General features: G+C 65.0%; 46 protein-coding genes (1 of these 46 cut by a window edge). 25 read left to right on the forward strand and 21 right to left on the reverse strand.

The window, feature by feature from the left end; all coding sequences use genetic code 11:
* Positions 1-30: 30 nt before the first annotated feature.
* On the forward strand, positions 31-2,529 hold the full coding sequence (gene rnr / locus AZSI13_RS03135; RefSeq protein WP_109039729.1) for a ribonuclease R: 2,499 nt from the start codon (positions 31-33) through the stop codon (positions 2,527-2,529).
* Between the two features lie 4 nt (positions 2,530-2,533).
* On the opposite strand, the gene AZSI13_RS03140 is transcribed toward rnr, so the two are convergent.
* A complete protein-coding gene (locus AZSI13_RS03140) occupies positions 2,534-3,280 on the reverse strand; it encodes a pseudouridine synthase (RefSeq protein ID WP_109039730.1) in 747 nt (248 codons plus the stop codon).
* Positions 3,281-3,474: 194 nt separating this feature from the next.
* On the opposite strand from AZSI13_RS03140, the gene AZSI13_RS03145 reads away from it, so the two are divergent.
* Positions 3,475-5,289, forward strand: coding sequence for a GspE/PulE family protein (locus AZSI13_RS03145; RefSeq protein ID WP_109039731.1), 1,815 nt, complete (start codon positions 3,475-3,477; stop codon positions 5,287-5,289).
* A 174-nt stretch (positions 5,290-5,463) separates the two neighbouring features.
* The gene (locus AZSI13_RS03150) at positions 5,464-6,054 is read left to right on the forward strand and encodes a DUF1415 domain-containing protein (RefSeq protein ID WP_109039732.1); all 591 of its coding nucleotides are present in this window, start codon (positions 5,464-5,466) and stop codon (positions 6,052-6,054) included.
* Positions 6,055-6,191: 137 nt separating this feature from the next.
* On the opposite strand, the gene AZSI13_RS03155 is transcribed toward AZSI13_RS03150, so the two are convergent.
* Both AZSI13_RS03155 and AZSI13_RS18140 read right to left on the reverse strand, forming a co-directional pair.
* Positions 6,192-6,848, reverse strand: coding sequence for a hypothetical protein (locus tag AZSI13_RS03155; RefSeq protein WP_109039733.1), 657 nt, complete (start codon positions 6,846-6,848; stop codon positions 6,192-6,194).
* Between the two features lie 3 nt (positions 6,849-6,851).
* Complete coding sequence (locus AZSI13_RS18140; RefSeq protein WP_165833277.1) at positions 6,852-9,281, reverse strand: diguanylate cyclase; 2,430 nt, start codon at positions 9,279-9,281, stop codon at positions 6,852-6,854.
* A 419-nt stretch (positions 9,282-9,700) separates the two neighbouring features.
* Here AZSI13_RS18140 and AZSI13_RS03165 point away from each other — a divergent pair, with 419 nt between their 5' ends.
* The gene (locus AZSI13_RS03165; protein ID WP_109039735.1) at positions 9,701-11,800 is read left to right on the forward strand and encodes a methyl-accepting chemotaxis protein; all 2,100 of its coding nucleotides are present in this window, start codon (positions 9,701-9,703) and stop codon (positions 11,798-11,800) included.
* Positions 11,801-11,863: 63 nt separating this feature from the next.
* Here the strand turns inward: AZSI13_RS03165 and AZSI13_RS03170 are convergent, their stop codons facing one another.
* The 5 genes from AZSI13_RS03170 to AZSI13_RS03190 form a co-directional block, all read right to left on the reverse strand.
* Positions 11,864-13,756: a GGDEF domain-containing protein gene (locus AZSI13_RS03170; protein ID WP_109039736.1), complete on the reverse strand. Its 1,893-nt coding sequence runs from the start codon at positions 13,754-13,756 to the stop codon at positions 11,864-11,866.
* Between the two features lie 159 nt (positions 13,757-13,915).
* Positions 13,916-14,704 carry a peptidylprolyl isomerase gene (locus AZSI13_RS03175; protein ID WP_109039737.1) on the reverse strand — a complete coding sequence of 263 codons (789 nt, stop codon included), beginning with the start codon at positions 14,702-14,704 and terminating at the stop codon, positions 13,916-13,918.
* Positions 14,705-14,769: 65 nt separating this feature from the next.
* Positions 14,770-15,042, reverse strand: coding sequence for a BolA family transcriptional regulator (locus AZSI13_RS03180; RefSeq protein WP_235609631.1), 273 nt, complete (start codon positions 15,040-15,042; stop codon positions 14,770-14,772).
* Complete coding sequence (locus AZSI13_RS03185; protein ID WP_109039738.1) at positions 15,039-15,341, reverse strand: YciI family protein; 303 nt, start codon at positions 15,339-15,341, stop codon at positions 15,039-15,041. Before AZSI13_RS03185 ends, AZSI13_RS03180 begins: the two co-directional genes overlap by 4 nt.
* Positions 15,341-15,880 carry a septation protein A gene (locus tag AZSI13_RS03190; RefSeq protein ID WP_109039739.1) on the reverse strand — a complete coding sequence of 180 codons (540 nt, stop codon included), beginning with the start codon at positions 15,878-15,880 and terminating at the stop codon, positions 15,341-15,343. The genes AZSI13_RS03185 and AZSI13_RS03190 overlap by 1 nt, the downstream gene beginning before the upstream one ends.
* Before the next feature lie 215 nt (positions 15,881-16,095).
* Between AZSI13_RS03190 and AZSI13_RS03195 the strand changes: the two genes are divergently transcribed.
* Positions 16,096-19,254 carry a PAS domain-containing hybrid sensor histidine kinase/response regulator gene (locus tag AZSI13_RS03195; RefSeq protein ID WP_109039740.1) on the forward strand — a complete coding sequence of 1,053 codons (3,159 nt, stop codon included), beginning with the start codon at positions 16,096-16,098 and terminating at the stop codon, positions 19,252-19,254.
* Positions 19,255-19,374: 120 nt separating this feature from the next.
* On the opposite strand, the gene AZSI13_RS03200 is transcribed toward AZSI13_RS03195, so the two are convergent.
* The 3 genes from AZSI13_RS03200 to AZSI13_RS03210 form a co-directional block, all read right to left on the reverse strand.
* Positions 19,375-20,271, reverse strand: coding sequence for a D-hexose-6-phosphate mutarotase (locus AZSI13_RS03200; protein WP_109039741.1), 897 nt, complete (start codon positions 20,269-20,271; stop codon positions 19,375-19,377).
* A 73-nt stretch (positions 20,272-20,344) separates the two neighbouring features.
* Positions 20,345-20,881 (reverse strand): hypothetical protein, encoded by a 537-nt coding sequence (locus AZSI13_RS03205; RefSeq protein ID WP_109039742.1) that lies wholly within the window; start codon positions 20,879-20,881, stop codon positions 20,345-20,347.
* Positions 20,882-20,931: 50 nt separating this feature from the next.
* Positions 20,932-21,516, reverse strand: coding sequence for a DNA-3-methyladenine glycosylase I (locus tag AZSI13_RS03210; RefSeq protein WP_109039743.1), 585 nt, complete (start codon positions 21,514-21,516; stop codon positions 20,932-20,934).
* 197 nt (positions 21,517-21,713) lie between these two features.
* Between AZSI13_RS03210 and AZSI13_RS03215 the strand changes: the two genes are divergently transcribed.
* Positions 21,714-21,947: a DUF3567 family protein gene (locus tag AZSI13_RS03215; RefSeq protein ID WP_109039744.1), complete on the forward strand. Its 234-nt coding sequence runs from the start codon at positions 21,714-21,716 to the stop codon at positions 21,945-21,947.
* A gap of 133 nt (positions 21,948-22,080) precedes the next feature.
* Here the strand turns inward: AZSI13_RS03215 and AZSI13_RS03220 are convergent, their stop codons facing one another.
* Positions 22,081-23,778: an AMP-binding protein gene (locus AZSI13_RS03220; protein WP_109039745.1), complete on the reverse strand. Its 1,698-nt coding sequence runs from the start codon at positions 23,776-23,778 to the stop codon at positions 22,081-22,083.
* Between the two features lie 320 nt (positions 23,779-24,098).
* Between AZSI13_RS03220 and AZSI13_RS03225 the strand changes: the two genes are divergently transcribed.
* Positions 24,099-24,290, forward strand: a complete 192-nt coding sequence (locus tag AZSI13_RS03225; protein WP_109039746.1) for a DUF3460 family protein — start codon at positions 24,099-24,101, stop codon at positions 24,288-24,290.
* A 171-nt stretch (positions 24,291-24,461) separates the two neighbouring features.
* Here AZSI13_RS03225 and AZSI13_RS03230 read toward each other — a convergent pair whose 3' ends face one another.
* The 5 genes from AZSI13_RS03230 to AZSI13_RS03250 form a co-directional block, all read right to left on the reverse strand.
* The gene (locus AZSI13_RS03230) at positions 24,462-27,152 is read right to left on the reverse strand and encodes a bifunctional acetate--CoA ligase family protein/GNAT family N-acetyltransferase (RefSeq protein WP_109039747.1); all 2,691 of its coding nucleotides are present in this window, start codon (positions 27,150-27,152) and stop codon (positions 24,462-24,464) included.
* 323 nt (positions 27,153-27,475) lie between these two features.
* Positions 27,476-28,606, reverse strand: coding sequence for an AmmeMemoRadiSam system radical SAM enzyme (amrS, locus tag AZSI13_RS03235; protein ID WP_109039748.1), 1,131 nt, complete (start codon positions 28,604-28,606; stop codon positions 27,476-27,478).
* On the reverse strand, positions 28,603-29,226 hold the full coding sequence (gene amrA / locus AZSI13_RS03240; RefSeq protein WP_109039749.1) for an AmmeMemoRadiSam system protein A: 624 nt from the start codon (positions 29,224-29,226) through the stop codon (positions 28,603-28,605). The genes amrS and amrA overlap by 4 nt, the downstream gene beginning before the upstream one ends.
* A complete protein-coding gene (gene amrB / locus AZSI13_RS03245; protein ID WP_109039750.1) occupies positions 29,223-30,026 on the reverse strand; it encodes an AmmeMemoRadiSam system protein B in 804 nt (267 codons plus the stop codon). Before amrB ends, amrA begins: the two co-directional genes overlap by 4 nt.
* Positions 30,027-30,138: 112 nt before the next feature.
* A complete protein-coding gene (locus AZSI13_RS03250; protein ID WP_109039751.1) occupies positions 30,139-31,410 on the reverse strand; it encodes an MgtC/SapB family protein in 1,272 nt (423 codons plus the stop codon).
* A 119-nt stretch (positions 31,411-31,529) separates the two neighbouring features.
* Here AZSI13_RS03250 and ispD point away from each other — a divergent pair, with 119 nt between their 5' ends.
* The 8 genes from ispD to AZSI13_RS03290 all read left to right on the forward strand — a co-directional run bounded on the left by ispD (position 31,530) and on the right by AZSI13_RS03290 (position 39,541).
* Positions 31,530-32,246 (forward strand): 2-C-methyl-D-erythritol 4-phosphate cytidylyltransferase, encoded by a 717-nt coding sequence (gene ispD / locus AZSI13_RS03255; RefSeq protein WP_109039752.1) that lies wholly within the window; start codon positions 31,530-31,532, stop codon positions 32,244-32,246.
* On the forward strand, positions 32,243-32,752 hold the full coding sequence (gene ispF, locus AZSI13_RS03260) for a 2-C-methyl-D-erythritol 2,4-cyclodiphosphate synthase (RefSeq protein WP_109039753.1): 510 nt from the start codon (positions 32,243-32,245) through the stop codon (positions 32,750-32,752). The genes ispD and ispF overlap by 4 nt, the downstream gene beginning before the upstream one ends.
* 2 nt (positions 32,753-32,754) lie before the next feature.
* Positions 32,755-33,348 carry an RNA 2',3'-cyclic phosphodiesterase gene (gene thpR, locus AZSI13_RS03265; RefSeq protein ID WP_165833278.1) on the forward strand — a complete coding sequence of 198 codons (594 nt, stop codon included), beginning with the start codon at positions 32,755-32,757 and terminating at the stop codon, positions 33,346-33,348.
* Positions 33,345-34,574, forward strand: a complete 1,230-nt coding sequence (locus AZSI13_RS03270; protein WP_109039755.1) for an HD-GYP domain-containing protein — start codon at positions 33,345-33,347, stop codon at positions 34,572-34,574. Before thpR ends, AZSI13_RS03270 begins: the two co-directional genes overlap by 4 nt.
* 11 nt (positions 34,575-34,585) lie before the next feature.
* Positions 34,586-37,549, forward strand: coding sequence for an EAL domain-containing protein (locus AZSI13_RS03275; protein ID WP_165833279.1), 2,964 nt, complete (start codon positions 34,586-34,588; stop codon positions 37,547-37,549).
* A 12-nt stretch (positions 37,550-37,561) separates the two neighbouring features.
* The gene (locus tag AZSI13_RS03280; protein ID WP_109039757.1) at positions 37,562-37,879 is read left to right on the forward strand and encodes a hypothetical protein; all 318 of its coding nucleotides are present in this window, start codon (positions 37,562-37,564) and stop codon (positions 37,877-37,879) included.
* Positions 37,876-38,718 (forward strand): HDOD domain-containing protein, encoded by an 843-nt coding sequence (locus AZSI13_RS03285; RefSeq protein ID WP_109039758.1) that lies wholly within the window; start codon positions 37,876-37,878, stop codon positions 38,716-38,718. Before AZSI13_RS03280 ends, AZSI13_RS03285 begins: the two co-directional genes overlap by 4 nt.
* 106 nt (positions 38,719-38,824) lie before the next feature.
* Positions 38,825-39,541, forward strand: a complete 717-nt coding sequence (locus tag AZSI13_RS03290; RefSeq protein ID WP_109039759.1) for a Crp/Fnr family transcriptional regulator — start codon at positions 38,825-38,827, stop codon at positions 39,539-39,541.
* Positions 39,542-40,037: 496 nt separating this feature from the next.
* Here AZSI13_RS03290 and AZSI13_RS03295 read toward each other — a convergent pair whose 3' ends face one another.
* On the reverse strand, positions 40,038-40,556 hold the full coding sequence (locus tag AZSI13_RS03295; protein WP_109039760.1) for a C40 family peptidase: 519 nt from the start codon (positions 40,554-40,556) through the stop codon (positions 40,038-40,040).
* A 210-nt stretch (positions 40,557-40,766) separates the two neighbouring features.
* On the opposite strand from AZSI13_RS03295, the gene AZSI13_RS03300 reads away from it, so the two are divergent.
* Together AZSI13_RS03300 and AZSI13_RS03305 are read left to right on the forward strand one after the other, a co-directional pair.
* Entirely contained in the window at positions 40,767-41,948 is a 1,182-nt protein-coding gene (locus AZSI13_RS03300) for a diguanylate cyclase (protein WP_109039761.1), read from the forward strand.
* Positions 41,949-41,989: 41 nt separating this feature from the next.
* Positions 41,990-43,918: a propionate--CoA ligase gene (locus tag AZSI13_RS03305; protein ID WP_268807500.1), complete on the forward strand. Its 1,929-nt coding sequence runs from the start codon at positions 41,990-41,992 to the stop codon at positions 43,916-43,918.
* Between the two features lie 148 nt (positions 43,919-44,066).
* On the opposite strand, the gene AZSI13_RS03310 is transcribed toward AZSI13_RS03305, so the two are convergent.
* A complete protein-coding gene (locus AZSI13_RS03310; RefSeq protein WP_109039763.1) occupies positions 44,067-45,275 on the reverse strand; it encodes an amino acid aminotransferase in 1,209 nt (402 codons plus the stop codon).
* Between the two features lie 139 nt (positions 45,276-45,414).
* Between AZSI13_RS03310 and uvrB the strand changes: the two genes are divergently transcribed.
* The 5 genes from uvrB to AZSI13_RS03340 all read left to right on the forward strand — a co-directional run bounded on the left by uvrB (position 45,415) and on the right by AZSI13_RS03340 (position 51,643).
* Positions 45,415-47,490, forward strand: a complete 2,076-nt coding sequence (gene uvrB, locus AZSI13_RS03315) for an excinuclease ABC subunit UvrB (protein WP_109039764.1) — start codon at positions 45,415-45,417, stop codon at positions 47,488-47,490.
* Entirely contained in the window at positions 47,487-48,014 is a 528-nt protein-coding gene (locus AZSI13_RS03320; RefSeq protein WP_109039765.1) for a low molecular weight protein-tyrosine-phosphatase, read from the forward strand. Before uvrB ends, AZSI13_RS03320 begins: the two co-directional genes overlap by 4 nt.
* A 235-nt stretch (positions 48,015-48,249) precedes the next feature.
* Positions 48,250-50,058, forward strand: coding sequence for a sensor histidine kinase (locus tag AZSI13_RS03325; RefSeq protein WP_235609636.1), 1,809 nt, complete (start codon positions 48,250-48,252; stop codon positions 50,056-50,058).
* Entirely contained in the window at positions 50,055-50,702 is a 648-nt protein-coding gene (locus AZSI13_RS03330; protein ID WP_109039766.1) for a response regulator transcription factor, read from the forward strand. The genes AZSI13_RS03325 and AZSI13_RS03330 overlap by 4 nt, the downstream gene beginning before the upstream one ends.
* Positions 50,703-51,319: 617 nt before the next feature.
* Complete coding sequence (locus tag AZSI13_RS03340) at positions 51,320-51,643, forward strand: hypothetical protein (protein ID WP_133247250.1); 324 nt, start codon at positions 51,320-51,322, stop codon at positions 51,641-51,643.
* 8 nt (positions 51,644-51,651) lie between these two features.
* Here AZSI13_RS03340 and AZSI13_RS03345 read toward each other — a convergent pair whose 3' ends face one another.
* Both AZSI13_RS03345 and AZSI13_RS03350 read right to left on the reverse strand, forming a co-directional pair.
* Complete coding sequence (locus tag AZSI13_RS03345) at positions 51,652-52,143, reverse strand: GNAT family N-acetyltransferase (protein WP_109039769.1); 492 nt, start codon at positions 52,141-52,143, stop codon at positions 51,652-51,654.
* A 165-nt stretch (positions 52,144-52,308) separates the two neighbouring features.
* Positions 52,309-53,730 carry an NAD(P)H-dependent oxidoreductase gene (locus AZSI13_RS03350; RefSeq protein ID WP_165833280.1) on the reverse strand — a complete coding sequence of 474 codons (1,422 nt, stop codon included), beginning with the start codon at positions 53,728-53,730 and terminating at the stop codon, positions 52,309-52,311.
* 199 nt (positions 53,731-53,929) lie between these two features.
* Here AZSI13_RS03350 and AZSI13_RS03355 point away from each other — a divergent pair, with 199 nt between their 5' ends.
* The 3 genes from AZSI13_RS03355 to AZSI13_RS03365 form a co-directional block, all read left to right on the forward strand.
* Positions 53,930-56,059, forward strand: a complete 2,130-nt coding sequence (locus AZSI13_RS03355; protein WP_235609638.1) for a c-type cytochrome — start codon at positions 53,930-53,932, stop codon at positions 56,057-56,059.
* A gap of 253 nt (positions 56,060-56,312) precedes the next feature.
* Complete coding sequence (locus AZSI13_RS03360) at positions 56,313-57,059, forward strand: c-type cytochrome (protein WP_201262290.1); 747 nt, start codon at positions 56,313-56,315, stop codon at positions 57,057-57,059.
* A 36-nt stretch (positions 57,060-57,095) separates the two neighbouring features.
* A protein-coding gene (locus AZSI13_RS03365; RefSeq protein ID WP_109039771.1) for a c-type cytochrome crosses the window boundary here: on the forward strand, positions 57,096-57,671 show its 5' portion. It continues 378 nt past the right edge of the window; 576 of the gene's 954 nt are visible here — the first part of the coding sequence; the start codon lies at positions 57,096-57,098; the stop codon falls past the right edge of the window.

Here is a 57,671-nt window from a genome sequence, read left to right on the forward strand (position 1 = left end):
GAAGGCGCGATTATAAGGTAAATAAAGACCATGTCAACTAGAAAACTATCTAAAACCAGAAAAAATGATCCCTTCTTTGAAAGGGAGTGCCAAAAGTACGAGATTCCCCTACCGTCCCGCGAATACACCATGCAGGTGTTGCAGGACCAGGGACGCCCGGTTTCCTTCGACCAGATGGTGGCCCTGCTGGACATCAGCCGGGACGAGGAGGAACTCTTCCAGCGCCGTCTCAACGCCATGGAGCGGGACGGCCAGCTGCTGCGCAACCGCAAGAATGCTTACATCCTGCCGGAGAAGGCAGACCTGATCCCCGGCAAGGTGGAAGGTCATCCGGACGGCTTCGGCTTCGTCAAACCAGACGACGGCAGTGACGACCTCTTCCTCGAGCCCAAGCAGATGGACAAGGTGCTGCACGGCGACCGGGTTCTGGTGCGCTGCATCGGCCTGGACCGCCGTGGTCGCCGCGAGGCCACCATCGTCGAAGTGCTGGAGCGGGCCAACACCCGCCTGGTGGGCCGGCTCATGGAAGAGCACGGCATCCAGTTCGTGGTTGCCGAGAACAAGCGTATCAGCCAGGACATCCTGATTCCTCCCACCGCCATGACCGACAAACGGGCCAAGCTCAAGGCCCGCCCCGGCAACGTGGTGATGGTGGAAATCCTCGAGCAGCCCTCCCGCTATTCCCAGCCCATCGGCCGCATTGTCGAGATTCTCGGCAATTACGCCGATCCGGGCATGGAAATCGAGATTGCCCTGCGCAAGCACGATCTGCCCTTCGAGTTTTCCAAGGAAGCCCAGGCCGAAAACCAGGCGGTGCCGGACAAGGTCAAGAAGAGCGACCTCAAGGGCCGCGAAGACTTGCGTGAACTGCCCCTGGTGACCATCGACGGAGAGACCGCCCGGGACTTCGACGATGCGGTCTTCTGCGAGAAAGTGGGCCGCGGCTGGCGTCTGGTGGTGGCCATCGCCGACGTCTCCAACTACGTGCGCCCGGGAATGGCCCTGGACCAGGAGGCCTACGACCGGGGCAACTCGGTGTATTTCCCGCGGCGGGTCATTCCCATGCTGCCGGAAAAGCTCTCCAACGGCATCTGCTCCCTCAATCCGGACGTGGAACGGCTGGCCATGGTGTGCGACATGAACATCAGCGCCACCGGCAGCATCACCAAATACCGCTTCTACCCGGCGGTGTTCCGCTCCCACGCCCGCCTCACCTACAACCAGGTGTGGAGCTGGCTGTCCGGCGACGCTACGCCGGAGAACGAGGTACATCAAGCCCTGCAGCCTCACCTGCAGAACCTCTACAAGCTCTTCCAGGTGCTGCTCAAGGCGCGCAAGAAGCGGGGTGCCATCGACTTCGAGACGGTGGAAACCCAGATGCTGTTCAATGCCCAGGGCAAGATCGACAACATCGTGCCCGTGGTGCGCAACGACGCCCACCGCCTGATCGAGGAGTGCATGCTGGCGGCCAACGTCTGCGCCTCCGGCTTCCTGCATGAGCACAAGCAGGTCTGTCTGTACCGGGTGCACCAGGGGCCGACGCCGGAAAAGCTGGAAAACCTGCGGGCCTTCCTCGGCGAATTCGGTTTTTCCCTGGCCGGCGGCGACGAGCCCAAGGCCAAGGACTACGCCGAGTTGCTGGAAAAAATCCAGGGCCGGCCCGATACCCAACTGCTGCAGACGGTGATGCTGCGCTCCCTGCGCCAGGCCCAGTACGCCCCGGAAAACCTGGGCCACTTCGGCCTGGCCTACGAGGCCTACACCCACTTTACCTCGCCCATCCGCCGCTATCCCGACCTGCTGGTGCATCGCGCCATCAAGGCGGTGCTGGCAGGCGAGACCTACAACCCGGGCAAGTGGGAAGACATCGGCCTGCATTGCTCCGGCACCGAACGCCGGGCCGACGAGGCCACCCGGGACGTGGATAACTGGCTGAAGTGCTTCTACATGAAGGAGCGCATCGGGGAGGAATTCGAGGGCACCATCGCCGGCGTCGCCGCCTTCGGCATCTTCGTCGCCTTGGACGAGGTCTTCGTCGAAGGCATGGTGCACGTCTCCGAACTGGGTGAAGACTACTTCCACTTCGAGCCGGCCAAGCACCAGATGCTGGGCGAACGCAGCGGCAAGCGCTTTCGCCTCGGCGACCGTCTGCGGGTGAAGCTGGTGCGGGCCGATCTGGAATCTGGCCGCATCGACTTCATCCTGGCCCAGGAAAAGAAGGAAGGTCCGGCCGGCGACGACGAGGTGGTGACCTGGCGCAAGAACACCACGGGCAAGCCCGTCCTGGGAGCTCCTGCGCCGCAAGGCAAGCCCCGCGTGGGTTCCGGCGGTGGCAAGCCGGGCAAGGCTGCCCCTGGCGGCAAAGCGGGCGGTCCGGGGCAGGGCGGTCATCGCGGCAAGAGCCCGGCCGGTGCCAAGGCGGGGGCCCCGAAGCGGAGCCCTAAATCAGCACCCAAGGGCAGCCCCAAGAGCGGTGGTAAGGGGGGCGCCAAAGGCGCTGCCAAGGGTGGCAGCCGCAAGGGGCGCTGAGCCTTCAGGGCTGGCCGGCGAGCTCGGGGCCTAGGGCGCTAGCCCAGCCCAGGGTGGCCACCAGCCGGGAAAAATCGCCCTCCAGGGGCGCCTCCAGCCGCAGGGGGGCGCCGCTTGCCGGGTGGGTCAGTTCCAGGCGCAGGCAGGCCAGCAATAGCCGCGAGCAGCCGAAATGTTCGGCGAAGAAGCGGTTATGCCTGCCCTTGCCGTAGGTGGCATCGCCGATGATGGGGTGGGCGATGTGCTTGAGATGGCGGCGCAGCTGATGTTGCCGCCCCGTCGCCGGTTCCAGCTGCATCAGGGCGTAGCGGCTGCTGGGGTAGCGGTCCACCGCTACCGGCAGTTCCACCGTGGCCAGGCGCCGGTAGTGGGTGAGAGCAGCCTGGGGTTCCCGGCTCATGGCCTCCCCCTGCCATTCCTTCTCGTCGAACTGGCGGGTCAGGGGATGGTCGATGCTGCCTGATGCTTCGGGGTGGCCCCGTACCACGGCGACGTAGGTTTTCCCCACCGTCCGGGCTTCGAATTGGCGCCCCAGTTCCCGTGCCGTTTCCGGATTCAAGGCGAACAGCAGGACACCGGAGGTGCCTCGGTCCAGGCGATGGGCCGGGTAAACCCACTGGCCGATCTGATCCCGCAGCAGCTGTATGGCAAAACGGGTTTCGTGGCGATCCACCGGCGAGCGGTGGACCAGCAGCCCCGGCGGCTTGTGGATGGCGATCAGGGTGTCGTCGCGATAGACAATGGGGAGCATGGGCGGGCCTGATGCCGTGCCGGGGCGGACGGCGTGAAGGGAATATGCCGGGACGGGCGAGGATGGGCTGCAAGTCTGTCGGGCGCGAGTGTGCCCCGTATCGGCAAAAAAGTCACCGGGCCGCCAATCCCCTGCCGTTGGCCGGCGGGATTCGTTTATAGTGCGCAGCAGTGCGGTCTTTCTATTCCGATACCATGTCCTCCGTCAGCGCCTCCACCGTCAAATCCTCCCACGCCACTGTTGCGGACCATCGCCTGACCCTGGCAGAAGTGACCAAACTGCTGGTGGCCGATGGCATGGTGGATGCCGTCGTGGCGGAAACCCTGGTGCGGGAGCGTCGCTACCACCGAGGCGACGTGCATCCCCTGGTGGTGGTGGCCGACCAAAACTGGAAAAGCCTGTTGCCGCCCCAGAAGCCCTTGCATCTGGAAGCCCTCACGGAGTGGCTGGCGGAGAAGGTGGGGCTCGATTACCTGCATATTGACCCCCTGAAAATCGATTTTTCTGCCGTCACCGAGGTGGTGTCCAACACCTATGCCGGGCGTTTCAAGATCATTCCCGTCCAGGTCACCACCAAGGAAGTGGTGGTCGCCACCGCCGAGCCCTACCTGCGGGAATGGGAAAAGGAACTGAAGGCTGTCCTGCGCAAGGACATCCGCCGGGTGGTGGCCAATCCCCAGGACATCGCCCGCTATCTGGTGGAGTTTTACAACCTGGCCCGCTCGGTCAAGAAGGCGGCCAAGGAAGGCTCCGAGGTCAGTGGCCTGGCCTCCTTCGAGCAACTGGTGGAACTGGGCAAGACCAACCGCCAGTTCGACGCCAACGACCAGCACATCGTCCATATCGTGGACTGGCTGTGGCAGTACGCTTTCGAGCAGCGGGCCTCCGACATCCACATCGAACCCCGGCGAGAGCTGGGTATCGTGCGCTTCCGCATCGACGGGGTGCTGCATCAGGTGTACCAGATTCCGATGGCGGTGATGGCCGCCATGACCAGCCGCATCAAGATTCTCGGCCGCATGGACGTGGTGGAAAAGCGCCGCCCCCAGGATGGCCGCATCAAGACCCGCACCGCTGGCGGCCAGGAGGTGGAACTGCGCCTCTCCACCCTGCCCACGGCCTTCGGTGAAAAGCTGGTGATGCGCATCTTCGACCCGGAAGTGCTGGTACGGGATTTTTCCGAACTGGGCTTTGGCGAGGAAGACAAGAACCGCTGGCGTTCCATGACCGGCCAGCCTAACGGCATCATTCTGGTGACCGGCCCCACCGGCTCCGGCAAGACTACTACCCTCTATTCCACCCTGAAGCAGCTGGCTACGCCCGAAGTGAACGTGTGCACCATTGAAGACCCCATCGAAATGGTGGAGCCGGCCTTCAACCAGATGCAGGTGTCGATGAACATCGACCTGGGCTTTGCCGACGGCGTGCGGGCCCTCATGCGCCAGGACCCGGACATCATCATGATCGGCGAAATCCGCGACATGGAAACCGCCGACATGGCCATCCAGGCAGCCCTCACCGGCCACCTGGTGCTGTCTACCCTGCACACCAACGATGCGCCTTCTGCCGTCTCCCGCCTGCTGGACCTGGGGGTGCCGCCCTACCTGATCAACGCCACCCTGCTGGGCATCATGGCCCAGCGCCTGGTGCGTACCCTCTGCCCCCACTGCAAGAAGCCGGTGGATATGCGCAAGGAGGATGAGGACATCTGGGACAGCCTGGTGGCGCCCTGGAAGTCCAAGCGCCCGGCCCAGATCTACCAGCCCGTGGGCTGCCTGGAATGCCGCATGACAGGCTACATGGGGCGCATGGGGCTCTACGAACTGCTGCTGCTTTCCCCCGAACTGAAAAAGATGGTCACCGGCGCCACCGACGTGGCCAAGGTCCGTGAGCAGGCTTACCGGGAAGGCATGAAGCCCCTGCGCATCTCCGGTGCCATGAAGGTGGCGGCTGGTCTCACGACCCTGGAAGAAGTGGTGAAGGTGGCGCCGCCCGCCAGCCAGGGCTAGCGCCTTCCTGCGACGGAGGCGCCGCCGTAGCGCGCGCTGCCGGCTGCCTGTCTTTTCCACCCCGCCTTGGCGGACCCCGGCTGGTTCGGCTGATTCAGCAGCTTGCGCCGCTCCCGCCCGGAGGCTCTCCCCATTCTTGTCTATGCCGTGGTTCATTCCCGGAGAAGGTTGTCCATGCTTCCCCCTGTTCTGCATCCCTATACCGACACCGTTGCCGCCGAGAAAATTCTCGCCGATACCCGGCGCTGGCTGGAGCGGGCCGTGATCGGCCTCAACCTGTGTCCCTTCGCCAAGTCGGTGCACGTCAAGAAGCAGATCCGCTACGCCCTAAGCGAGGCCACTACGGCCGACGAACTGCTGGCCGAGCTGGAGCGGGAATTCACCCTGCTGACCGAGACCGATCCGGCGGAGCTGGATACCACCCTGCTGATCCACCCCAAGGTTCTCACCGATTTTCTCGACTACCACTTCTTCCTGCAGGAAGCCGAAGCCCTGATCCGCAACCTGGATTACGAAGGGGTGTATCAGATTGCCAGCCTGCATCCGGATTACGAGTTTGCCGGCAGCGATGCGGACGATATCGACAACGTCACCAACCGTTCGCCCTATCCCACCCTGCATTTGCTGCGGGAAAGCAGCATCGACCGGGCCGTGGCCGCCTTCCCCGATCCGGACAGCATCTACGAGCGCAACATCGCCACCGTGCGCCGCCTGGGCCACGACGGCTGGCGCAAGCTGTTGCAGGAAGAGCCCTCCCAGGACTGAGCGGCTATTCGCCGCGGGCCCCGGCGGGCCACGTCGGCAAGTCAGGTGCCATGGCGGAAGGGGGCGTTGCGCGGTACAGCGGCGGAACAGGGCGTTAGCCTCCGTCCATTCGTGCTCGTCGTACCTGCCCGGCCGCCTCAGTACCGCTCGCCCTGGCCGTAGAAGGGCGGCCAGCGGCCCACCAGGTTTTCCAGCAGGATGAGTTCGGCGTCACTGTGGTTGATTACCGAAGCCGGCGCCATCATGGGCATGCCCTGGTCGGCGTGGAGGTAGACCGGGTGGTCGTGGTGCCGGGTGGTAATGGTTTCCACCCGCCCCGGCTCGGCCAGGGGGGAAACGTCCGCCGTGCCGTAGCAGAGGCAGAAATAGACCCGTTTCTCTTCCGCTTCCAGGTAGCAGCCGGTGCCCCGGATGCCGATGGTGGCGGTAGGCGTTTCGATGCGCCGGCTGCCCTTGGCAAAGACCGACAGCAACTTGCCCGTGGTTAGCCGCAGCACATCCTTGAGCAGGCCTTCGCCCAGGCTCACCCGGGTGTTTTCCCGTTGCAGGAAGGCATCTTCCCCCACCACGTAGATGGCGCTGGCCGCTGGACCGGTATGGATGGCATCGCCTGGGCCGATGGCTTGCCCTGGTCGGGCGTGCTGCCCGTTGATGCGCACCTCGCCGTCGATCCGGTAGAGGCCGGGGGGCACCGGTTTACCCCCAGCCGCTACGGCCTGGCGCAGATAGGTGGAGAGCAGCAGGGAAAGACTGCCGGCAGATAATCCCTGGAGCAGGCGGCGTCGGTCGGGCATGTTTTACTCGCTTTTCGTGGCGGCCAAGACCACTTGGTTACGGCCATTTTCCTTGGCTCGGTAAAGGGCAGCGTCGGCAGCATCGATCAGGTCGTCGGGAGTGGTGCCGTGATCAGGGTAGCAGGCCAGGCCTACCGATAGGGTGGCCTGGAGCATCAGGTTGCCGAAGGGCACCTGCAGGGCGGCAAAGGCTGCGCGCCATTCTTCCACCCGTTGCAGGGCGCTTTGCTGGTCGATGCCCGGCAGCACCAGGAGGAACTCCTCGCCGCCGTAACGGCAGGGAATGTCGCCGTTGCGGGCATTGCGGCGCAGGAAGGCGCCGAGGGCTCGCAGCATTTCGTCGCCGGCGCGGTGGCCATGGGTGTCGTTGAAGCGCTTGAAACGGTCGATATCCAGCATGGCTACCACCAGGGAATAACCATCCCGCTTGGCGCGGGCCAGTTCCCGCTCCAGGGTTTCATCCAGGTAGCGACGATTGAACAGGCCCGTCAGGGCGTCCCGGATGGCCTGCTCCTGGAGCTTTTCCTGAAGGATGTTGATTTCCTGGAGGCGGAAGGCCAGTTGGCCGTTCAGCTCCTGCAGCATGCTCTCGGCCCGTTTGCGCTCGCTGATGTCGGCGAAGGCGATGACCACCGTGGCCTCGTTCCGATCCTGCATCAGGCGGCCGGAAACCAGGGCCCAGAAGACTTCACCTCGGGTGTTGCGCAGACGGGCTTCCACATCGGCCACGGCACCGCTGCGGCGTAATTCCTCAATGAGCCGTTGGCGCTGGCCCACATCCACCCAGAAATCCGTGGCGTAGCGCCCGCCTGCAGATTGCTGCTCCACCTCCAGGCGGGCGGCGGCCCGCTGGTTGAGATAGACCACGCTGCTGTCTTCCAGCCGGGTTACGGTCACCGGGAAGGGGGAGGCCTCGAGCAGCGAGCGATAGCGGCTTTCGCTCTCGTGCAAGGCCTGCTGCACCTGCTCCCGCTGGGTCACATCCGCCGCCATGGCGATGACGCAATCCTCGCCGCTGGCATCGTCGTGGAAGATGGCATTGCTCCATTCGCAGAGAATGGTGCGGCCGTCCCGGGTCAGATTGTGGTTGAGGGAATACTGGATCGGCTGGCCGTCGTAAATGGTGGCGACGATGCGCTCCACCTGGGGCCGGGCCTCCTCCGGCACCATGTAGTCGAAGAAGGGGCGGCCCAGTACTTCCTGTCGCGGCCAGCCGAAAATCTCTTCGGCCCGGTGGTTCCATTCGCGGATGCGAGCCTCCCGGTCGTAGACCATGGCGGCCAGGGGGGCGCTTTCAAAAATCAGGCGCAGCCGCTCCTGGCTGGCCTGGAGGACGCACTCCGCCTGGTCCCGGTGGCGCATCTGGGCTTGCAGGCCCCGGTGCAGGCGCAGCATGTGGAAGGCCGCCAGGGCGCCGGCCAAGGCTAGGGCCAGGCTGCCGGCAATGCTGCCGATGGCCCAGGGGGCTACTTCCGGCGGCTGGGGTGGGCGATAGAGGAGGCCGTCGATGGCGTAGTCGGCGGGTACCATATCCAGTTCGCTGTAGGCGGCGGCGATGCGTTGCCAGCGGCCAGCCGTCATCTGGCCGATTTCTGCCAGGTCGGACTGGATCAGGGGGGCCAGGCGCTCGGCCTCGAATTGCAGGTGTTCCCGGCTGTGGCGTGTGCCGTAGCGGCTGAGGATCAGTTCCACCGCCTCTTCCGGATGGGCCAGGGCGTAGTGCCAGCCCTTCAGGCTGGCGGCGCGGAAAGCGGCGACCTGGGCCGGGTGGCGGGCGATCTGCTGTTCCGAGGTGAACAGGGTGTCGCCATAAAAGTCGATGCCGACGGCCCGGGGAGAGAAGGCCAGATAGGGAAAACCGGCCTGTTCGAGGAGGAAGCCCTCGTCGGTGGCATAGCCCGAGAGGGCATCCACCCGGCCGCTGATCAGGTCGTCCACGGCGAAGCTGGGTGGCACCAGCCGGATGCGCTCCACCGCCACCCGGCTGCGGCGCAGGAAGGCGAAGGCTTCGGCTTCCGTCGGCAGCAGCATCAGGCGCCGGCCCTCCAGGTCCTTGACGCTGCGTACGCCGCTACCGGCCCGGGCGAAGAGCACCAGGGGCGAGTGCTGCATGATGGCGGCCAGGGCCACCACCGGCCGGCCGCGACTGCGCTCGAGCACCAGCTCTGAAGCGCCAACGGCGTATTGGGCCCGGCCGGCAAGGACTTCAGTCACCGGGTCGATATCGCTGCGGCCTTCGGCGATCCGTACTTCCAGGCCGGCTTCCTTGTAGTAGCCCTTCTCCTGGGCCATGTAATACCCGGCGAACTGGAACTGGTGGCGCCATTTCAGTTGCAGATGCACCGTCTCCGGCCTGCTGTCGGCCAGGGCCGGTGCCGTGGGCAGGAAAAGGGTGAGCAGGGCGAGCAGGGCCGGGCGGAGGTACTGCATCATGCCTGGGGGCCTCCGGCGAGACGGCCATTGGGAATGAAAAGTGGCCGGCCTGGGGGAGTCGGCAGGCAGGAAAACAGGGTGAAATGTGGGTTGAAAAGCAGGCAGGGGAGGGCCGGGGCAGGCGGCCATCCGGGCTGGGCGGCAGGGTCCAGGGCCATGGCTGTTTCTCCTTGTTCTTGGCGGGCGCCGGGTGTCGCGGAAATGACGTACGGAATGAGGAAAGGCAAGGGGTCATTGTAATGACAAAGATAGTGCCGCCTTTGCCGACTAGTTCCGTTTTTTGGATTGATTAAGTTGTTATAATCTTGGTTCTATGACCTTGGTTTGCGCGCCCGTCAGGCGTCATTGGCCGCCGTTTTTGGGGGCCGTCTGCTGCGCTGCCTGCCGGGGTTTTCCTTCCCACCGATTCTGCTGGCCCAATGAAAATCAATCTTCCCGTTACCTCCCAGGAAATTGCCTTTCCCTCTGACCGCTATCTGGTTTCCCGCACCGACCTCAAAGGCGTCATCACCTACGTCAATGAAGCTTTCATCGACATCAGCGGCTTTTCCCGCGAGGAGCTGATCGGTGCCAGCCACAACCTGGTCCGCCATCCCGACATGCCGCCCCAGGCCTTTGCCGACCTGTGGGCCACGGTAAAGTCCGGTAACCCCTGGCGCGGGCTGGTGAAGAACCGCACCAAGGACGGTGCCTTCTACTGGGTCGAAGCCTTTGTCGTGCCGGTGGCCAAGGCTGGTAGGGTCGTCGGCTACATGTCGGTGCGTACCGAGCCCAATCGGGCCCAGATCCAGCAGGCGGAGAGCCTTTATCAGCGCCTGCGCAACGACAAGACTGCCGCCCTGCCGAAGGCCGGTGGCGGGCTCTGGGCGCGGCTTTCCGTCAAGCAGCGCCTGGGTGCCATGATGACTGCCTTTGTCGCCATCACCGCCGTGGTGGCCGGCCTCGGCCTGGCCGGCCTGAGCCAGACCAATGCCGCGCTCTCCGAGCAATACGAGCGCAAGCTGGAACCGACGGTGGCCGTCAATGAAATCATGGCCCTGCTGGGGGAAAACCGCTCCCAGATCATGCTGGCCCTGCAGCACGACCCCAAGAGCGATCTGGTGAAGCTCCATGACCACGGTTTGGAGATGCACCTGGAAAAGACCCTGGGCAACCGCCAGAAGATCAACGGCCTGTTGGAAGAACTACAGAAGCAGCCCCTGACGTCGGCAGAAAAGCAGTGGGTGGAAAAGCTCGGCGAGGTGCGCAAGAAATTCTCCGCCGAAGGCGTCAATGCCGCCCGGGATGCCCTCAAGGGCGGTGACTTCCACCAGGCCTCGGTGCTTCTGCTGACGCGCATCAACCCGATCTATGGCGAAGTCCAGCAGGTGGGCCGTACCCTCATTGACGAACTGAAAGCCTCGGCCCGCAGCGATTTCGAAGCTGCGCAGGCCCGCTACCATCGCCTCCTCGCCACCATGGGCGCCGCCACCCTGGCGGCCCTGCTGCTGGCCCTGGGCGGCGGCTGGCTGCTGGTGCGGGCCATCGTCACCCCCATGCAGCAGGCCATTGCCACCTTCCGGCTGATGTCAGAGGGGGATCTGACCAGCGATATCGATATCCAGCGGCGGGACGAGCCGGGCCAGCTGCTTTGCCAGCTGGCCACCATGCAGGCCTCCCTCAAGGCCATGCTGGATCAGGTGCGCCATGCCTCCCAGACCATGGACCAGCGCTGTGCCCAGCTGGATGCGGAAGTCAGCCAGGTGGCCGCCAAATCCCAGCAACAGCTGGATGACGTGCAGAGCGTGGCCGCCGCCACCGAGGAGTTTTCCCAGTCGGTGCAGGAAGTGGCCGGCCATGCCGGGGAAACCGCCGGTGCCGCCCAGGATTCGGAGCGCCTGGTGGGGGAGAGCAATGTGCAGATTTCCCGCAGCATGGAGGCGACCCAGCGGGTGGTGGGGGCCGTGACCGAGGCTTCCGACACCTTGCACCAGCTCAACGATGCCATCGCCAAGATCGGCCAGATGACCCAGGTGATCCAGGAAATCGCCAGCCAGACCAACCTGCTGGCCCTCAACGCCGCCATCGAGGCAGCCCGGGCCGGGGAACAGGGGCGGGGCTTTGCCGTGGTGGCCGACGAGGTGCGCAAGCTGGCGGAGCGCACCACGGCCAGTACCGGCGATATCACCGGCAATGTGGAATCCGTGCAGAGCGCCACCCGTCAGGCGGTGGGCCGTATGGAGCAGGCGGTGGAAGAGGTGCAGTCCGGCATCGGCATGATGCACGAGAGCGTGACCGGCCTGGCCAGCATCGCCGAAGCTTCACGCCAGGTCAGCGGCATGGCGCGGCAGATTTCCGAAGCGGCCCAGCAGCAAAGCCTGGCCAGCCAGGAGGTCAATGGCAGCATGGAGCATATTTCCGTGCTGATCGAGCAGAACACCGTGGCGGCCCAGGAGGCCAAGCAGGCCACCGACAACCTGCTGGCGACGGCAGAGAGCCTGCGCGCCATCCTCGGCGAATTCCGCCTCTATCGCCATTGAGGCCTGGCACGCTGGTGCAGCTGCTTTGGCCCCGGTGGGGCTCTGGGTAGGCTGGAGGGCGAGTCAGACGGTAGCGGTAGCCAGAGCAGGCCGGCGACGTTCGATGAAGAGCGAACTGCCGGCCTGTTTTTTTGCCTGCTTTTTGGCCATGGCGGCTGCCGCTGCCACTTCGTGATGGGAAGCGAAGGCTCCCGGTTCGGCCCGCAGGGCGCCGATGGAGAGGGAGGGCAGGGGCGTGAAAACGCTACGCCCCTTGCGGTCTTCGCCGAGGAAGCCGCCCCGTAGCAGGTCTTCCGGCTGTACCAGGCTCGGCACGTGGGCATCGAACAGGCCCAGGGCCCGGGTGCAGCGTTCCTCCCAGTCCGGGCTCTGGAACAGGATGATGAAGTCGTCGCCGCCGATGTGGCCGATGAAGTCCAGGCGCGGGTCGGCGATTTCCACCAGGATGTGGCCTAGGCGCTGGATCAGGTCGTCGCCCTTGCGATAGCCGTAGACGTCATTGAAGGGCTTGAAATTGTCCAGGTCGAAATAGCAGGCGGAGAAGGGAATCTGGCTGGCCAGCAGGCGCTCTGCATGTTCGTTGATGGGCACGTTGCCCGGTAGCTGGGTCAGGGGGTTGGCGTAGCGGGCGGCGGAAATCTGCATTTCCGTGATCATCGCCATCAGATCCTGGCCGCTGCCAACGCCCTGGTAGCGCCCGCCATCGGTGATGATGAAGCCGTCGTAGAGGTAGTGCTTGGCGGCCCGGGAAATCATCAGGCCCACCTCCTGCACCGAGAGATGCTGGTCCACGATCAGGGGGGCCGGGTCCATGAACAGGGTGCAGGGCTTGCGGCCGTATAGCTCCCGGCGGAAGGGGCGGGCAAAGCGGTCGATCAGGTTGTGCCGGTTGATCAGGCCGATGGGCTGGTGCTCGTTGTTCACCACCGGAATGACGTGCAGCTCCGGGTTCGCCTCGAAGCGCAGATACACCGTGTCATTGCAGGTGTGGGGCATCAGCGGGGCGATGTAGTGGTTGAGGGCGCGGATGGTGGTGCCGCCCTGGGCGGCACCGTTGCCGGGGAAAACGGAAATCTGGCGATTCTTTATGGCGGCGATGACCGCCCCGGCCGGCTGGGTGTCGGGCTTGGGGTCCGGCCGGGCGATGAAGAAGCCCTGGCCGCAGGCGATGCCCAGATCCCGGATGGTGGTGAAATCCGCTTCATCCTCGATGCCCTCGGCGATGATGGCGGCACCGCAGGTTTCGGCAATTTCGTGCATGGAGCGGATGAGCTGGAACTTGAGCGCATCCTCCGCCACGCCCTGGACGAAGTGGCGGTCAATCTTGACGTATTCGGGGCGCAGTTCCGACCACAGACGCAGGTTGGAGAAGCCTTCCCCCAGGTCGTCCACGGCGAAACGGTAGCCCTGGCCCCGGTAGGTGAGGAGCACCTGGTGCAGGTGATCGAAGTCGTGAATCTGCTGGTTTTCCGTCAGCTCGATGACGATACGGCTGGGGGCGAGGCCCAGGCTGCGCAGCAGCTCCAGGGTGTCTCCGTTGCGGAATTCCGGGTCTTCCAGGCAGCGGGGGCTGGCATTGACGAACAGGGTACCTTGCAGCTTGAGGGCGGCAAAGGCTTCGAAGATGGCCCGTCGGCAGGCCCGCTCCAGCTCCATGATGCGGTGGTGGCGCCGGGCCACGTCGAAGAGGGCGCTCGGCATGTGCAGGGGGGAGTCCGAAGGGCCGCGGATCAGGCCCTCGTAGCCGATGTAGGTGTGGCCCCGGTAGTCGAGAATGGGCTGGAAGACTGCCACCAGCCGGTTATCCCGCAGCAGGGCGAGAAACTGGGCCAGTTCCCCGTCTTCCTCGGTGGGGCGGCGGGACAGGGCGGCGGAAGCAGGCAAATAGCCAGGCAGCGCGGGGCCGTGATGGTGGCCGGGCATATGAGACTGCAGGGACTGGAGGGACGCGGTCATGGGAAATCTCCACCGGAAGCTAGTCCCCGAATCTAGTGAGCGGAGATTACAACCCGATGAAGGCCGCCGGCCCATGCAAAAGGGGGAGGGCCTGGCGGCGCTCCCCCTTGTTGCGACAACCTCCCGGAGGAGGCCGTCGAATGGTGCTTTGCGGCGGTCTTATTCCACCTTGGCCTTGGCCCGCAGATCCTTCAGCAGGCCTTCCACCACCTGCTGCTGGGCGCGCTGCTGCAGCTGGGGCTTGACCTGTTCAAAGGCGGGCGGGGTCAGGGGACGGGTGTCGTCCAGCTGGATGATGTGCCAGCCGAAGTCGCTCTTTACCGGGGCTTCGGTCAGCTTGCCCTTTTCCAGCTTGATCAGGGCTTCGGCAAACGGCTTGACGTAGTTGCTGGGGTTGGACCAGCCCAGATCGCCGCCATTGTCCTTGGAACCCGGGTCCTTGGATTGCTTGGCCAGATCCTCGAACTTCTCGCCCTTCTTCAGCTTGTCCAGCAGCACCTTGGCTTCGGCTTCGGTCTCCACCAGGATGTGGCGGGCCTTGTATTCCTTGCCACCCAGTTGGGATTTGATCTGCTCGTAATCCTTCTTCAGCTGGGCTTCGCTGACGGGATGGTTCTTGATGTAGTCCTGGATGAAGGCGCGGATCAGCACGGCCTGGGAGGCCAGGCCCATCTGGGAGGCAATCTCGGGCTTCTTGTCCAGGCCCTTCTTCTTCGCTTCCTGGGTCAGGATTTCACGGCGAACCAGCTCTTCACGCACGGCGGCGCGCAGCTCCGGGCCTTCCTGGGCGCCCTGGGCCTTCTGTTCGGCGATGAAGGCATCGGCCAGGGTCTGGGGTACGGCGGTGCCATTGACGATGACCGCGGGAGCGGCCTTCTGGGCCATGGCGTTGGCGGAAAGGAGAGCGCCGCAAACCAGGGCGGCGGCCAGCTTGGAAACAGTCTGCATGAACGAGTCCTTGTGCTGTGGGGGGGTAAATGTGGTGCAGGGTTATGGGACGACTGGACCGGGAATTATACGGAGTCTTCGTCGGGTGTCAGGGCTTTTATGGCGAGGGCATGGATCGGTCCCCGCATCATTTCGCCCAGGGCGTCGTAGACCAGGCGATGCCGGGCTACGGTGTTCTTGCCGTGGAAGGCGGCACTGACCAGGGTCAGGCGGTAATGGCCGCCTCCGCTGGCGGCGCCGGCGTGGCCCCGGTGGGCGGCAGATTCGTCTTCGATGTCGATACGCAGGGGCGACAGGACGGCCAGGCGCTGCCCCATGGCAGCCAGGGTGTCGCTCACGCCGGCAGTACCTTCTTGAAGGGCTTGATGGTGACCTGGGTGTAGACGCCGGCAGCCACGTAGGGGTCGGCATCGGCCCACTCTCGGGCGGCTTCCAGGGAAGAAAATTCGGCGACGATCAGGCTGCCGGTGAAGCCGGCTGGGCCCGGGTCCGGGGAGTCGATGGCAGGGCAGGGGCCGGCCAGGACCAGGCGGCCTTCCTGCAGCAGCAGGTTGAGGCGGGCCAGGTGGGCGGGGCGGGCCGCCAGGCGGGCTTCCAGGCTGTCGGGGCGGTCTTCGCCGATGATGGCGTAGAGCATCAGTGCTTCTCCTCGTCGGGCATGTATTTGGACAGCATGGCCCCCTGGACCAGGACGAAGGCCAGCATCAGGCCCATGCCGCCAAACAGTTTGAAATTGACCCAGGTTTCCGTGGGGTAGTTGAAGGCCACATAGAGGTTGAGGCCCCCCATGAGGCTGAAGAAGGTGATCCAGGACAGGTTGAGGCGGTTCCAGGCGGCCTCGGGCAGTTCCATCTTGTCGGCCAGCAGCTTGCGGATCAGGTTACGCCGGAAAAACAGGCTGGCACCGCCGAGAATCAGGGCAAAGAGCCAGTAGAGCACCGTGGGCTTCCACTTGATGAAGGTCTCGTCGTGCAGCATTAGGGTGGCACCACCGAAGACAACGATGATGGCCAGGCTGATCCACAGCATGGTATCCACCGGCTTGCGCCGTGCCTTCAGCCAGCCGATCTGGGCGAAGGTGGCGACAATGGCCACCGCCGTGGCGACGTAGATGCCGGCAACCTTGAAGGCGATGAAAAAGAGGATGACCGGGAAGAGATCGAAGAGGAACTTCATGGGAGGGGACTCAGGGGGAACTGCCAAGCTTGGGTCGGCCGATTATGGCGGCTTTCCGGCGGGCTGTCCATGGCGCCTCTGCTATACTCGACGACAAAAAGTCCGCTGCTGGCGCGGCGTTGCGGCCACCTTTGGGGCCGTTTCCGAGATTCCCGTTTGGGCTTCCCGATTGCCAGCAGTTCCGCCTTCCCGATCCCGCTCTCCGGCCGCCGCCCATGGACACGAAGCCCACCGTTCCTGTCGCCAAATTCGGGCTTTTGCCCTATCGCATCAGCTCCCAGGTGGCGATGCTGGTGTCCATCCTCTTCATCTTCACCGTCTTCGCTTTCACCGCCTACACGGTGCGCCAGCAATCGGCCCTGACCCAGGAGACCATTGCCCGCCACAGCCAGGCCCTGGCCCACAACATTGCTCTCACCGCCGCCACCCAGTTGGTGCTTGGCGACGGCGCGGCCCTGGAATATTTCCTGCTGCGCTCCGCCGAGCATCAGGACATCCGTTCCCTGGTGCTGGCCGACCCCTCCGGCAAGGTGCTGGCCGCGGTGGGCAAGGAACGGGGTGATCGAGAGCCGGTGGCGGTCTATGGCCAGCCCAGCCTGGTCCTGCCGGCCAATGCCGAGGGACCCATCAGGGAGGCTTTCACCCAGATCGAAGAAAATGCCAAGGAGCGCCGCCTCCTGCTCTGGCAGCCGGTGGTGAGCGGCAAGACCCTGGGCTGGTTGCGGGTGGAAATCGGCCTGGACTTGCTGACCGTGGCGGAACGCCGCATCTGGGAAGACAGCATCGTCACGGCCCTGATCGCCATTCTCGGCAGCACCGCCCTGTTGCTGCTCTTTCTCGTACGGCCCCTGCGGGCCTTGCGCCAGGCTTCGGATTTCGCCTCCCGCCTGGATGTGTTGCGGGGCACCACCCTGCCGACCTATGGCGGCAACCTGGAAATCCGCGAGCTTTACGATGCCCTCAACCGGGCCTCTAGACGCCTCAAGCAGCAGGAAGAAACCATCGAGGAAAGCAACCGCTTCCTCAAAAGCCTCACCGATGCCCTGGGCGAGGGTGTTGTCGCCACCGACGTGGAGGGGCGCTGCACCTTCGTCAACGCCGAGGCCGAGCATCTCCTTGGCTGGGATCGCCAGGACCTGCTGGGTCAGGATCTGCACGACGCCGTGCACTTCCAGACCGCCACCGGCTTCCCGGTGGTCAAGGACGAATGCCCGCTCCACGCCAGCGCCGTGGCCAGCCGCCCCTTCCGCTCTGAACTGGATGCCTTCACCCGCCGGGATGGCCGGGTCTTCCCCATTTCCGTAGTTTCCGTCCCCCTTTTTGAAGGCGATCGCTTCACCGGCACCGTGGCCGCCTTCCAGGACATCACCGAACGCAAGCGGGACGAGGATTACCTGATGGCCACCACCTCCCGCCTCTCGGCCCTGATCGAGAGCATGCAGACGGCCATTCTGGTGGAGGATGAAAACCGCCAGGTGGTCCTGGCCAACCAGGCCCTGGGCCAGCTCTTCAATCTGGATGTGGAACCCCAGGAACTGGTGGGCGTCGATTGCCGCCTGGTGCTCGACCACCTGGAGCGCCTCTTCGCCGACAGCGAGCAGGGGCAGAAGGCGGTGCCCCAGGCCGAACAGATCGTTGCCGGACGGCTGCCGGTGGTGGGGGAGGAAATCGTCCTCACCGACGGCCGGGTGGTGGAGCGGGACTACATTCCCATCTACCTCTTCCCCCAGGTGGCCCAGCCGGAGGATTACCGGGGCCATCTCTGGCTCTATCGGGACATCACCGAACGCAAGCAGGCAGAACGGGAACTGCAGCTGGCCAAGGAATCCGCCGAATCCGCCAATCGGGCCAAGGGCGAGTTCCTGGCCAACATGAGCCACGAAATCCGTACCCCCATGAACGGCATCCTCGGCATGACCGACCTGGCCCTGGAGACAGAGCTGAACGGCGAGCAGCGGGATTACCTGCAGATGGTCAAATCCTCCGCCGACGCGCTGCTGGTGATCATCAACGACATCCTCGACTTCTCCAAGATCGAGGCCGGCAAGCTGGAGCTGGAAACCATCCACTTCAACCTGCGCCAGCTCCTGCGGGATACCCTGGCGCCCCTTGAACTGCGGGCTCGCCAGCGTGGCTTGGCCCTGGTCTATGAAGTCCCCGCCGGCCTGCCGGATGGCTACATGGGGGACCCGGGACGGTTGCGGCAGATCCTCATCAATCTGGTGGGCAATGCCATCAAGTTCACCGAGGAAGGGCGCGTTGCCGTGCGGGTGCGGGCGGAGGACGATCTACTGCACTTCTTCGTCAGCGACACCGGCATCGGCGTGCCGCCGGACAAGCAGCAGCTGATTTTCGAAGCCTTCTCCCAGGCCGACAGTTCAGTCACCCGGCGTTTCGGCGGTACCGGGCTGGGGCTGACCATCTGCATGCGCCTGGTGCGCCTGATGGAAGGGCAGCTGTGGGTCGAAAACAACTCGGCGGCCGGCAGCACCTTCCACTTCACCGTGCGCCTGAGCCCGGCCCAGGCCGCCAGCGCCCCCGGCGGCGGCCTGGTGTTTGCCGATAGCGAAAAGGAAGTAGCCCTGCCGCCCCTGCATCTGCTGTTGGCGGAAGACAACCCGGTGAACCAGAAGCTGGTGGTCACCCTGCTGCACAAGCGCGGCCACACGGTGGTGGTGGCCGGCAACGGCCAGGAAGCCCTGGACGCCCTGGAGCGCCAGACCTTCGACCTGATTCTCATGGATATGCAGATGCCGGTGATGGGCGGGCTGGAAGCCACCCGGCGCATCCGGGAGCAGGAGTCCGCCGCTGCCGACGGCCGCCATATCCCCATCGTCGCCATGACCGCCAATGCCATGGCCGGCGACCGGGAGCGTTGCCTGGAGGCGGGCATGGATGCCTATGTCTCCAAGCCCATCCGCCGGGATGAATTTTTCACCGCCATTGCCGATGTGCTGCCCCTCTGGCGGCGCCTCGAAACGCCCGCCGCCGGCGGAGCGGCTCCGGCGGCCCCGGCGGCCCCGGCCATGCCGCTTCCGGGCGAGACGCCGGTGTGCAACCGGAAGGAAGCGGTGGAGCGCCTGGATGGCGACGAGGAACTGTTTGCCATGCTGGTGCAGATGTATGCCACCGAGTTGCCGGCCTACCTGCAACGCCTGGATGAAGCCCTGGCTGCAACGGATATGACGGCCCTGGCCCGGGAAGCCCACACCTACAAGGGCTTGATGGCCACTTTCAGTGCCGACCAGGGCAGCCGACTGGCCCGGGAACTGGAGTTGCAGGCCAAGGCGGGCAACCCGGAAGGGCTGGTCCCCCTGGTACGGCAACTACAGGATGAAATGCGCAAGGTCAGCCAGGCCCTGGCGGCTGGCTGAACGGTAGCGGGGTGCAGATACCGGGCTGCTGCGGTGATGCTGTGGTGTCGCCACGGTGTTGCCACCGTGGCGTCGGGAGCGGGCGGCGTTGCCGCCCTGTTGTCCCACTGTGGCCGGGTATTAGGCCGCGTCCAGGGTGACCAGGGTCTGGCGACCCCACCAGGCTTCCCCCGGCGCCACGCTGACCGGCTTGCCCACGGCGGCGGATTCGACGCACAACATATGGCGGAAGCCGTTGGCAGGCATGTCCGGCAGGCCGGCGCATTTCGTTTCCCAGGGATTCCACACCACCACGTCGGTAAAACCTTCACTGGCGATGGCCAGGGCCTGGCGCCCGTCTTTCAGCAGCAGGGGGCGGGGCACGTTGAGATAGACGTCGTCCACCTCGTCTTCCACCATCAGTTCCGGCCCGCTTTCAATCTTCGTTTCCTGGCTGCCCGGCAGTAGCCGGCGGCTGCCGTGGAGGCCGGTGAGGGTGGCGTTTTCCACTTCCTTGACACGCAGGTAGGTGTGGAGGGCACAGGTGAATTCCAGGGCCTCGCTACCGGGATTTTCCACTTCCAGTTCGATATCCAGGCGATCCCGGGTCAGGGCCACGGTCAGTTCGGCCTTGAAGTCGTGGGGCCACAGGGCCCGAGTGGCTTCATCCGCCTGCAGGCTGTACACGGCGCAGGCGAAGCCGCCTTCTTCCGCTTCCGGTTGCTCGCGCCATTCTTCCAGGGCCCAGGCGGCAGTGCGGGCAAAGCCGTGCCTGGGCAGGGGGCCACGCTCGGCGAACTGGGGAAAGATCACCGGCACGCCGCCGCGGATCGGTGCCTTGCCACTGAAATCGGCCTTGGGGCTGAGGTAGAGACGTTCGCCGCCACCGGCCGGAACCCAGGAGAGGACCTGGGCGCCAAAGGCGCTGATGACGGCGGTGCTGCCGTCGGGCAGGGTGAGGCGTACGGCATCGAGGCCGTGGAACTGGGTATTGGCGGAGGTATTGGGGGTGTTGCCGAGGGGATTCTTGGCCGACATGGCGGAAGTGCTCGCGTGAAGGGCGGGGCGCTATTGTAGCCGGGCGGCGGGGGCTCCGCCCGGCAAGGCCACTTCAGGCGCTCTTGCGACGGGAGGCAGCTGCGGATTTCTGGGCCTGGGCGGCGTTTTCTTCCAGCAGGGTCTTTTCGATCTGGCTAGCGGTCTGGGCAGCGGTTTCGGCCAGGTTCACCAGGGCATTGTCCAGGTTCGCCACACTGCTGCGAAACAGGCCCACGGCCGGCAGAATTTCCACCGGCAGGCTCTTGCCGGCCTTGTCGATACTGTGGGCGACGAAGGCATTGAGGCCGTGGCTGTGGCTCTCGAAGAAGCGAATAGCCTCTTCCTGCAAGGCCAGGAGGGCCTCCAGGCTCTCGTGGGTGAGGGCCAGGGAGTGGCGGTGCAGGGTATCCACCGCTTTGCCGGAATCCAGAGGCGGCTGGCCGGCAGCTGCGGGCTGGGCCTGGGCCAGGGAGGCCAGCAGCTCCTGGCGGGCGGCGCTGCAGATATCCAGGGAGCGGATGCCGGAATCGAGAAGCCGGCCGGCGATGCTGGCCACGGCATTGAGGGAGCCCTGCTGCAGGGCGGCGGCGGTGGGTTGCAGGTCGTACATGGGGAACTCTCCTGAAAGGGCGACGGTAGGAGATTTCTAACAGCCGCCGGTTACAGGAGGGTGACGCCCGGCACTGCCAGCTCCCGATGGCGGAAGCAGTCGGTGGTGTGGTCATTGACCATGCCGGTGGCCTGCATGAAGGCGTAGCAGATGGTGGAGCCGACGAACTTGAAGCCCCGCTTGGCCAGGGCCTTGCTCATGGCATCGGATTCGGCGGTACGGGTAGGTGCTTCGGCGATGCTGGCCCAGCGGTTCTGTCGTGGTGCGCCGCCGACGAACTGCCACAGGTAGGCCGCTATATCGCCCTCGTCCTCGCACAGCTGCAACCAGGCCCGGGCGTTCTGGATGAAGGCGGCCACCTTGAGCCGGTTGCGCACGATGCCCGGATCTGCCAGCAGGCTGGCCACCTTGGCCTCGTCATAGGCCACCATGCGCAGGGGGGCGAAGTGGTCGAAGGCGAGGCGGTAGGTTTCCCGCTTCTTCAGGATGGTGATCCAGGAGAGACCGGCCTGGGCGCCCTCGAGTAGAAGGAATTCGAACAGCCGGGCCGAATCCCGCAGGGGGACGCCCCATTCGGTGTCGTGGTAATGCTGATACAGCGGGTCGTCACTGACCCAGGCGCAACGGCAGGGCATGGTCGGTCTCCTTGGCGAAGCCGGCAGTGTAGCGGCTCCAGAACACCCTCGGGAAAACCGGGATAGGAAATTGGGGGCACTTTTTTCCCCCTGCGGGTTCATACTCTTGAAAACGGAGGGTAGCGCTCCCATGTGGGAGATGAAGACGCGGAAAGGAAAACTGGCCGCCCTGCGTTTCAACACGAGAGGACCCGATCATGGACATGTTCTACAGCAGCGACGAATATTCGGTTCTGGCCTACCCGGCCCAGTACGGTTTCGAGTTGGTGGACAAGACCGGGAATCGCTCCCTGTTCATTCAGGGCGCCCAGGCAGAGCATTTTCACCGGGCCATCCGGGAAGTGGTGGGTGAGGGGACGGACACTGAAACCGTGGACGATTTTCTCTCTGATTATTGCGCGGGGTCCGCCCAGCCCATCGTGTACCAGTAGGGCCAAAGGTGGCGCCAGCCTTGGCCTGGATTAGCTGGACTTGGCTGGAATTGGCTCGGCTTGGCTGGCGTGCCATGAATGAAAAACGGCGGACCCGCAGGTCCGCCGTTTTTGTTTTCACGAGCCGAGAAGCTTAGCCCTTCAGGTCGGGGAAGTCTTCTTCGAAGAACTCCCACTCGCCCTTCTCGTTGGCATTGCGGCGCTTGGCTTCGTTGGCCCGCAGTTCAACCCGGCGGATCTTGCCGGAGATGGTCTTCGGCAGGTCGGAGAACTCCAGGCGGCGGATGCGCTTGTAGGGGGCCAGATTGGCGCGCAGGAAGGTGAAGATGTCCTTCGCGAGTTCCTTGGAGGGCTTCTCGCCGTTGCGCAGGATCACATAGGCCTTGGGCACGGCCAGGCGCACGGGATCGGGGGAGGGCACCACTGCAGCTTCGGCCACAGCCGGGTGCTCGATCAGCACGGATTCCAGCTCGAAGGGAGAGATGCGGTAGTCGGAGGCCTTGAACACGTCGTCCGCCCGGCCCACGTAGGTGATGTAGCCGTCTTCATCCTTGGTGGCCACGTCGCCGGTGTGATAAACGCCATCGCGCATCACTTCGGCAGTCTTTTCGGCGTCGCCGGAGTAACCCACCATCAGGCCCAGGGGGCGTGGGTTGAGCTTGAGGGAGATTTCACCTTCGGCCGCTTCGTGGCCTTCGCTATCCACCAGTACCACCTGGTAGCCCGGCAGGGGGCGGCCCATGGAGCCGGGCTTGAGGGGCTGGCCCGGGGTGTTGCCGATTTCGGCGGTGGTTTCGGTCTGGCCGAAGCCGTCACGGATGGTGATGTTCCAGGCGTTCTGCAGCTGCTCGATGATTTCCGGATTAAGGGGCTCACCGGCACCGATCAGTTCGCGAATCTTCAGGCGGCCCTTATAGGCTGCCAGGTCTTCCTGGATCATCATGCGCCACACGGTGGGGGGTGCGCACATGGTGGTGACCTGGTACTTCTCCAGCACACCCAGCATGGACTTGGCGGAGAAGCGGCTGTAGTTGTAGAGGAAGATGCAGGCGCCGGCATTCCAGGGGGCGAAGAAGCAGCTCCAGGCGTGCTTGGCCCAGCCGGGGGAGGAAATGTTGAGGTGAATGTCGCCGGGCTGCAGGCCGATCCAGTACATGGTGGACAGGTGGCCCACCGGGTAGCTCTGGTGGGTGTGCAGCACCAGCTTGGGCTTGGAGGTGGTGCCGGAGGTGAAGTACAGCAGCAGCGGGTCGGAAACCTTGGTGGCGGCGTCCGGGGTGTATTCGGTGGAAGTGGTGTGGCTGTCCTTGAAGGCTTTCCAACCGGCCGGCTCGGCGCCGACGCAGATGCGGGTGTAGTCGCCCGCCAGGTCGGCGAACTTGTCGGTGTGGGCAGCGCCGATGATGACGTGCTTGACCTGGCCCCGATCCAGGCGGTCGCGCAGGTCTTCCGGGGTGAGCAGGGTGGTGGCGGGAATCAGCACGGCGCCCAGCTTGATACAGCCGAGCATGGTTTCCCACAGGGGCACTTCGTTGCCCAGCATCATCAGGATGCGGTCGCCCCGCTTGACCCCCTGGGCCTTGAGCCAGTTGGCCACCTGATTGGAACGGGCGGACATCTGGGCGAAGGAAATTTTGTGCTCGGTGCCGTCTTCCTCGACGATCCACAGGGCCGGCTTGTCGTTGCCCTTGGCCATCACGTCGAAGTGGTCGAGAGCCCAGTTGAACTCGGTCAGCTGGGGCCACTGGAAGCCGTTGTAGGCGGTGGTGTAATCGGTGCGGTGAGCCAGCAGGAAGTCGCGGGCTTTCAGGAAAGCTTCAGTTGCAGACAACACGTTCTCCTCTGTTTTGTCGTTAAGTACGAAAACACTTGGTGAGACGCGCGACAAGACAGGAAGAACGGACGCACCTGTGTGGTCAGGTCGTCCTGAGCGCGTGAATCGGCCGTGGTCGGCCCGACTCCCCCCTGCCTGGATCGCGTAACGCTTTTTATATTGTTTATTTACGTTGACGTTAACGTAATGAAATCCGCAGTGTCAAGGCGCGGCGCCGCAAAAGCGGCAATTCCGGGCGGCGCGCCATCTTGGGCTATAATCCTCGTCGATTTTCTTCCTTCACCTGCAACCGTCTAACCAAACTGGGAGTTTGCGGCATGGCCCTGTACGAATCCGACCACACCAAGTTCATGCGTGAAATGCTGGCCAAGAATCCGGAATGGGTCGAAGACCAGCGCCAGGGCCGGGCCATCTGGTGGGACAAGGAACTGCCGAAGGAAGAGCAGGAAGGCTTCAAGGCCGCCAAGGTCGCCCAGAAGGCTTACCCCTACGACGTGAACAGCAAGTAAATCCACTCCCGCCCGGGCTTCCGAAAGTGGAGGTGCCGTAGCAACGGGATCGATGAATAGAAAAGGGCCAGGCGATATGCCTGGCCCTTTTACTTTGTTGGCGAGGGCGGGGGATTCCGGGGCCGCCCCGACATGCGGTTCGGCCCGGACCCCGCCCCCTTTTGAACGGCGTCAGTCGTGCAGGGGCTTGATGACCCGCTTCACGGCCGGATCTTCCGGATGGGGGTGGATGGTGAAGCCCAGACTGGTCATCAGCTTGAACATCTTGGAGTTGAGGGCCAGCACGTCCCCCACCACGGCGCGGTAACCCTTGGCCCGGGCACAGTCGATGAGGGCCGACATGAGCTTGCGGCCGACGCCCCGCTTCTGCCAGCCATCGGCCACCGCCAGGGCGAATTCCACCGTCTCGCCGTCCGGGTTGGAAACGTAGCGGGAAACACCCACCTGGACCTCCTGGCCCCCCTCCTCGGTGACGGCGACGAAGGCCATTTCCCGGTCGTAGTCGATCTGGGTGAAGCGCACCAGCATGGACTGGGTCAGCTCCCGCAGGGTGTCCATGAAACGGAAATACTTGGATTCGTCGGACAGGGCGGCCACGAAGGCTTTCTCCAGTTCCGCATCTTCCGGGCGGATGGGGCGCACCACCACCACCTGGCCGTCGGGCAGCACCCAGTCTTCCACCAGATGGACGGGGTAGGGGTGGATGGCCATGTGGGAATAGCGGTCGCCGGAAGCCGGGGCAAAGTCGATGACGATGCGGGCATCGGCGGCGACGGCGCCGTTTTCATCGACGATCAGCGGATTCAGGTCCAGCTCCTGCAGCCAGGGCAACTCACAGACCATCTGGGAGATGCGCAGCAGCACGTCTTCCAGGGCATCCATGTTCACCGGCGGCATGTTGCGGTATTCGCCCAGAATCTTGGCCGCCCGGGTGTTGCGGATCAGGTCTTCCACCAGATAGCTGTTCATGGGCGGCAGAGCCACGGCGGTGTCGCCGAAGATTTCGCACTCGGCACCGCCGACGCCGAAGGTGATGACCGGCCCGAAGACCCGGTCGCGGATGACGCCGACCTTCAGTTCCCGGCCGTTGGGGCGGGCCACGAAAGGCTCGATGGAGACACCATTGATGCGGGCGTTGGGGACATTGCGGCCCACGGTGTCGAGAATGTCGTGGTAAGCGTTGCGCACCGCAGCGGCAGAGACGATGTTGAGGCGCACGCCGCCCACTTCGGACTTGCGCACCAGATCGGGGGAGTCCACCTTCATGGCCACGGGGAAGCCGATCTGCTCGGCCAACAGCAGGGCTTCGGTGGGGGTGCGGGCCACCATGGTCTGGGCCACCGGAATCTTGAAGGAGCGCAGCACCGACTTGGATTCCATTTCAGACAAGACCTTGCGCCGTTCCGAGAGCACTGCCTCGATCAGCATCTTGGCGCCTTCGGTGGCCGTCTTGGCCTGGCGGGAAATGGGTTCCGGCGTCTGCAGCAGCAGCTTCTGGTTACGGTAATAGGTGGAAATGTGGGAGAACAGGTCCACTGCCGTTTCCGGCATGCGGAAGGAGGGAATGCCGGCCTCGGTCATCATGCGGCGGGCCGCCAGGGTCTGCTGTTCGCCCATCCAGCAGGCGACGATGGGCTTGGTGCCGGATTCGGTGGCGGCGATCACCGCCTTGGCCACTTCTTCTGGCTGGGTCATGGCCTGGGGCGTCAGCATCACCAGAATGCCGTCCACCTCCGGGTCCTGGGTGCCGGCCAGAATGGCTTCCCGGTAGCGTTCCGGGGTGGCATCGCCGACGATGTCCACCGGGTTGGCGTGGGACCAGGTGGGCGGCAGCACCGCGTTGAGGGAGGCGATGGTGGACTGGGAAAGGTTGGCCAGGGGAATGCCCAGCTCGGCTGCCCGGTCTGCCGCCATAGCAGCGGGGCCACCGCCGTTGGTGATGATCAGCAGCTTGTTGCCGTCGGGACGGAACTTGGAAGCCAGGCCCTTGGCCGCGTAGAACAGCTGGCCGATGTTACGCACCCGTACCACGCCGGCCCGCTTCAGGGCCGCATCAAACACCGCGTCGGAACCCAGGGCCATGCCCGAATGCACCTGGGCAGCGGCAGAACCGGATTCGTAGCGGCCGGCCTTGAGCAGCAGGATGGGCTTGATGCGGGCGGCGGAGCGCAGGGCGCTCATGAAGCGGCGGGAATTACGGATGCCTTCCACATACATGAGGATGTAGTGGGTGCGGTTGTCGTAAACCAGGTAGTCGAGAATCTCGCCGAAGTCGATGTCGGCGGAGCCGCCGGTGGAAATGACCGAGGAGAAGCCCACGTCATTGACCTTGGCCCAGTCGAGAATGGCCGTGCACAGGGCACCGGACTGGGAGACCAGGGCCAGGTTGCCCGGATTGGCGGAAATGTTGGCGAAGGTGGCGTTGAGTCCCTGCACCGGCCGGATCAGGCCCAGACAGTTGGGGCCGAGGATGCGCACGCCGTAGCTGCGGGCGATCTCGATCATCTTGCGTTCCAGGGCGGCGCCGGAATGGCCAGCCTCGGCAAAGCCGGCGGTGATGACCACCACATTCTTGACGCCACTGCGGCCGCACTGCTCAATGATGGCCGGCACGCTGCGGGCCTGGGTGGCGATCACTGCCAGATCAACGCGGGCGCCGATTTCCTCGATGGATTTGTAGGACTGAACACCCTGCACGGTGTCGTGCTTCGGGTTGATGGGATAGAGGCGGCCCTTGTAGCCGGCGGCGGCGATGTTGCGGTAGATGATGTTGCCGACCGAGTGCTCCCGGTCCGAGGCGCCAATGACGGCGACGGACTTGGGTTCGAACAGACTGGTCAGATAATGTTCTTCTTCGTGCATGACTTGCCCCTGAGCAATAACTTCCGGCGTTGCCGGGTTCGGTTTGGCGGGTTTTTGTGAATTTGTGCGATGCAAAAATCTAGCATAAAAGCCCTACAACGTCTTGTGGGGAATTCCACAGTTCGCCGGCAGCTTTTGATCCAGGTCAGCAAACTGCGCAATAAACCATGGAGTCGCCACGGTCAGGGGGATTGGCTCTGTATTCGGAGAAACGGGAAAAGGGCGGGAAGGCCCGCCGGTATTGGCCGGGCGCCTTCCTCATGGCCTACCCCTTGGGCATGTTGCTGTGCAGCAATTGCGGCTTTGCCGGAGCTTTGCGCCCGTCAGGCCGGTGAGGGTGGCCCCAGGTGCACCGGCTGGCGCCGCGGGCCGAAATCCCCGGCCTGGGGGCCGAAGCGGCCGGCCAGGGGGTGGCCGCATTCCGGGCAGCCGCCGCCGGGTGTCAGGCGATAGCTTTCCAGGCGGTACCAGTCCCGCACGATGAGGGGGGTGTGGCAGTGCGGGCAGGCGGTGGTGCCGCCTTCCGGGTCGTGCACGTTGCCGGTGTAAACGAAATGCAAGCCCGCTTCCTGGGCGATCTGCCGGGCCCGGCTGAGGGTGGCGGCGGGCGTCGGCGGCGCGGCCTGGAATTTCCAGTCCGGGTGGAAGGCGCTGAAATGCAGGGGGACCTCGGGCCCCAGTTCCCGGGCGATCCAGCCCGCCAGGGCGCGGATTTCCGGGTCGGAATCGTTCTCGCCGGGAATGAGCAGGGTGGTGATCTCCAGCCAGCAGTCGGTCCGGTGGTGGATGTCGGCCAGAGTGTCGAGCACCGGCTGCAGGTGGCCGCCGCACAGGCGGAAGTAGAAATCGTCGGTGAAGGCCTTGAGGTCTACGTTGGCGGCATCCATCAGGGCGAAGAATTCCCGCCGCGGTGCGGCATGGATGTAGCCGGCGGTGACGGCAACGCTGCGGATGCCTGCTTCGCGGCACGCCTGGGCCGTATCCATGGCGTATTCGGCGAAGATCACCGGGTCGTTGTAGGTAAAGGCCACGGCCGGGGCCCCCAGGCGGCGGGCGGCCTGGGCGATGGCTTCGGGGCTGGCGGCATCCATCAGCCGGTCCATGTCCCGGGATTTTGAAATGTCCCAGTTCTGGCAGAACTTGCAGGCCAGATTGCAGCCGGCGGTACCGAAGGAAAGGATGGCGGTGCCTGGGTAGAAGTGGTTGAGAGGCTTCTTTTCCACCGGGTCCAGGCAGAAGCCGGAGGAGCGGCCGTAGGTGGTCAGCACCATGGCGCCCCCGGCGGCCTGGCGTACGAAGCAGGCGCCCCGCTGGCCGTCGTGGAGGCGGCAGTCCCGGGGGCAGAGATCGCATTGCAGGCGGCCATCCTCCAGGGTGTGCCACCAGCGGCCCGGATGGGCGCTTTCCGGCACCTGGGCGGAGCTGCCGGTGGGGAGGTCTGCGGCACGGCTCATGGCAATTCTCCTTCCTTCCACTTGTGGACAGCGTAGACCGCCAATTCCAGGTCTGCTGCCCAGAAATCCGGTGCCAGGCCGGCCTTGCGCTTCAGTTCGCCAAGAAACGTCCGAGGTTCCGGCAGACTGTCCCAGACCTGGGGCAAGAAGGTGGCGCAGTGCCGGCCGTGGCGCAGGATCACGCCGTCACGGCCGGGCACCAGCTGGGCCAGAGCCTCGGCCTCGTTCGCCACCGGCAAGGGGCGGGGGGCTTCCAACACGGAAACCTCGATGCGGATGCGGGGCCATTCTTCCTGGCTCACGGGGGCAAAGCGGGGATCACGAAAGGCGGCGGCCAGGGCGTTTTCCCGCAGGTCTTCGGCCAGGGGGCGCCAGGCCTCCAGGCTGCCGATGCAGCCCCGCAGGCGTCCGTCCCGGGTCAGGGTGACGAAGCAGGCTCCCGGCCGCGTCAGTGCCGCCTCCAGCGGTGTTGGCATTGCGGTGTCGGCAGACTCCAGCCGGGCGGCGATGGCCTGGCGGGCCAGGGCCAGCAGTTGACCGCCATCGATCTGGCTGGCCGTGTGGCGGCCATTCTCATGGCTGCCTAGGCCGTTGGTTCTACTGTCAGTGTCGGAGCTCATGGCGTCGTCTCCGGGGTGAACGCGAAGGCGGCGTAGCCCACCACCTCTTCTCGGCTGCCGGCAGTGTCGCCGGAGTTGCGCAGGTCCAGCAGCCGGGGCACCAGGCCATGGCGCCGGGCTTGCAACAGCAGGCCGTTGAGGGGGGTGGCACCGCAGGCCTGGTCGTGCTCCAGGGCCGCATCCAGGGCCAGCACCTGGCGGCTGGTGGCCTCATCCTGGCGCCGGGCCTGGGGGTAGGGCAGGTAATGGGAAAGGTCGGAACTGACGACGATCAGGGTGTCGTCGCCATCCCACAGGCGTTCCAGCACCGCAGCCACTGTTTCAGGCGGGCAATGGCCGACTGCCAGGGGCAGCAGCTCAAAGCTACCCAGCACTGTTTGCAGGAAGGGCAGTTGCACTTCCAGGGCGTGTTCCCGTGCGTGGGGCTGGTCGTCGACGACCACGCCGGGCAGGTCGGCAATGGCTTGCCGGGCTGCCTGATCCAGGGGAATGGGGCCTAGGGGCGAGAGGAAGGTGTCGGTTGCCGGTACCGCCATGCCGTGCACCGGTACCCGGTGGGTGGGGCCGAGGAGAATGACGCGGCGGATACGTGCTGCCTGGGGCGCCAGGGCGCTGTAGGCGGCGGCCGCCACGGCAGCGGAATAGATGTAGCCGGCATGGGGTACCACCAGGGCCTTGATGGCGCCAAGGTGAGGCACCGGGGCGGCATTGGCCAGGTAGTGGCGCAGTTCCCGTCGCAGTTCGGTGGGGTCGGCCGGGTAGAACAGGCCGGCAACGGCGGTTGGGCGGGGAACTGGCATGGGGGCCTCCGGCAGCGGGTGTGGGTCTGAATCAGGGCGCGATGTTCAGGTCAGGTTTCAAGATCGAGTTTCAAGATCGAGTTTCAAGCCAGATTCCCATCCGGATTCCAGGCTAAATCTGGGTGTAGGCCCAGCCCCCCAGGGTGCCCAGGGCGAGGGCCAGGAAACCGGCGCCGATGCGCCGGCCCAGGGCCGGGCCGGCTACCGAGAGGACGATGCCCAGCTTGAAGACCAGGTTGGCGAGGAAGGCGATGACGATGGAGTTCACCGCATCCGTCAGCGGCAGCTTGCCCATGCCGAAGAGGCGCAGGGAGGAAAGGGTGATGGCATCCACATCGGTGAAGCCGGAAATCAGCGAAATGGCGTACAGGCCCTGGGAGCCGGCAATGTCGGAGAACCAGGCGGAGAGCAGCAGGACCACGGCGTAGATGAAACCGAAGGTGAGGGCGGTGCGGATCTCCGCCGGGTTATGCAGGTTCAGGGCCGTTTCCGGCTGATCACTGTGGGCCCCCAAATGGCGCCATGCCCAGCCGATTACCACCATGCCCAGCAGCAGGCCGCCTCCCAGGGCCGGCAGCAGGCGGGGCAACAGTTCCGGCTGCAGCATGGCGGCCAGCAGGCCCAGGCGCACCAGCACCACCAGGTTGGCGGTGAGGATCACCACCATGGAGAGGCGCAGCAGGTCCGGCGTTGCCTTGACGTGCCGGGAATAGACCAGGGTGATGGCGGTGGAGGAGGCCAGGCCCCCCATCAGGCCGATCAGGGCGCCGCTGTGCTGCTGGCCGAAGATGCGCAGGGCGGCATAGCCCGCCAGGCTCATGCCGGAGATCAGCACCACCATCCACCACACCTGGTAGGGGTTGAGGGCCAGGTAGGGGCCAAAGCCCTGGTTGGGCAGGATGGGCAGGATGACCAAGGAGAGAACGCCGAACTGCAGGATGGAGATGAGGTCCTTGCGGGTCAGCTTTTCCGTCATCAGGTGCAGCTCGGTTTTGAAGTAGAGCAGGATGGTGGTGAGGATGGCGAGCATCACCGCCAGGGTCTGTTCCTGGTACCAGATCATGGCGCCGAAAGAATAGGCCAGCAGCAGGGCCACCACCGAGGTGGTACCGGGATCGTTCACATCCGGCCGGGATTGGTAGGCGGACAGCATCATGCCGCCGATCACCAGCAGGCCGGCGGCCAGCACCCATTCCGAACCGGCCCGTTCCCCCAGCAGGCCGCAGATGGTGCCGAGCAGGGCGGTGAGGGCGAAGGTGCGCAGCCCAGCCCGGGAAGAGGGGTGGCGTTCCCGCTCCAGGCCCATGAGCAGGCCGACTCCCAGGCTGAGGAGAAAAGCCTGGGCGAATTCAAGGCCGGTCTCAGTGAGAAAGGTGTTTTCCATGGCGATCTTATTCGTTCTGATTATTGGGCGTCGGAATGGCCGGGCCGGGTCCCGGGAAAACCCTCGTTCCGGGCCGCTTTGGGCAGCCGGGATGGGTCCCCTGCTGTTAAAATTAATGCATGGCCCGACACTACGCAATCGTTCCTGCCGCCGGCAGCGGCTCCCGCTTCGGGAGCGACATTCCCAAGCAGTACCTGCCCCTGGCGGGGCAACCCCTGTTGCACCACACTTTGGCTGCCCTGTGCCGTCATTCCGCCATCGACCGGGTGTGGGTGGTGCTATCCCCGGAAGACGAGTATTGGCAGCGCCACGACTGGAGCCCCCTGGGGGCCAAGCTGGAAACTATTTTCCAGGGCGGTGCCACCCGGGCCGACAGCGTTGCGGCCGGCCTGCGGGCGGCGCAACTGGCCGCGGCAGAAGATGACTGGATTCTCGTACACGACGCCGCCCGGCCCTGCCTGGCGGCGGCCCACATCGATGCCCTGGTGGGGGAATTGGCGGACGACCCGGTGGGCGGCATTCTCGCCGTGCCGGTAGCCGACACCCTGAAGCGGGCCGACGGCCATCAGCGCGTGGCCGCCACTGTCCCCCGGGACGGTCTGTGGCAGGCCCAGACGCCCCAGATGTTCCGCTACGGCCTGCTGCGCGACGCCCTGGAGCAGCACCGCCAGGTCACCGACGAGGCCGGCGCCATTGAAGCTGCAGGGCTGGTGCCCCGCCTTGTCAAGGGCGATGCCAGCAATCTGAAAGTCACCTACCCGGCCGACCTGGGCCTGGCGGAAGCGATCCTGCGCAGCCGCCTGGGTCCCCGGGCAGCCCTGGGAGCCTTTGCATGAGCACCCTCAACACTCCCTCTCCGAGCAAGGAAATACGTATCGGCCAGGGCTGGGATGTCCACGCCCTGGTGCCCGGTCGGCCCCTGGTGCTCGGCGGTGTCACCATCCCCCATGAACTGGGCCTGCTCGGCCATTCCGATGCGGATGCCCTGCTTCACGCGATTACCGACGCCCTGCTCGGAGCGGCCGGCCTGGGTGACATCGGCCGCCATTTCCCCGATACCGACCTGCGCTGGCGCGGTGCCGACAGCCGCGCCCTGCTGCGCCATGTGCTCCACCTGTTGCGCGAGGGCGGCTGGCAGGTGGTCAATGTGGATGCCACCGTGGTCGCCCAGCGGCCCAAGCTGGCGCCCCACATTCCTGCCATGGTGGCCCACATCGCCGACGATCTGGGGGTGCCTGCCCAGCGGGTCAACGTCAAGGCCAAGACCTGCGAACGCCTGGGCTTTGCCGGGCGGGAGGAGGGCATCGAAGCTCAGGCCGTGGCGCTCATCGAGCGAGGCTGAGGGTGGCCCTCTCCAGCGCCGCGCCATTGCCTGCCGCGACCGTTCCCGCGGCCCGGCTGTTCTTTGCCCTATGGCCCGAAGAAGCCCTGGCTGCCCGTCTGGCGGATCTGGGGCGGCAACAGGTGGCCGCACAGGGCGGCCGTCCCATGGCGGAGGATTCCCTGCACCTGACCCTGGCCTTCCTCGGCGAACAGCCCCTGTCTTTGCTGCCGGCACTGTTGCAGACCGGGCAGCGGGTAGCGGCCCGGGCCGCCTGGCCCTTTGCCTTTAACCTGGATCAGGGCGGCTACTGGCCGGCTCAGGGCATTCTCTGGCTGGGCTGCTCCCGGCCGCCGGTGGCCCTGCCCGACTTGGCCGCCAGTCTGGCCGGGGAACTGGCGGCGCTGGGCCTGACGCTGGAAGCGCGGCCCTACGTGCCCCACGTCACCCTGGTGCGCGGCGCCCGGTGCGCCGCCGCCACGCCCTGGCACCCAGCCGATATGCCGGCCTGGACGGCCCGAAATTTTCGCCTGTTGCGCTCCCGCCGGGACGCGGCGGGCACTCGTTACGAAACCCTGGGTTGCTGGCCGATGGGCGGCAACGGGATGCTTTCATGATCAAGAAAATTGCCGTGGTCCAACTCAAGCTGGGCATGTACGTCAGTGACGTCAATGCCGGGTGGATGGACCATCCCTTCCTGCGCAACAGCCTGTTGCTGGAAACCGAAGAGCAACTGCAGAAGATTCGCCGTGCCGGCATCCGTGAGGTCTATATCGATACCGGCAAGGGCATGGATGTGGAAGCCGATGCGGCACCCACCGCCGTCGAGGCCGCCCGGGAGAGCCAGCAGCAGCTGGAGCGGATGGCCGAGGCGCCGGAAGCCAAGCCCCTGTCGGTGCGCACCAGCCTGGCGGAGGAATTGGCCAAGGCCAAAGGGGCTTTCAGCGAGGGTACCCGCCTGGTTCGCAGCGTCATGGAAGACGCCCGGTTGGGGCGCCAGATCGAGCTGGACTCGGTCAAGGCCGTGGTTGAAAAGATCGCCAATTCGGTGATCCGCAACAGCAACGCCATGATGACCCTGCGCCGCCTGCAACAGCGGGACGACTACATCTACCAGCATTCCGTCGGGGTCTGCGCCATGCTGACCGCCTTCGCCAAGGCCATGGACATGGATCTGGCCGCCATCCATCAGGTGGCCCTGGGCGGGCTGCTGCATGACATCGGCTATGTACGGGTGCAGGGCGAAATCCTCAAGAAGCCGAGCAAGCTGTCGGACGAGGAGTTTCTCCACGTCAAATCCCACGTGGTTCAGGGGGCGGACCTGCTGCGCCAGACGCCGGGCATTCCCCAGCTGGCCCACGATATCCTGGAACACCATCACGAGCGTTTCGATGGCAGCGGTTATCCGAAGGGGCTGAAGGGCGAGGAAATTTCCCAGATCGGCCGCATGGCCGCCATCGTCGATGTGTACGATGCCATCACTTCCGAGCGGGTGTACCACCGGGGCGTCAATCCGGGCGAGGCCATGCGAAAGCTCTTCGACTGGAGCCGCTACCACTTCGATCCGGCTCTCTTCCAGGTCTTCGTCAAGAGCGTCGGCATCTACCCGGTGGGTACCCTGGTGCGCCTGGAAAGCGAGCGCCTGGCCGTGGTGGTGGAACAGCGCGACAAAAATCTGCTCCAACCCCTGGTGCGGGTCATCTATGATGCCAAGCGACGCTACTACCTGCCGCCCCAGGATGTGGATCTTTCCCGTCCCGTCGGCTACGGCGGCGGCGACCGCATCGTCACCCATGAAGCACCGGCCAAATGGGGAATCGACCTGGCCCGCTTCTACCCCTGAGTCCGCCGATCATGCCCAAATCCCCGCCAGCGCCCCAGACTGCGCGCGGTTCCGAGAGCGTCCTGGCCCGTCTGCGCCAGGGCGAGAACCGCTTTATCCAGCTGGCGGACAACATTCCCGAGAGCTTCTGGCTCATCGACATCGCCGCCAAGCGGGTGGTTTATGCCAACCCGGCCTACGCCACCCACTGGGGCGGCTCGGTGGCCGATCTTTACCGCAACCGCTTTGACTGGCTGCACTTCATCCATCCCGACGATCTGGACCGGATGCGTGAAGCGGTGCGCCGCAACCCCCGGGGTGGCGTGAACGAAGTGGTGCGGGTGGTTCATCCCGATGGCAGCCAGCGCTGGCTGCACGTGCGCAGCTTCGAAATGAAGGACGAGCAGGGGCAGGCCCACAGTGTCGGCGGCGTCGGCACCGACATCACCGACCTGGTGTTGCAGCGGGATGCCCTGCGGGCCAGCGAGGCCGTGCAGAAGAGTGTGCTCGACGCCCTGCCGGCCAATATCGCCATCCTCGATATGGAAGGCCGCATCGTGGCGGTGAACGAGCCCTGGGGCCGCTTTGCTGCCGAGAACCACCTGGCGGCCAAGGCCGTTGGGGTGGGTTGCAACTACATCCAGATCTGCGAAACGGCCTGGGGTGAATCGGCGGAAGAGGCCCTGGACATTGCTGCCGGCATCCGTGCCGTCATCCATGGCCAGCAGCATGAATTCACCCTGGTGTACGCCTGCCATTCGCCGGAGGAAAAGCGCTGGTTCCGGGTGCTGGTGACGCCCCTCGATGCCGGGGGCAGCCGGGGGGCCGTGGTCATGCACCTCAACGTCACCGAAACCGTGCAGGCCCAGCAGCGCCTGACCCATCTGGCCCACTTCGACAGCCTCACCGGCCTGCCCAACCGCCTGCTCTTCCGCGAGCGCCTGAAGGGCGCTCTGGCCCAGGTGGAGCGCCAGGGCGGCCGTCTGGCGGTGATGTTCATCGACCTGGACCGCTTCAAGGTGATCAACGACACCCTCGGCCATTTGGCCGGGGATGCCCTGTTGCAGCAGGTGGCCGGGCGCATCAGCACCTGCCTGCGGGCCTCCGACACCGTGGGGCGCCTGGGGGGGGACGAGTTCGCCGTGCTGATCCCGGATTTCGAGGGGGAATACGACGTTTCCGTCGTCGCCCGGCGCCTGGTGGAGGCCCTGGGCCTGCCGGTGACCCTGGAGGGGCAGGAGCTGTTCGTCTCCGCTTCCATCGGCGTCACCCTGTACCCGGACGATTGCGACGACCTGGAAAAGCTCATCCGCAACGCCGATACGGCCATGTATCGGGCCAAGGAACTGGGGCGCAACAACTTTCAGTTCTTCACCGCCGCCATGAACGCGCGGGTCAAGGAACAGCTGCAGATGGAGACGGACCTGCGCCGGGCGGTGCAGCGCCAGGAATTCATCCTCCACTACCAGCCCAAGGTCAGTTGCAGCCATGGCGGCATTACCGGTTTCGAGGCCCTGCTGCGCTGGCAGCATCCGGTGCGGGGTCTGGTCTCGCCCCTGGAATTCATTCCCCTGCTGGAAGAAACCGGCCTCATCGTGCCGGTGGGTTCCTGGGTTTTGCAGCAGGCCTGCGCCCAGGCGGCCCGCTGGCATGAGGAAGGCCACCAGGCCCTGACCGTGGCAGTCAATCTCTCGGCCCGCCAGCTCCAGTCCCCCGATCTGGTGGAGGAGGTGCGGCAGGTCCTGGCCGAAACCGGCCTGCCGGCTGCGGCCCTGGAGCTGGAGCTGACGGAGAGCCTGCTGATGAGCCACGTCGAGGACAACATCGCCGTCCTCAACCGGCTCAAGGCCATGGGGGTGAAGCTGTCGGTGGACGATTTCGGCACCGGTTATTCCAGCCTTGCCTACCTGAAGCGCCTGCCCCTGGATGCGGTGAAGGTGGACCGGGCCTTCGTGCAGGACATCATCGCCGATCCGGGTGATGCCTCCATCACCCGCGCCGTCATCACCATGGCCCACAACCTGCGCCTCAAGGTGGTGGCCGAAGGGGTGGAAACCGAAGGACAGATCGCCCTGCTGGTGGCCAACCGCTGCGACGAAATGCAGGGCTATTACTTCAGCCGCCCGGTGCCGGCGGCGGAGGCCGGCGGCCTGCTGCGCAACGGCAAGTCCCTGCCCAGCCACCTGCGCCTGCGTACCGGCCTGCCGCCCACGGTATTGCTGGCCCTGGCCGCGCCGAGCCTGCGCCACACCCTGGGCCATGCCCTGGAGGCTGCCCAGCTGCGGGTGTTGCTGGCCGGGGGCGGCGAGGAGGGGCTGGCAGCCCTGGCGGGCCAGCGGGTGGATGCCATCGTCGCCGATGCGGGCCTTACCGATAGCGCCGGCCAGGCCTTTCTCGAGCGGGCCGGGCAGTTGCAGCCGGAGGCGGGCTTCCTGCTACTGGCGGCTCCCGACCTGATAGCCAGCACCGCCGCCGAACTGCCGCCGGCCCTCTCCTGTCACCTGCTCTCCCGCGAGGTGGGGACGGAAACCCTGGTCACCGGCGTGCTGGAGGCCGTGCAACGGCGCGGCCTGCAGGAGGAGAACCAGCGCCTGACGCGGGAGATTCAGTCCGCCGGGCTTGAGCTTTCCCGCCTCGGCCAGGAGTTGGAGACCCTGATCCGGTCGCGCGCCGAAGCCCCTCAGGCCCTGCCGGTGGCTGGTGTCGCCCACGAGGTACTGCGGGAGTTGCCGATGGCCGTGCTGGGCATCGACAACACCGGCATGATTGCCTACGCCAACGCCCAGGCGGAACGTTTGTGGCCCCAGTTCGGTCTGATCGGCAACGACGCCGTCGATTGTCTGCCCGCCGAACTGCTGGCTATCTTGAAAGAAGGGGAGGGCAGCATGGCGCTTGCCCTGCCCGGCACCGGGCCCTGCCAGGTGCTGTGTCAGCGCTTCGGCGATCCGGCGGAAGAGCGCGGCCTGCTGCTGCTGCTCTGGCCCCAGCCGACTTAAATTTTCATCGACATGATCACCATACAAGCCATTGCCCTCGAGGATGCCGCGCCGGGAATGATCCTCGCGGATGCCCTGCAGGATGAAACCGGCCAGATGCTGCTGCCCAAGGGCTCCGAGCTGACCGAAAGCGTGCTGCGCTCCCTCGGCCGGCGCGGTATCGAGACCCTCTCCATCCTTATTCCTGAAGCGGTGGATGAATCTGCCCTGATCGCCCGCCGGGAAGCTGCCCGGCAGCGTCTGCAACACCTCTTCCGTCAGGCCGTGGATCCGACCTCCCAGGGGCTGCTGCGGGTGATGCTGGAATACCGGGAGGAGCATCCCCAATGAAACCGTTGCAGACAGCCCAGGTCATCGCCGCCGTGCACCACCTGCCTTCCTTGCCCGCCGTGGTGGTGGAGCTGCTGGAGTCGGTGGATCGGGAAGACGTCAACGCCGAGGCCCTGGCCGACAAGATCGCCCTGGATCAGGCCCTGGCGGCCCGGGCCCTGAAGGTGGCCAACTCGCCTTTCTATGGCCTGCAGAGTAAGGTCGCCACCATTCAGGACGCGACGGTGATCCTCGGCCTGCGCCAGGTGCGCTCCCTGGTTACCGCTGCGGCCGTCACCGGTGCCTTCTCCTTTTCCTCCGCCAGCTGGTTTGATCCGCGGCGCTTCTGGCAGCACTGCGTCGGCGTCGCCCTGTGCGCCCGGGCCCTGGCTGCCGAAGTCGGTTTGTCGGAGGATGGCGCCTTCACCGCCGGCCTGCTTCACGACATCGGGCGCCTCGTCCTCGTCACCTGTTTTCCCGAGGAATACCGGCAGGTCGCCCTGTACCGTAAAAAGCACGACTGCTACCCCCTGACTGCCGAGCGGGACATTCTTGGCCTCGACCACGCCACCGTCGGCAAGGCCCTGGCGGAGCGCTGGCGCTTCGCGCCGGCCATCCAGGAGGCGGTGGCCCTGCACCATGCCCCGGATGAGGTGACCGGCGATTCCCTGGCGGGCATCGTCCATGTGGCCGACGTGATGGCCCATGCCCTGGACCTTTGCCCCCGGGATGATGAATTGGTGCCGGCCCTCTCCTCCGTTGCCTGGAACCGCCTGGGCATTACCTGGCCCCGTTTCAAGGAGCTGCTGGTGGAGGTGGAAGACCAGTTCGAGGATGTCTGCGCCGCCCTCAACATCTAGGGCAGGGGCGGCCGGCCCATGACGCCGGGTTTAGCCGATATCAAGGACGGCGGCGGGAAAGGTTGGGTAGTCTGCCCGGCATCTTGACCGCCGCCTGGGATTCCCCGTGTCCTTTACGCCCCACGAAATCGCCCTGTTGAAGTCCTCCCGCCTCTTCGATGGGCTGGCGGGAACGCCCCGTTTTGCGGAGTTGCTGGCCCGTCCCGAGAGCCGCCTGCAGGTTGCCGAGAATGCCTGCTTCCTGGAGCGGGGGGACCGTTCTCCCGGCCTGCACATCCTGGTCCATGGTTCGGTGGAACTCTTCTTCTGCAATGCCGAAGGGGAGGAGAAGGTCCTCCACTTCATCAAGTCCGGCGAGACCCTGGCGGAAGAGACGGTCAGCGATGGCCGGCCCATCAACTACTGGGCCCGCACCCTGACCCCCACCGTCATGCTGCGCATTCCGCCCGCCGATATCCTTTACTGGATGGATGAGTCCTGGCCGTTTGCCGAGCGCTTCCTGCGCCTCGTCTCCGAGCGCATCTGCCTGCTCTACGCCGATGTGGTGACCTTCTATTCCAAGACCGCCGTACAGCGCCTTGCCTGCTACCTCATCTGCGGCTTTGAGACTTCGCGCCTGACCCTCAAGGATTCCCTCAACCTTTCCATTCCGGTGCCCAAGAAGAACCTGGCCTCCCGCCTCAGCATCAGCCAGACCCACCTCTCCCGAGCCCTGCGGGACCTGACGGAGCGGGGGCTGATCAGCCAGGACGGCAATCGCCTGCAAGTGGTCAATGTGGAAGGCTTGGCCGAATACGTCTGCCCCCACGGCTGCGATTTGTAAGCGGCAGACGGCTCTGTCGGGCAAAAATACCCGGAGGAGTGGCCGGAACGATGCCTGGAAAGGCAATAAGGACGCCACTCTCCGTTGCCATGCCCCAGAGCGCCAGGCAGGGCGCGGTGTTCCGGGCATGTGCCCGTCCCTGCTGCCTAAGCGGCCGATTCTGGGGGGGGTTTGGGTACAACTGGGGCGTTTGGGGTAGGGGGCTGAGCCCCGTTAGCGGCTGGACGTTGCCGCAGTCCGCGGCACCTGCGACATTCTGTGGTGTTCCGCCGTATTCCAAGCAGGTGAGGGCGATGGCGCGATGGCCCCGGGAGAACGGCCGCAAGGAAAATTTCAGGATCTGCACCGCAGCAATGCGCCACAGCAACCACGCGTCAACGCTGGGGAAGTCGGGAACTACGAGGGAAAAACGAAGAAGTGCGGGGCGAAGAAGTGCGGGGAGAAGAGTCGCTGGGCGAATAAACGCCGGATGAATAAGCGCCGAGGGAAGAGGCGCTTACTGCTCGGCGATACGGCGGGCGCCGTTGTAGCGGGAAACCCAGTAGCTCTGGCGCATGTCTTCCACCCGCACCTCGCCACCGGGGCGGGGAGAATGGACGAACTGGTTGTTGCCCAGATAGATGCCAACGTGGGAGAAGGCGCGGCGCATGGTGTTGAAGAAGACGAGGTCGCCGGGCTTGAGGTCATTTTCGGCGACCTGCTTGCCGACCTGGCTCATTTCCTTGGCGGTGCGGGGCAGCACCAGACCCACGGATTCCCGGAAGACGTGGCGAACGAAGCCACTGCAATCCAGACCGGAATCGGGATCACTGCCGCCGCGCACGTAACGTACGCCAACGAACTCCAGCCCCTTGATGATCAGGTCCTGGACGCCGCTGGTATAGCGTTGGAAAAAGGTGGGTTCCTCCCCGCGTTGCTCTCCCTTGTACTCCTGCGCTACGGCAGGGCTGGCGATTGCCAGAAGCCCGATGCCTAGGGCCAGAAGGGAAGCTGCGAGCTGTTTTTTATTCAGCATGGGGCCGAACTTTATTTGAAAATCAGCCAGTTGTAAACCTAAGGTCATATACGGACAACCTGGTTGAAACACTCCGCCAGCACCTCGTCTTGAGGCCGCGTGGCGGCTGGTTATAATGGCCGCCAGCCGCCCGGCCGTGCAGGGGCCGGGTTTCCCGGCCTGCCTGCCCCAGGTTGCGGTTTTGTCCGCGCCAAAATCAAGGATGCCGTCATGAGCACCGAGCAGAATCCCGAATCCCGTCCCCGTTTGCTGATCGTGGACGACTCCCGCATGGTGCGGGCTTCCATCATCAAGCATCTGAAAGGCCTCTACGACATTCGGGAGGAGGGCGACGGCGAGGCCGCCTGGCAGACCCTGGTGCTGGATCACCATATTGATGCGGTGATTTCCGACCTCAGCATGCCGGTCATGGACGGCTTCGGCTTGCTGGAACGCATTCGCAACGCCCGGGTGGCCCGCCTGCGCCAGATGCCGGTGATCATGATTTCCGGCGAAGAAAACGAAGAAGCCCGGGACAAGGCCAAGGCCCTGGGGGCCAATGATTTCATCACCAAGGGCATCGGTACCGCCGAACTGCAGGTACGGGTGGAGTCCCTGGTTCGCCTGGGTCGGGCCCAGCAGGCCCTGGAAGCAGGCCAGACCCAGCAGCTGCGGGACGCCCAGACCGGCCTGTTCTCCCGCGCCTATCTGCAAAGCCAGACCGAACAGGCCCTGTCGCTGGGGCATCGGCAGAATTCCCCCTTGAGTGTCCTGCTGCTCGGTTTCGACGATCTGGAGCGTTACACCACCCAGTATGGCGGTGCGATGGTGGACAAACTGCAGGAGCGCTTCGCCAAGCTGCTCGCCGGCAATATCCGTAAGGAAGACAGCCTCGGCCATTTCAGCGACACCACCTTTGCCATCGTTTCCCCCGGCACCACCGGCGCAGCCAGCCTGGCCTTCGCCAACCGGCTGCGGGGCGCCGTGGCGGCTGCCAACATTGCCATCCATGGCCAGCGTCTGCCCCTGACCATCAGCGTTGGCCTCGCCAATTTCCCTGCCGACGGCGAACTGGCTGCGGATGCCCTGCTGGCCCGGGCAGAGGAGCGGCTGGCTACAGTGGTCGCCGGTGGCGGCAATCAGGCCCTCGGCCCAGCGCCGGCGGCTGTGGTGCCGGTTCCCCGGGCCGCAGGTCCGAGTCTGGATAATGCCTTGGCCCTGTTGGCGGCCGGCAAGCAGGCAGAGTTGCGCGCCCAGGCCCCGGCATTGGCAAAAGCGCTTTATCCCCTCCTAAGCTTTCTTAATTATGAATTACAATATGGGATTCCCATGGCCGACCTGGAGCGCAAGCTGGGGGCGGAAACAGGGGAACGCGACCCAGGTGGGGGCGCGCCAAGCGGTAACCAAGAATAATCCGAGATCAGCCTCGCCACCGATACAAACATAACCATGTAGTGCAGGACGCAAACGCAAGAGTAAGAGGGAGCTTTATGACCAGCTACAAAGAGTTTCATCGTCATTCCATCGAACAACCGGAAGCCTTCTGGGGCGAGCAGGCCCAGCTGATCGACTGGCACAAGCCTTTCGACCAGGTCTGTGATTACTCCCGCCCGCCGTTTGCCAAGTGGTTCGTCGGTGGCCAGACCAACCTGTGCTACAACGCCGTTGACCGTCACGCCAAGACCCGTCCCAACGACAACGCCCTGATCTTCATCTCCACTGAAACCGACGTGGAGAAGGTCTACTCCTTCGCCGAGCTGCAGCGCGAAGTCGAGCGCATGGCCGCCATTTATCAGAGCCTGGGTGTTACGAAGGGCGACCGCGTCCTGATCTACATGCCCATGATTGCCGAAGCCTGCTTCGCCATCCTGGCCTGTGCCCGTATCGGTGCCATCCACTCCGTGGTCTTCGGCGGCTTCGCCTCCGGCTCCCTGGCTACCCGCATTGATGATGCCAAGCCGGTACTGATCGTCTCCTCCGACGCCGGTATGCGCGGCGGCAAGGCTGTCCCCTACAAGCACCTGCTGGATGACGCCATCAACCAGGCCGAGCACAAGCCCGGCAAGGTGCTGATGGTGGATCGTGGTCTGGACAAGGAATTCAACAAGGTCGAAGGCCGCGACGTGGATTACGCCACCCTGCGCGCCCAGTTCATGGATGCCCAAGTGCCCGTGACCTGGGTGGAGTCCTCCGACCCCTCCTACATCCTGTATACCTCCGGTACCACCGGCAAGCCCAAGGGCGTGCAGCGTGACACCGGCGGCTACGCCGTGGCCCTGGCGTCCTCCATCAAGCACATCTACTGCGGCAAGCCCGGCGAGACCTTCTTCTCCACCTCCGACATCGGCTGGGTGGTGGGTCACTCCTACATCATCTACGGCCCCCTGATCGGCGGCATGGCCACCATCATGTACGAAGGCACCCCGATCCGTCCGGATGCCGGCATCTGGTGGCAGATCGTCGAGAAGTTCAAGGTCAATGTGATGTTCTCCGCCCCCACTGCTGCCCGGGTGCTGAAGAAGCACGACCCCGCCTTCCTGCACAAGTACGACCTCTCCAGCCTCAAGCACCTGTTCCTGGCCGGCGAGCCCCTGGACCAGCCGACCCATGAGTGGATCATGGGCGAACTGAAGCTGCCGGTGATCGACAACTACTGGCAGACCGAAACCGGCTGGCCCATGCTGTCCACCGTGCGCGGCGTCGAAGATACCAAGATCAAGTACGGCACCCCGTCCTTCCCGGTGTACGGCTACGACGTTCGCATCTTCCGCGAAGATGGCTCCGAGTGCGACGCCAACGAGAAGGGCATCCTGGGCGTCGTGCCGCCCCTGCCTCCCGGCTGTCTCTCCACCGTCTGGGGTGACGACGAGCGTTTCGTGAACACCTACTTCAGCCTGTTCAAGGACCCGCTGGTTTATTCCTCCTACGACTGGGCCATCAAGGACGACGAGGGTTACCACTTCATCCTGGGCCGCACCGACGACGTCATCAACGTCGCCGGCCACCGTCTCGGCACCCGTGAAATCGAGGAGGCTGTTCAAGGTCACCCCGCCGTGGCCGAAGTGGCCGTGGTCGGTGTGAACGATGCCCTGAAGGGGCAGCTGCCCGTGGCTTTCGCCGTCGTCAAGGACGCTTCCAAGATCGCTACCCCCGAACTGGTGGCCGCTTTGGAGAAGGAAGTGATGAAGAAGGTGGACGAGACCCTGGGCGCTATCGCCCGTCCCGGCCGCGTGTACTTCATCTCCGGCCTGCCCAAGACCCGTTCCGGCAAGCTGCTTCGCCGTTCCATCCAGGCCCTGGCCGAAGGCCGGGATCCGGGCGACCTCACCACCATCGAGGACCCCACCGCCCTGGAGCAGATCAAGGCCGCCCTGAACGCCTGAGCGCGTTTTCTGCATGCCTGAAAAAGGCCCGCTACCGAAAGGTGGCGGGCCTTTTGTTTTGATGCCAATGCCGGCATCGGTGGTGGCCAATGAAAAAGGGCGAGGTTTTCACCTCGCCCTTCTGGCTAGTCGGAGCTAGTTAAGGCGATCAGGCCTTGACGACGGCAGCAATGGCATCGACCACGGCGTCGATGTTCTTGTTGTTCAGGGCGGCCAGGCAGATGCGGCCGGTGCCCACGGCGTAGATGCCGAACTCGTTGCGCAGCACATCCACCTGGGCGGAGGTGAGGCCGGTGTAGGAGAACATGCCGCGCTGCTTCACCACGAAGGAGAAGTCCTGGGCCACACCCTTGGCCTGGAGCTTGTCCACCAGGGCCACGCGCATGGCGCGGATGCGGTCGCGCATGCCGGCCAGCTCGTCTTCCCACATCTGGCGCAGTTCCGGGCTGGAGAGCACGGCTGCCACCACGGCGCCGCCGTGGGTGGGGGGATTGGAGTAGTTGGTGCGGATGACGCGCTTCACCTGGGACAGCACGCGACCGGCTTCTTCCTTGCTGGCGGTGACGATGGACAGGGCACCGACACGCTCGCCGTAGAGGGAGAAGCTCTTGGAGAAGGAGCTGGAAACGAAGAATTGCAGGCCGGAGGCGGAGAAGGCACGCACAGCCACGGCGTCGGCATCGATACCGTCGGCGAAGCCCTGGTAGGCCATATCCAGGAAGGGCACCAGGCCCTTGGCCTTGCACACGTCCACCACTTCCTGCCACTGGGCGTCGGAGAGATCGGCACCGGTGGGGTTATGGCAGCAGGCGTGCAGGATGATGACGGAACCGGCCGCCAGGCCTTCCAGACAGGACTTCATGCCGGCGAAGTTCACGCCGCGGGTGGCTGCATCGTAGTAGGGGTAGTTTTCCACCACGAAACCGGCGGATTCGAACAGGGCGCGGTGGTTTTCCCAGGAAGGATCGCTGATGTAAACCTTGGCGTTGGGGGAGAGGCGCTTGATGAAATCGGCACCGATCTTCAGGGCGCCGGTGCCACCCAGGGCTTCGGCGGTGATGACGCGACCAGCGGAGAGCAGCTCGGAGCCAGCGCCGAAGAGCAGGTTCTGCACGGCCTGGTTGTAGGCGTTGAGGCCTTCGATGGGCTGGTAGCCGCGGGCGGGCATAGCTTCCAGGCGAGCCTTTTCGGCAGCCTTGACGGCGGCCAGGAGGGGGATTTTGCCGTTGTCGTCGTAATAGACGCCGACGCCCAGATTAACCTTGGTAGCGCGGGTGTCGGCGTTGAACGCCTCGGTCAGACCAAGGATGGGGTCCCGCGGAGCCATCTCCACGGAGGCAAAGATCGACGAACTCATGCAATGCTCCTGTTGTGCCAGTCATGCGGCGCTGCGCCATGCGCCTTGCCGCGAGTTGGTGAATAATGTGCGTACACCTGCTGTTGCCGCCGTGCCACAGGCACTGTGGCGAACAGCAGACGCAACGGATAATTCTAACATGAGCAAAACCCCCGACAGCACACCATCCACCCCGGAAGTGGTGACTTTCCCAGGCAGCCCCTACCGCTTGCACCAGCCTTTTCCCCCGGCCGGTGACCAGCCCGAGGCTATCCGCCAGTTGGTGGAGGGGCTGGAGGACGGCCTTTCCTTCCAGACCCTGCTGGGGGTGACCGGCTCGGGCAAGACCTACACCATGGCCAACGTCATCGCCCGCACCGGGCGACCGGCCCTTATCCTGGCGCCCAACAAGACCCTGGCGGCCCAGCTTTACTCCGAGTTCCGGGAGTTCCTGCCGGAAAATGCCGTGGAGTATTTCGTCTCCTACTACGACTACTACCAGCCGGAAGCCTATGTGCCGTCCCGGGACCTGTTCATCGAAAAGGACTCGTCCATCAACGACCACATCGAGCAGATGCGGCTGTCGGCCACCAAGAGCCTGCTGGAGCGCCGCGACGTGGTGATCGTCGCCACCGTCTCCTGCATCTACGGCATCGGTGACAAGGACGACTACCACAACATGATCCTGCATCTGCGGGTGGGGGATCGCAGCGACCAGCGGGACATCATCAAGCGTCTCTCCGAGATGCAGTACGACCGCAACGAAATCGACTTCCAACGCGGCACCTTCCGGGTGCGGGGCGACGTCATCGACATCTTTCCCGCCGAACATGCGGAGCACGCCATCCGGGTCTGCCTGTTCGATGACGAGATCGAAACCCTGCAACTCTTCGATCCGCTGACTGGCCACCTGCTGCACAAGCTGCCCCGCTTCACCATCTATCCCTCCAGCCACTACGTGACCCCCCGGGCCACCGTGCTGCGGGCCATCGAAGGCATCAAGGAGGAACTGCGCAAGCGCCTGGAGTTCTTTCACAAGGAGCAGCGCCTGGTGGAGGCCCAGCGTATCGAGCAGCGCACCCGCTTCGACCTGGAGATGCTCAACGAACTGGGCTTCTGCAAGGGCATCGAAAACTACTCCCGCCACCTTTCCGGCCGCAAGCCCGGCGAGGCGCCGCCCACCCTGCTCGACTACCTGCCGCCGGACGCCCTGCTGTTCATCGATGAATCCCATGTGGCCATCGGTCAGGTGGGGGCCATGTACAAGGGCGACCGTTCGCGCAAGGAAAACCTGGTGGAATACGGCTTCCGCCTGCCCTCGGCGCTGGATAACCGGCCCCTCAAGTTCGAGGAATTTGAAGGCCTGATGCGCCAGGCCATCTTTGTTTCTGCCACCCCTTCCGACTATGAAAAGCAGCACCAGGGCCAGGTGGTGGAGCAGGTGGTACGGCCCACCGGCCTCATTGACCCCACCGTCATCGTGCGCCCCGCCATGACCCAGGTGGACGACCTGCTTTCCGAAATCCGCAAGCGCATTGCCGTTTCCGAGCGGGTGCTGGTGACCACCCTGACCAAACGCATGGCCGAAGACCTGACCGATTTCTTGCGGGAAAACGGCATCAAGGTGCGCTATGTCCACTCCGACATCGACACCGTGGAGCGGGTGGAAATCATCCGGGATTTACGCCTGGGCGAATTCGACGTGCTGGTGGGCATCAACCTGCTGCGGGAAGGTCTGGATATCCCCGAAGTCTCCCTGGTGGCCATTCTCGATGCCGACAAGGAAGGCTTCCTGCGTTCCGAGCGCTCCCTCATCCAGACCATCGGCCGGGCCGCCCGCAACCTCAACGGCACGGCCATTCTCTACGCTGACCGCATCACCGATTCCATGCAGCGGGCCATGGCCGAAACCGAGCGGCGGCGGCTCAAGCAGATGGCCCACAACGAAGCCCACGGCATCGTGCCCAAGGGCGTGACCAAGCGCATCAAGGACATCATCGACGGTATCTACGACCCCGATGCCGCCCAGAAGGAATTGAAGGCCGCCCAGCAGCAGGCGGTTTATGAAACAATGTCCGAGAAAGATCTCGCCAAAGAGATCAAGCGTCTCGAGAAGCAGATGCTGGAGTCCGCCAAAAACCTGGAATTCGAAAAGGCAGCGGCGGCCCGGGACGAACTGTTTCGCCTCAAGGAGCAGGCCTTCGGGGCGGCAGTGCACGACAGGGAGGAAACATGATCAAGGTGCTCTTTGTTTGCATGGGCAACATTTGCCGATCCCCCACGGCGGAAGGTGTCTTCCGCCATTACCTGCGGCAACATCAGCTGGAAGACCGGGTGCAGGTGGATTCTGCCGGTACCCACGGCTACCACGTCGGCGAGTCGCCCGATCCCCGCACCCAGCGGGCCGCGGCGGAGCGGGGTTACGACCTCTCCGACCTGCGGGCGCGCAAGGTGGCGCCGGACGATATGGAATATTTCGACCTCATCCTGGCCATGGACCGGCGCAATCTGGACGTACTGCGCAGCCTTTGCCCGCCGGAGCGTCAGCACCGCCTCAAGCTCTTCATGCACTACGCCCGCAACTTCGACGAGGACGAAGTGCCCGACCCGTACTACGGCCTGGGCTACGGCTTCGATCAGGTGCTGGACATGGTGGAGGACGCTTCCCAGGGGCTTATCGAATCCCTCAAGCGGGAACTGGGCTACGAAGACGGGCGGGCTCCTGCCGCCAAGGGCGCCCCCACCATGGAGCGGGCCTGAGCGGTACTGCCTGCGACGGGCCCCGTGGGGGCTTGCCTGCCCCTTCCGTGATCGGTGGGGCGACGACCCTTTTCCTCGGCATTGCAGACATTGGACTTGGCCGGTCGGGTCGCCGCGTGGCGACTGTGAGCCTCTTGCCGGTAGCCTCTTGCCGGTGCGCCCCATTCCCATCGCCATGCCCCCCATGGCGAGGGCTGTTCCGGCATGAGGCCGTGGCTTGGCTAAAATCCGTTTGATGATGACGTTTCCCTCCCTCCGCCATTCCTTCTGCGCGGTCCTGCTCTCCTTGTTCGCCGGTCTCGCTGCTGCCGGCGAGGTGCGCCTGGGAGTGCTCGCCTGGCTGGGCTCGGAAGAGGCCGAGGTGCAGTGGGCGCCCCTGGCCCAGGCCCTGCAGCAACGCCTGCCAGGGCAAAGCATCGTCCTGCGCCACTACGACCTGGCGGGCATGGCGGCCGCCCTGCGGGCCGGCGAACTGGAATTTGCGGTGACCAATCCCGGCCACTATGTCACCCTCGAAGCCGAAACCGGCCTCACCCGCATTGCCACCCAGGTGGGGGAAACCTCCCAGAATCCAGCCCATGCCGTAGGCTCCGCCGTGGTCGTGCTGGATCGCAGGCTGGATCTGCAACGCCTGGAAGACCTACGGGGCGGCAATCTGGCCGCCGTGGCTGCTGATGCCTTCGGCGGCTACCAGCTGGCCTGGGCCGAGTTGCAGCGCCTGGGGCTGGCGCCGGAAGAGGGTAATCCCCAGCCCCACTTCACCGGCTTTCCCATGTCCCGGGTGGTGGATGCCGTGTTGGCCGGGGAGGCCGATGCCGGCGTGCTGCGGGCCTGCCTGCTGGAGCGTCTGGAGCAGTCCGGCGCCGTAGCTCCCGGCCGCCTGCGAGTTCTGGCCCAGCGGCCGGCAGATGGCCCCTGCCGCGTCACCACCCGCCTCTATCCCGGCTGGGCTTTTGCCGCCGCGCCGGCCACCGACCCGGCCCTTTCCCGGCAGGTTCTGCTGGCCCTGCTGTCCATGCCGCCGGATGCCGGCGGCCTTTCATGGACGGTGCCGGCGGATTACCACCCGGTCCATGAGCTGTTGCGGCAGCTGCGCATCGGCCCTTATGCCTTCCTGCGGGAGACGGGTTGGGATTCCCTCTGGCAGCGTTACTGGCCCTGGGTCGCCGGTTTGTTGATGTTTCTTCTGGCCTGGGGTGTCTATACCCTGCGGGTGGAACATCTGGTGCAGCGGCGCACCCGGGAACTGAGTTCGGCCCTGGCGGAGCGCCACCGGCTGGAGGCACAGGTCCATGCCGGGCAGCAGCAGATGGATCATCTTTCCCGTCTTTCCATCCTTGGTGAACTAGCTGGCACCCTGGCTCACGAACTGAACCAGCCTCTGGCCACCATGGGTAACTACGCCCGCAGCCTCTTGCGCCGGCAACAGAGCGGCACCCTGGCTCCCGAGGCCCTGACCCAGGCGGCGGAAGAGATCGCCAATGAATCGGAGCGGGCCGCCGGCATCCTGGCCGGCATTCGCGCCATGTCCCGCAAGCGCAGCCGGGTCCGCGAGGTCTGGGACCTGGCCGAACTGGTACAGGCGGCCGACCGCCTGCTGCACGGCATGGCGCCCCGAGGGCCAGCCATCGTCCTGGGAGAACTGCCGGCTGCCGCCGAGCGGCAGGTCGAAGTGGATCCCCTACAGATCCAGCAGGTCCTGCTCAACCTGTTCAAGAACGCCTGGGATGCCCAGCAGAGTCTGGGCTGCACCACTCCCATTGAAGTCTCCCTCAGCCTGGTGGGCGAACGCTGTGGTGTCGCCGTGCGGGACCATGGTCCCGGCCTGACGCCTGAACTCCGGGCCCGCCTCTTCGAGCCATTTTTTACTACCAAGCCCGATGGCCTGGGCCTGGGCCTCTCCATCTGCAAGACCATCATCGAAGCCCATGGCGGCGAACTGCAGGCCTGGGTGCCCCCTTCCGGGCCCGGCCTGATCTTCCATTTCACCTTGCCCCGGGCTCCTCTTGCCGTGCCCGCCCCCACAGGCTCCGAATCGCTATGACCACCTCTCCCGATTTGCCCGTCATCCATGTGGTGGACGACGAGGCACCGTTCCGCCGCTCCCTGCTTTTCCTCCTGGAATCCGTGAGCTGGCAGGCCGTGGGTCACGAATCCGCCGAGGCCTTCCTTGAGTCCGCACCCGTTTTCCCCCCCGGTGGTGGCTGTCTGGTGCTGGATATCCGCATGCCCCGGGTCAGCGGCCTGGAATTGCAGCGTCGGCTGAAAGCGAGCGATACCCTGGCCGCCAGCCAGCTACCCATCATTTTCATGACCGGCCACGGCGATGTGGAACTGGCGGTGCAGGCCATGAAGGACGGAGCAGTGGATTTTCTGCAGAAGCCCTTCAAGGACCAGCAGTTCCTCGATACCGTGGAACGGGCCGTGCAACTCAGCCTGGAGCGCCATGCCGCCAGCCGCCGCCATCAGGAGGCCCAGGACAGCCTGGCCCGCCTCTCGGCCCGGGAGCGGGAAGTGGCGCGCCTCCTGGCCCTCGGCCAGGCCAACAAGGAAGTGGCCAGGACCCTGGGCATCAGTGAAAACACCGTGCATGTGCACCGTCAGCACGTCATGGAAAAAACGGGGACCGGCAGCGCTGCAGAACTGGCCCGGCTGATCCTGCGGGCCGATCCGGCTGGGCTGGACTGAACCCATCAGGTTTTTTGTGCGGACTGACCGCTGTTGTCGGCCGTTGCCGTATTGAAGGACTTCAGCACCGGCGACATGGTGGTCATGCCGCCCCGGATCGCCGCCTCGTTGCAGCCGGAATATGCATATGGAATATACCGGCGCCAGCCCCTGTGGTGCCGGCTGGTCTATGCGGTAGAAGGAGATGGGACGGGCTTCCACGCCCAAGGCACGGAGGGCAGCGGCCACCGCCCGGTCGTTGCTGGCCCGGAGTAGGAGGGCGGTGGCGTTGAGGCCGGGAGGGGTGGACGGTATCGTCAGCAGGCCTTTTGGTTGGGCGGCGCTTGTGCTGGAAGCAGGCGGCCCGCTCGCCGTAGATGCGGCGCATCTGCCGCAGGTGGCGGGCGAAGTGGCCTTCGCCGATGAAGGCGGCCAGCACCGCCTGGGGCAGGATCGGGGCATGGTGCATGGCAAGGGATATGGCCGAGGCGAAGGGCTCCACCAGCCATTCGGGTACCAACGCGCAGGCCAGGCGCAGGGTGGGAAATGGCCGCTTGCTGAAAGTGCCCAGGTAGATCACCCGGTCATGGCGGTCCAGGCTTTTGTAGCCATTCTCGATGAGGATCCGCCGGTCCGCCATGGCGTGGGACGAAGCCGTCACCGTCCTCAGCGGTCAGGAGATGCCGTACGTCATCTACGGGGAGGTCAAGGCCCACTTCAGCCCGGTGGGAATTGCCAACCTGACACCCTGCGTGGTCGAGATCAACGGCTGGGGTCGCCTGATGGTCGCTTTTTCGCACGCCACCGTTGCTGTAGGGCCCTTCCGCAATGGAAAAAAGCCAACCCAGAGGTTGGCTCATTTGTCGGGCGTCGTCGTATCGAGTACCTGTTGGTCTTGTGGGGCCGGTGCCGTGATGAGGAAGATTCGTCCGCAAGTACGGAGTTTTTTGCCGCTCTGGTAGCTAAAGGGCTAACCGTGTAGTTCCTTGAGATACACCCCATATGCCACGCCATGGATGGGGGGCGCACTGGCGATCCGCTGGAATCCCATACGCTGGTACATGGGCAAGGCCACCTCCATGATCTCGCTCGTATGTAAGGCAAAGGCGGTGGCACCGTCTCGCATCGCGCGGCGAAGGCATTCGTCCACCAAGGCCCGTCCGATGCCGAGGCCACGGTCTGCCGGATCTACTACCAGCATTCGCATGATTGGCCACTCCGGCCGAAAGAATGCCGCCTTGGGTTTTCCGGGGCCAATATACGCGACAGCTCCGGCAATGTTCCCCTCAAGCTCGGCAACAATCATTTCTCCGCCATCTGCCAGCAAAGAGACGTGAGCGATCTTTGCCTGAAACGCCGGCCAGTCGTCGTAAGCATTCTTGAACTGTGCGAAGGCACGAAGGGCAAGTGCATCGACGTGTTCTGAGTCGCTTTGCCCAAAGTTACGGATGAGGAGAGTCACGGTTTTCCAGGACAAGGAAGGGCTGACGTGGTCGGCTATTTTAATGTCAATGCCCCCTAACCGCAGGGCGTGGCGTTGAAGGCCGTGCAGGTCGGTGCTGGGATAGCTTCGTGAACTGGGCCAGCGCACAAAGTGGTCCGAATTCCATGCGCCGGAGTTGCCAGTTCAGCCGCCACTCCTGACGGGGCCTTCCTCCCGCTCCAACTCATGGGGTCTTGCTCCCAGGGCGTTCCAGGGGGTGCCCTGGCGGCGGGCGTCGAGGAACCAGCGGAGTTTTGCCGCCAGGCGGAATAGCCAGGCGGGGAGGATCGGGCGGGCCATGGCGGTGCTGGCGGCGGGGGGAATGCCCAGGCCGCCGGCCAGGGCAGTGGCGGCTTTTTCCAGGGCGCCGATCTGGGATCGCAGCATCACCGGCATGGTGGCCAGGGGCTTGCCGTGCAGCACTTCGCCGGCCCCCATGGCCAGGCCGCCAGCCCAGCCGAGTCCGGCATCATGGGCGAAGCAGCGGAGCTGGGCCATGGCGGAGCGGTTGTGCCCGGCCTCCGGGTAGCCACTGTTAAGCAGGCCGGCGACCCGGTGCAGACGCCCGGGGCGGGCGGCGATCTGTTGCAGGGCCTTGAGGGCCAGGCCCGGCAGGCCATCCACGTAAAGGGGGGCAGCCACCACCAGCAGGTCCGCCTCGCCAAGAGTGGCCAGGGCGGCTTCCCGGCGGCGTCCGGGCTTGATGAAGTCGATGACGTGCACCAATCCGGTGCTTACCCCCTGTTGCTCCAGCTTTTCTGCCAGGCCCCGGGCCAGGGATTCGGAGGTGCTTTCGCCCCGGGGTCGGGCGCTGCCCACCAGCAGGGCTGCCTGCCGGACCGGGCTGGGAGGCAGGTGGGGGTCCGCCAGACAGGCCCGAGCCAGGGCGTCGGCCGGCGGGTGGTGGGGGAAGGCTTCGCCATCCCGGCCTGCCAGGGCGGCGGTGAAGCGTTGCTCCAGAACCTCCTGCCAGGCTTCCTGGGTCGGCGCCAGGGCCAGGGTGTGGAAACAGGGAGCCATCAGGTTGATGGCATTGCCCCCGGCGAAGGCGGTGAAGAGCTCTCGGGCCGTCGGGCTGCTTTCTTCTTCCAGGCCGATGAAGAAGAGGGCGGGGTAGCGTTCATAGCGGGGGGCGTGGCGGGTAACGCCGATACCCTGGCGGAAGAAGGGGTGGATGACGCCCAGCAGGCGGTCCAGGGCCGTCTTCAGGGAAGGGCTGTAGCCGCCGAAGCGCAGGGGCGTTACCAGGATGACCAGATCGGCTTGCTGAAAGGCCCGGGCGATGTTCTGGGCGTCGTCCTGGGTGCGGCACAGTCCCGGGGTCTTGGTCCAGCACTCGAAATCCCCCAGGCAGGGGGCAAGGCGGACCTGTTCCAGGCAAAAGCGGCTGACCACGGCGCCACTGCTGTCGGCCAGTGTGGCCAGCCGGTCCGCCACCTGGCGGAAGGGGTCGGCATCGTCGAAGGTGGCGTCGAGCAGCAGAATGCGGCGGGCCCCGGCAGGAGTGGTGGGGTAGGTGGAGGAGGGTGAGGGGCTGGGCTGGCTGGCGGAGTGAGGAGCTGGCATGGCGTAGTCCCGTTGGCGGTGAGCCGGGATGTTGCCATGGTTTGTATTCCGTTGGAATTTTTTGTTATTAAGGCTCATATCTACCGATTCGTCGCAATAGTAACTTTCGGTTATGCCCCTAGCCGGATGTCCCGATAGGCGCTTGCCGGCGCCCTCCCTAGACTTGGAGCCAAACAAACCAAGTACAGGGAGTACAGCCATGCAGGACCTTCATTCCGGGCCATCCCCGGCCCTTCCGGCAGCGCCAGGCCGTCTTTCCGGCACTTCACCTAACGGCACCGCCGCTGCCCGCGGGTGGCGTGGCGTTCTTGCCGGCTGGGCCATCGGCCTGTGCCTTGCGGCCACCTTCGGCCAGGCTCGGGCCGCCGATGCCGCATCCCAGGCCCGGGGCGACTACCTGGCCCGCCTGGGCGATTGCGTCGCCTGCCATACCACCGAGGGCGGCAAGCCCATGGCCGGTGGACGGGAACTGGCCACGCCCTTCGGCAAGCTCTACTCCACCAACATCACGCCGGACAAGGAAACGGGCATCGGCAACTACACCTTCGCCCAGTTCGACCGGGCCATGCGCCAGGGCGTGGCGGCGGACGGCCACAATCTCTACCCGGCCATGCCCTATCCCTCCTACGCCAAGATGACCGGCGAGGACATGCAGGCCCTCTACGCCTATCTGATGCAGGGCCTGGCGCCGGTAAAGCAGGCCAACCAACCTACCGCCATGCGCTGGCCCTTCAACCAGCGCTGGGGCCTTTCCCTGTGGAACTGGGCCTTCCTCGACGCCACGCCCTTCCAGCCCGACGCCGGCAAGGACGCTACCTGGAACCGGGGCGCCTATCTGGTCCAGGGGCTGGGCCACTGCGGCGCCTGCCACACCCCCCGGGGCCTGGCCTTCCAGGAAAAGACCATGAGCGAGTCCGGCCGCAAGGGTCAGCACTTCCTTGCCGGCGAGACCGTGGAATCCTGGCGTGCCCTGAGCCTGCGGGGCCTGTGGACGGTGGAGGACACCGTGCTTTTCCTCAAGACCGGACAGAACCGCTTCGCCACCGCCTCCGGCAACATGGCCGAGGTCATCCACCACAGCACCCAGCACGTGAAGGACGAGGATCTGGTGGCCATCGCCACCTACCTCAAGTCCCTGCCTCCGGGGGAACATGAGCTGCCGGCTCCCAGCGTGCCCCGCAGCGAGATTGCCGGCAAGGTGCCGGGCAACCTGTTCTCCTCTCGCGGCGGCCTGGCTTACGTGCAGTTCTGTAGCGATTGCCACCGCCAGGACGGCGGCGGCGTGAGCAAGATTTTCCCGCCCCTGGCCGGCAATCCGGCGGTGATGGCGAAAGATCCGGCCACCCTGCTGCACATCACCCTGACTGGCTGGAAGACCGCTGCCACGGCGGCCCATCCTCGCGTCTTCACCATGCCCGGCTTTGGCCGCCTCAATGACCAGGAACTGGCGGAGCTGCTGAGCTTCGTGCGTGCCGGCTGGGGCAACGGTGGCGAAACGGTGACTGCCTCCCAGGTGAAGAAGATGCGGGCCGAAGTGATGAAGGAAGATCCCAAGGCCCTCGATAGCAGCAAGTTCGAGACCCCCCGCCTGGCCGACATGCTGGCCAAGCCCAATGCCGAGCAGCTGGTGCGTGGTATGCGCCTGCACCTGGAAACTAAGGACCTGCTGCCCCAGCATGTCGGCAACCAGCTCAACTGCAGCAGTTGCCACCTCAATGCCGGCACTGTGGCCGATGGTTCGCCCTTCGTCGGCGTTTCCGCCTTCTTCCCCAGTTACGCCCCCCGGGCAGGCCGCATCATCAGCCTGGAGGACCGCATCAACGGCTGCTTCAAGCGCTCCATGAACGGCAAGCCCCTGCCCGTGGAATCGGCAGACATGAAGGCCATGGTGGCCTACTTCGACTGGATGAAGGGCGCCACCAAGCCGGAAGACAAGGTGCCGGGCCGTGGCATCGGCAAGATCGACCGTTCCCTGAAGCCCAATGCCGACAACGGCAAGAAGCTCTACGCCGAGCAGTGCGCCGTGTGTCACGGGGCCGATGGTGAGGGCCTCAAGTCTGCCGACGGCAAGATGGTCTATCCGCCGCTGTGGGGCGACGAGTCCTTCAACATCGGCGCCGGCATGGCCCGCACCTACACCGCCGCCGCCTTCGTCAAACGCAACATGCCCATCGGCTTCCACGGCAAGTTCCCCTTGGGCCAGGGCGGCCTTTCCGACCAGGAGGCCCTGGACGTGGCCGAGTACTTCAGCCACCAGCCCCGCCCGGACTTCCCCGAAAAGGTGAAGGACTGGCCGAAGGACAAAAAGCCTGAGGATGCCCGCTACTAAGCGGACTGTTCCCCGCCCCCTTTTTCACTCTTTTCGACACTTTCCGGCCCTTTTTCACCCCTTTCCGAACCACCTTTGGCCTAAGGCAACCGCCCCCTTTCCGGGGGGCGGTTTTTTTGCCGAGAGGGGAACTGAACCACGAGGACTGAACCCTGATGAAGGAGACCGCCCGCCAAGCCTGACTGCCGTACCCGAAAAGAGGGCGCCTGATCGCCCCATGTGTCTCGTTACAAACTCCGGAGGAGAGAACCCCATGAGAAAACCTGTTCCCCAGCGGTCACCCCGCTTCCTGCTGTTGCCTTTGTTGCTGCCAGCCCTGCTGCCACTCCTGGCCCATGCTGCCGACGGCAGCGACATCATGCAAAAGGGCGGCGCCAATCCGGCGGCCATGCCCTGCATCACCTGCCACGGCACCGACGGCAAGGGCATGGCCGCTGCCGGCTTTCCGCGCCTGGCGGGCCTGCCCGAGGCCTACATCGCCAAGCAGCTGGCCGACTTCAAGGCCGGCCACCGGGAGAATGCGGTGATGCAGCCCATCGCCCAGTCCCTCACGCCTGAGGAAGTGGCGGCCGTGGCCAAGGCCTATGCCGAGCTGCCCAAGGTGAATATCAAGCCCACTCCCGTAGAGCGGCCCCAGCCCGGCAGCGGCGCCTGGATTGCCCTGCGCGGTGCCTGGGAACGCAATATCCCCGAATGCACCCTGTGCCACGGCCCCGCCGGCGTTGGCGTGGGGGATGCCTTCCCGCCCCTGGCGGGCCAGTCTGCCCTCTACATCGAGAACCAGCTCAAGGCCTGGCGCGGCACCAAGGCCGTGGCCGCGACCCGTAAAACCAAGGCGGTGGCCGCCGTGCCGCCCAGCCGCCGCAACGACCCCAACGGGCTCATGGCCCACATCGCCGTGGATCTGAGCGACGCCGAGATCAAGGCCGTGGCCGACTATTTCGCCGGCCTGGGGGAATCCAAGGAAGCCTTCGACGAAAGCCAGCATCGCCTGCGCTGAGACGAACGTTCCCCCTACATCGAAAGGATTCCCGCCATGAAAAACGCCAAGATTTTTCCCGCCCTGTTGCTGGGTGCAGGCCTGCTCGCTGGTGTCGCCCAGGCCGCCGATAGCACCAATGCCCCGCGCAACCCGCGCCTGGACGACCAGACCCAACTGCCCAAGGCCCCGCCCAAGCCGGCCCGCCAGCAGTACTTCCAGCCCCCGGCCGATACCGATATTCCCAACAACGCCTTCGGCGAACTGGTGCGCCGGGGCCAGGACCTGTTCATGAACACCAAGGCTCTGGCACCCGAATATGTGGGCAACGAGATGAACTGCGTGAACTGCCACATCGACCGGGGCCGCAAGGCCAACTCGGCGCCCCTGTGGGCGGCCTATCCCATGTATCCGGCCTACCGCAAGAAAAACAACAAGGTGAATACCTATGTGGAGCGCATGCAGGGCTGCTTCCAGTTCAGCATGAACGGCAAGCCGCCGGCCGCCGACAGCGAAATCCTCACCGCCCTCACCACCTACGCCTACTGGCTGTCCACCGGCGCCCCCACGGGCAAGGCCCTGCCGGGCCGGGGCTTCGATGAGCCGCCGCCGCCCAAGGGGGGCTACGACATC

It is taken from the genome of Azospira sp. I13 (assembly GCF_003112695.1).
GTDB lineage: Bacteria > Pseudomonadota > Gammaproteobacteria > Burkholderiales > Rhodocyclaceae > Azospira.

Coding starts and splice junctions, on each gene's coding strand:
- rnr (WP_109039729.1), top strand. CDS start 31: ATGTCAACTAGAAAACTATCTAAAACCAGAAAAAATGATCCCTTCTTT.
- AZSI13_RS03140 (WP_109039730.1), bottom strand. CDS start 3,280: ATGCTCCCCATTGTCTATCGCGACGACACCCTGATCGCCATCCACAAG.
- AZSI13_RS03145 (WP_109039731.1), top strand. CDS start 3,475: ATGTCCTCCGTCAGCGCCTCCACCGTCAAATCCTCCCACGCCACTGTT.
- AZSI13_RS03150 (WP_109039732.1), top strand. CDS start 5,464: ATGCTTCCCCCTGTTCTGCATCCCTATACCGACACCGTTGCCGCCGAG.
- AZSI13_RS03155 (WP_109039733.1), bottom strand. CDS start 6,848: ATGCCCGACCGACGCCGCCTGCTCCAGGGATTATCTGCCGGCAGTCTT.
- AZSI13_RS18140 (WP_165833277.1), bottom strand. CDS start 9,281: ATGATGCAGTACCTCCGCCCGGCCCTGCTCGCCCTGCTCACCCTTTTC.
- AZSI13_RS03165 (WP_109039735.1), top strand. CDS start 9,701: ATGAAAATCAATCTTCCCGTTACCTCCCAGGAAATTGCCTTTCCCTCT.
- AZSI13_RS03170 (WP_109039736.1), bottom strand. CDS start 13,756: ATGACCGCGTCCCTCCAGTCCCTGCAGTCTCATATGCCCGGCCACCAT.
- AZSI13_RS03175 (WP_109039737.1), bottom strand. CDS start 14,704: ATGCAGACTGTTTCCAAGCTGGCCGCCGCCCTGGTTTGCGGCGCTCTC.
- AZSI13_RS03185 (WP_109039738.1), bottom strand. CDS start 15,341: ATGCTCTACGCCATCATCGGCGAAGACCGCCCCGACAGCCTGGAAGCC.
- AZSI13_RS03190 (WP_109039739.1), bottom strand. CDS start 15,880: ATGAAGTTCCTCTTCGATCTCTTCCCGGTCATCCTCTTTTTCATCGCC.
- AZSI13_RS03195 (WP_109039740.1), top strand. CDS start 16,096: ATGGACACGAAGCCCACCGTTCCTGTCGCCAAATTCGGGCTTTTGCCC.
- AZSI13_RS03200 (WP_109039741.1), bottom strand. CDS start 20,271: ATGTCGGCCAAGAATCCCCTCGGCAACACCCCCAATACCTCCGCCAAT.
- AZSI13_RS03205 (WP_109039742.1), bottom strand. CDS start 20,881: ATGTACGACCTGCAACCCACCGCCGCCGCCCTGCAGCAGGGCTCCCTC.
- AZSI13_RS03210 (WP_109039743.1), bottom strand. CDS start 21,516: ATGCCCTGCCGTTGCGCCTGGGTCAGTGACGACCCGCTGTATCAGCAT.
- AZSI13_RS03215 (WP_109039744.1), top strand. CDS start 21,714: ATGGACATGTTCTACAGCAGCGACGAATATTCGGTTCTGGCCTACCCG.
- AZSI13_RS03225 (WP_109039746.1), top strand. CDS start 24,099: ATGGCCCTGTACGAATCCGACCACACCAAGTTCATGCGTGAAATGCTG.
- AZSI13_RS03230 (WP_109039747.1), bottom strand. CDS start 27,152: ATGCACGAAGAAGAACATTATCTGACCAGTCTGTTCGAACCCAAGTCC.
- amrS (WP_109039748.1), bottom strand. CDS start 28,606: ATGAGCCGTGCCGCAGACCTCCCCACCGGCAGCTCCGCCCAGGTGCCG.
- amrA (WP_109039749.1), bottom strand. CDS start 29,226: ATGAGCTCCGACACTGACAGTAGAACCAACGGCCTAGGCAGCCATGAG.
- amrB (WP_109039750.1), bottom strand. CDS start 30,026: ATGCCAGTTCCCCGCCCAACCGCCGTTGCCGGCCTGTTCTACCCGGCC.
- AZSI13_RS03250 (WP_109039751.1), bottom strand. CDS start 31,410: ATGGAAAACACCTTTCTCACTGAGACCGGCCTTGAATTCGCCCAGGCT.
- ispD (WP_109039752.1), top strand. CDS start 31,530: ATGGCCCGACACTACGCAATCGTTCCTGCCGCCGGCAGCGGCTCCCGC.
- ispF (WP_109039753.1), top strand. CDS start 32,243: ATGAGCACCCTCAACACTCCCTCTCCGAGCAAGGAAATACGTATCGGC.
- AZSI13_RS03270 (WP_109039755.1), top strand. CDS start 33,345: ATGATCAAGAAAATTGCCGTGGTCCAACTCAAGCTGGGCATGTACGTC.
- AZSI13_RS03275 (WP_165833279.1), top strand. CDS start 34,586: ATGCCCAAATCCCCGCCAGCGCCCCAGACTGCGCGCGGTTCCGAGAGC.
- AZSI13_RS03280 (WP_109039757.1), top strand. CDS start 37,562: ATGATCACCATACAAGCCATTGCCCTCGAGGATGCCGCGCCGGGAATG.
- AZSI13_RS03285 (WP_109039758.1), top strand. CDS start 37,876: ATGAAACCGTTGCAGACAGCCCAGGTCATCGCCGCCGTGCACCACCTG.
- AZSI13_RS03295 (WP_109039760.1), bottom strand. CDS start 40,556: ATGCTGAATAAAAAACAGCTCGCAGCTTCCCTTCTGGCCCTAGGCATC.
- AZSI13_RS03300 (WP_109039761.1), top strand. CDS start 40,767: ATGAGCACCGAGCAGAATCCCGAATCCCGTCCCCGTTTGCTGATCGTG.
- AZSI13_RS03310 (WP_109039763.1), bottom strand. CDS start 45,275: ATGAGTTCGTCGATCTTTGCCTCCGTGGAGATGGCTCCGCGGGACCCC.
- uvrB (WP_109039764.1), top strand. CDS start 45,415: ATGAGCAAAACCCCCGACAGCACACCATCCACCCCGGAAGTGGTGACT.
- AZSI13_RS03320 (WP_109039765.1), top strand. CDS start 47,487: ATGATCAAGGTGCTCTTTGTTTGCATGGGCAACATTTGCCGATCCCCC.
- AZSI13_RS03325 (WP_235609636.1), top strand. CDS start 48,250: ATGATGACGTTTCCCTCCCTCCGCCATTCCTTCTGCGCGGTCCTGCTC.
- AZSI13_RS03330 (WP_109039766.1), top strand. CDS start 50,055: ATGACCACCTCTCCCGATTTGCCCGTCATCCATGTGGTGGACGACGAG.
- AZSI13_RS03340 (WP_133247250.1), top strand. CDS start 51,320: ATGGCGTGGGACGAAGCCGTCACCGTCCTCAGCGGTCAGGAGATGCCG.
- AZSI13_RS03350 (WP_165833280.1), bottom strand. CDS start 53,730: ATGCCAGCTCCTCACTCCGCCAGCCAGCCCAGCCCCTCACCCTCCTCC.
- AZSI13_RS03355 (WP_235609638.1), top strand. CDS start 53,930: ATGCAGGACCTTCATTCCGGGCCATCCCCGGCCCTTCCGGCAGCGCCA.
- AZSI13_RS03360 (WP_201262290.1), top strand. CDS start 56,313: ATGAGAAAACCTGTTCCCCAGCGGTCACCCCGCTTCCTGCTGTTGCCT.